53 protein-coding genes (2 of these 53 only partly in view) are annotated in these 57,671 nt (G+C 46.4%); 31 read left to right on the top strand and 22 right to left on the bottom strand.

What is annotated here, in order from left to right; translation table 11 throughout:
• Positions 1 to 216, bottom strand: partial view of a chromate efflux transporter gene (gene chrA, locus F905_RS08080; RefSeq protein ID WP_005179498.1) — the 5' end (the start) only. 984 nt of this gene lie to the left of the window's left edge; the window shows 216 of its 1,200 coding nt (coding positions 1-216); its start codon is at positions 214 to 216; the stop codon falls past the left edge of the window.
• Between the two features lie 129 nt (positions 217 to 345).
• Here chrA and F905_RS08075 point away from each other — a divergent pair, with 129 nt between their 5' ends.
• The 7 genes from F905_RS08075 (at position 346) to F905_RS08045 (ending at position 6,237) form a co-directional block, all read left to right on the top strand.
• On the top strand, positions 346 to 1,377 hold the full coding sequence (locus tag F905_RS08075; protein ID WP_005179495.1) for a patatin-like phospholipase family protein: 1,032 nt from the start codon (positions 346 to 348) through the stop codon (positions 1,375 to 1,377).
• A gap of 270 nt (positions 1,378 to 1,647) precedes the next feature.
• On the top strand, positions 1,648 to 1,827 hold the full coding sequence (locus F905_RS08070) for a hypothetical protein (protein ID WP_227543056.1): 180 nt from the start codon (positions 1,648 to 1,650) through the stop codon (positions 1,825 to 1,827).
• A gap of 285 nt (positions 1,828 to 2,112) precedes the next feature.
• Positions 2,113 to 2,628, top strand: coding sequence for an acyl-CoA thioesterase (locus F905_RS08065; RefSeq protein WP_005179490.1), 516 nt, complete (start codon positions 2,113 to 2,115; stop codon positions 2,626 to 2,628).
• A 153-nt stretch (positions 2,629 to 2,781) separates the two neighbouring features.
• Positions 2,782 to 3,363, top strand: a complete 582-nt coding sequence (locus F905_RS08060) for a TetR/AcrR family transcriptional regulator (RefSeq protein ID WP_005179488.1) — start codon at positions 2,782 to 2,784, stop codon at positions 3,361 to 3,363.
• Positions 3,364 to 3,367: 4 nt separating this feature from the next.
• Positions 3,368 to 4,567, top strand: a complete 1,200-nt coding sequence (locus F905_RS08055; RefSeq protein ID WP_005179484.1) for an MFS transporter — start codon at positions 3,368 to 3,370, stop codon at positions 4,565 to 4,567.
• Between the two features lie 11 nt (positions 4,568 to 4,578).
• A complete protein-coding gene (locus F905_RS08050) occupies positions 4,579 to 5,472 on the top strand; it encodes a LysR substrate-binding domain-containing protein (protein WP_005179483.1) in 894 nt (297 codons plus the stop codon).
• Between the two features lie 147 nt (positions 5,473 to 5,619).
• The gene (locus F905_RS08045; RefSeq protein WP_005179481.1) at positions 5,620 to 6,237 is read left to right on the top strand and encodes a glutathione S-transferase family protein; all 618 of its coding nucleotides are present in this window, start codon (positions 5,620 to 5,622) and stop codon (positions 6,235 to 6,237) included.
• A gap of 70 nt (positions 6,238 to 6,307) precedes the next feature.
• Here F905_RS08045 and F905_RS08040 read toward each other — a convergent pair whose 3' ends face one another.
• Entirely contained in the window at positions 6,308 to 7,912 is a 1,605-nt protein-coding gene (locus tag F905_RS08040; protein WP_005179470.1) for a bifunctional 3-(3-hydroxy-phenyl)propionate/3-hydroxycinnamic acid hydroxylase, read from the bottom strand.
• A 313-nt stretch (positions 7,913 to 8,225) separates the two neighbouring features.
• Positions 8,226 to 8,438: a hypothetical protein gene (locus F905_RS08035; protein ID WP_005179468.1), complete on the bottom strand. Its 213-nt coding sequence runs from the start codon at positions 8,436 to 8,438 to the stop codon at positions 8,226 to 8,228.
• A 456-nt stretch (positions 8,439 to 8,894) separates the two neighbouring features.
• Here F905_RS08035 and F905_RS08030 point away from each other — a divergent pair, with 456 nt between their 5' ends.
• The 4 genes from F905_RS08030 to F905_RS08015 all read left to right on the top strand — a co-directional run bounded on the left by F905_RS08030 (position 8,895) and on the right by F905_RS08015 (position 12,961).
• Entirely contained in the window at positions 8,895 to 9,902 is a 1,008-nt protein-coding gene (locus F905_RS08030; RefSeq protein WP_005179465.1) for a CobW family GTP-binding protein, read from the top strand.
• A 63-nt stretch (positions 9,903 to 9,965) separates the two neighbouring features.
• Positions 9,966 to 10,496: a YaeQ family protein gene (locus F905_RS08025; protein ID WP_005179463.1), complete on the top strand. Its 531-nt coding sequence runs from the start codon at positions 9,966 to 9,968 to the stop codon at positions 10,494 to 10,496.
• A 125-nt stretch (positions 10,497 to 10,621) separates the two neighbouring features.
• Positions 10,622 to 10,963: an FKBP-type peptidyl-prolyl cis-trans isomerase gene (locus F905_RS08020; protein ID WP_005179461.1), complete on the top strand. Its 342-nt coding sequence runs from the start codon at positions 10,622 to 10,624 to the stop codon at positions 10,961 to 10,963.
• Between the two features lie 117 nt (positions 10,964 to 11,080).
• A complete protein-coding gene (locus F905_RS08015) occupies positions 11,081 to 12,961 on the top strand; it encodes a GGDEF domain-containing protein (RefSeq protein ID WP_005179458.1) in 1,881 nt (626 codons plus the stop codon).
• 15 nt (positions 12,962 to 12,976) lie between these two features.
• On the opposite strand, the gene F905_RS08010 is transcribed toward F905_RS08015, so the two are convergent.
• A complete protein-coding gene (locus F905_RS08010; RefSeq protein WP_005179455.1) occupies positions 12,977 to 13,423 on the bottom strand; it encodes a GNAT family N-acetyltransferase in 447 nt (148 codons plus the stop codon).
• A 300-nt stretch (positions 13,424 to 13,723) separates the two neighbouring features.
• On the opposite strand from F905_RS08010, the gene F905_RS08005 reads away from it, so the two are divergent.
• Entirely contained in the window at positions 13,724 to 14,191 is a 468-nt protein-coding gene (locus F905_RS08005; RefSeq protein ID WP_005179449.1) for a hypothetical protein, read from the top strand.
• Here the strand turns inward: F905_RS08005 and F905_RS08000 are convergent, their stop codons facing one another.
• Positions 14,192 to 15,112: an alpha/beta hydrolase family protein gene (locus tag F905_RS08000; RefSeq protein WP_005179446.1), complete on the bottom strand. Its 921-nt coding sequence runs from the start codon at positions 15,110 to 15,112 to the stop codon at positions 14,192 to 14,194.
• A 141-nt stretch (positions 15,113 to 15,253) separates the two neighbouring features.
• On the opposite strand from F905_RS08000, the gene F905_RS07995 reads away from it, so the two are divergent.
• Together F905_RS07995 and F905_RS07990 are read left to right on the top strand one after the other, a co-directional pair.
• Positions 15,254 to 15,550 (top strand): hypothetical protein, encoded by a 297-nt coding sequence (locus F905_RS07995; protein ID WP_005179443.1) that lies wholly within the window; start codon positions 15,254 to 15,256, stop codon positions 15,548 to 15,550.
• 106 nt (positions 15,551 to 15,656) lie between these two features.
• Complete coding sequence (locus tag F905_RS07990; RefSeq protein WP_005179441.1) at positions 15,657 to 16,154, top strand: DUF2505 family protein; 498 nt, start codon at positions 15,657 to 15,659, stop codon at positions 16,152 to 16,154.
• 61 nt (positions 16,155 to 16,215) lie between these two features.
• Here F905_RS07990 and F905_RS07985 read toward each other — a convergent pair whose 3' ends face one another.
• Together F905_RS07985 and F905_RS07980 are read right to left on the bottom strand one after the other, a co-directional pair.
• On the bottom strand, positions 16,216 to 17,502 hold the full coding sequence (locus F905_RS07985; protein WP_005179439.1) for an MFS transporter: 1,287 nt from the start codon (positions 17,500 to 17,502) through the stop codon (positions 16,216 to 16,218).
• Positions 17,503 to 17,629: 127 nt separating this feature from the next.
• Entirely contained in the window at positions 17,630 to 18,775 is a 1,146-nt protein-coding gene (locus F905_RS07980) for a GGDEF domain-containing protein (protein ID WP_005179438.1), read from the bottom strand.
• 223 nt (positions 18,776 to 18,998) lie between these two features.
• On the opposite strand from F905_RS07980, the gene F905_RS07975 reads away from it, so the two are divergent.
• From F905_RS07975 to F905_RS15165, 3 genes are all read left to right on the top strand, one after another.
• On the top strand, positions 18,999 to 20,273 hold the full coding sequence (locus F905_RS07975; RefSeq protein WP_005179436.1) for a glutaminase: 1,275 nt from the start codon (positions 18,999 to 19,001) through the stop codon (positions 20,271 to 20,273).
• Between the two features lie 167 nt (positions 20,274 to 20,440).
• Positions 20,441 to 20,794, top strand: coding sequence for an endonuclease domain-containing protein (locus tag F905_RS07970; RefSeq protein WP_005179435.1), 354 nt, complete (start codon positions 20,441 to 20,443; stop codon positions 20,792 to 20,794).
• Positions 20,795 to 20,845: 51 nt separating this feature from the next.
• On the top strand, positions 20,846 to 23,167 hold the full coding sequence (locus F905_RS15165; RefSeq protein WP_005179433.1) for an AAA family ATPase: 2,322 nt from the start codon (positions 20,846 to 20,848) through the stop codon (positions 23,165 to 23,167).
• Positions 23,168 to 23,307: 140 nt separating this feature from the next.
• Here F905_RS15165 and metH read toward each other — a convergent pair whose 3' ends face one another.
• Entirely contained in the window at positions 23,308 to 26,997 is a 3,690-nt protein-coding gene (gene metH / locus F905_RS07960) for a methionine synthase (protein ID WP_005179430.1), read from the bottom strand.
• Positions 26,998 to 27,478: 481 nt separating this feature from the next.
• On the opposite strand from metH, the gene F905_RS07955 reads away from it, so the two are divergent.
• Positions 27,479 to 29,098, top strand: coding sequence for an inorganic phosphate transporter (locus tag F905_RS07955; protein WP_005179429.1), 1,620 nt, complete (start codon positions 27,479 to 27,481; stop codon positions 29,096 to 29,098).
• 323 nt (positions 29,099 to 29,421) lie between these two features.
• On the opposite strand, the gene F905_RS07950 is transcribed toward F905_RS07955, so the two are convergent.
• The 3 genes from F905_RS07950 to F905_RS07940 all read right to left on the bottom strand — a co-directional run bounded on the left by F905_RS07950 (position 29,422) and on the right by F905_RS07940 (position 32,033).
• Positions 29,422 to 30,960 carry a hypothetical protein gene (locus F905_RS07950; RefSeq protein ID WP_005179427.1) on the bottom strand — a complete coding sequence of 513 codons (1,539 nt, stop codon included), beginning with the start codon at positions 30,958 to 30,960 and terminating at the stop codon, positions 29,422 to 29,424.
• Between the two features lie 174 nt (positions 30,961 to 31,134).
• Positions 31,135 to 31,293, bottom strand: a complete 159-nt coding sequence (locus F905_RS15425) for a putative periplasmic lipoprotein (RefSeq protein WP_005179424.1) — start codon at positions 31,291 to 31,293, stop codon at positions 31,135 to 31,137.
• A gap of 122 nt (positions 31,294 to 31,415) precedes the next feature.
• Complete coding sequence (locus F905_RS07940) at positions 31,416 to 32,033, bottom strand: rhomboid family intramembrane serine protease (RefSeq protein WP_005179422.1); 618 nt, start codon at positions 32,031 to 32,033, stop codon at positions 31,416 to 31,418.
• Positions 32,034 to 32,192: 159 nt separating this feature from the next.
• On the opposite strand from F905_RS07940, the gene nfuA reads away from it, so the two are divergent.
• Together nfuA and F905_RS07930 are read left to right on the top strand one after the other, a co-directional pair.
• Positions 32,193 to 32,831, top strand: coding sequence for a Fe-S biogenesis protein NfuA (gene nfuA, locus F905_RS07935; protein WP_005179419.1), 639 nt, complete (start codon positions 32,193 to 32,195; stop codon positions 32,829 to 32,831).
• Positions 32,832 to 33,002: 171 nt separating this feature from the next.
• Positions 33,003 to 35,063 carry a TonB-dependent receptor domain-containing protein gene (locus F905_RS07930; protein WP_005179416.1) on the top strand — a complete coding sequence of 687 codons (2,061 nt, stop codon included), beginning with the start codon at positions 33,003 to 33,005 and terminating at the stop codon, positions 35,061 to 35,063.
• A 72-nt stretch (positions 35,064 to 35,135) separates the two neighbouring features.
• Here the strand turns inward: F905_RS07930 and F905_RS07925 are convergent, their stop codons facing one another.
• Both F905_RS07925 and F905_RS07920 read right to left on the bottom strand, forming a co-directional pair.
• A complete protein-coding gene (locus F905_RS07925) occupies positions 35,136 to 36,143 on the bottom strand; it encodes a hypothetical protein (RefSeq protein WP_005179413.1) in 1,008 nt (335 codons plus the stop codon).
• Positions 36,144 to 36,157: 14 nt separating this feature from the next.
• Positions 36,158 to 37,180: an alpha/beta fold hydrolase gene (locus F905_RS07920; RefSeq protein ID WP_005179410.1), complete on the bottom strand. Its 1,023-nt coding sequence runs from the start codon at positions 37,178 to 37,180 to the stop codon at positions 36,158 to 36,160.
• Positions 37,181 to 37,489: 309 nt separating this feature from the next.
• Between F905_RS07920 and F905_RS07915 the strand changes: the two genes are divergently transcribed.
• Positions 37,490 to 38,104, top strand: a complete 615-nt coding sequence (locus F905_RS07915; RefSeq protein WP_034598190.1) for a carbonic anhydrase — start codon at positions 37,490 to 37,492, stop codon at positions 38,102 to 38,104.
• Between the two features lie 96 nt (positions 38,105 to 38,200).
• Here the strand turns inward: F905_RS07915 and F905_RS07910 are convergent, their stop codons facing one another.
• Entirely contained in the window at positions 38,201 to 38,812 is a 612-nt protein-coding gene (locus F905_RS07910; protein WP_005179403.1) for an arylesterase, read from the bottom strand.
• 32 nt (positions 38,813 to 38,844) lie between these two features.
• Between F905_RS07910 and F905_RS07905 the strand changes: the two genes are divergently transcribed.
• The gene (locus F905_RS07905) at positions 38,845 to 39,570 is read left to right on the top strand and encodes an ABC transporter ATP-binding protein (protein ID WP_005179393.1); all 726 of its coding nucleotides are present in this window, start codon (positions 38,845 to 38,847) and stop codon (positions 39,568 to 39,570) included.
• Between the two features lies 1 nt (position 39,571).
• The gene (locus F905_RS07900; protein ID WP_005179389.1) at positions 39,572 to 42,055 is read left to right on the top strand and encodes an ABC transporter permease; all 2,484 of its coding nucleotides are present in this window, start codon (positions 39,572 to 39,574) and stop codon (positions 42,053 to 42,055) included.
• A gap of 34 nt (positions 42,056 to 42,089) precedes the next feature.
• Here the strand turns inward: F905_RS07900 and F905_RS07895 are convergent, their stop codons facing one another.
• Positions 42,090 to 42,908: a rhomboid family intramembrane serine protease gene (locus tag F905_RS07895; RefSeq protein ID WP_005179386.1), complete on the bottom strand. Its 819-nt coding sequence runs from the start codon at positions 42,906 to 42,908 to the stop codon at positions 42,090 to 42,092.
• Between the two features lie 78 nt (positions 42,909 to 42,986).
• On the opposite strand from F905_RS07895, the gene mtgA reads away from it, so the two are divergent.
• Positions 42,987 to 43,661, top strand: a complete 675-nt coding sequence (gene mtgA / locus F905_RS07890; RefSeq protein ID WP_005179383.1) for a monofunctional biosynthetic peptidoglycan transglycosylase — start codon at positions 42,987 to 42,989, stop codon at positions 43,659 to 43,661.
• A 111-nt stretch (positions 43,662 to 43,772) separates the two neighbouring features.
• The gene (gene ppk1, locus F905_RS07885) at positions 43,773 to 45,854 is read left to right on the top strand and encodes a polyphosphate kinase 1 (protein WP_005179379.1); all 2,082 of its coding nucleotides are present in this window, start codon (positions 43,773 to 43,775) and stop codon (positions 45,852 to 45,854) included.
• Positions 45,855 to 45,947: 93 nt separating this feature from the next.
• On the opposite strand, the gene oxyR is transcribed toward ppk1, so the two are convergent.
• The 4 genes from oxyR to rubA all read right to left on the bottom strand — a co-directional run bounded on the left by oxyR (position 45,948) and on the right by rubA (position 49,268).
• On the bottom strand, positions 45,948 to 46,847 hold the full coding sequence (gene oxyR, locus F905_RS07880; protein WP_005179377.1) for a LysR family transcriptional regulator OxyR: 900 nt from the start codon (positions 46,845 to 46,847) through the stop codon (positions 45,948 to 45,950).
• Positions 46,848 to 46,860: 13 nt separating this feature from the next.
• On the bottom strand, positions 46,861 to 47,796 hold the full coding sequence (locus F905_RS07875) for an alpha/beta fold hydrolase (protein WP_005179373.1): 936 nt from the start codon (positions 47,794 to 47,796) through the stop codon (positions 46,861 to 46,863).
• Positions 47,797 to 47,847: 51 nt separating this feature from the next.
• A complete protein-coding gene (locus F905_RS07870) occupies positions 47,848 to 49,026 on the bottom strand; it encodes an NAD(P)/FAD-dependent oxidoreductase (protein WP_005179371.1) in 1,179 nt (392 codons plus the stop codon).
• Positions 49,027 to 49,103: 77 nt separating this feature from the next.
• Entirely contained in the window at positions 49,104 to 49,268 is a 165-nt protein-coding gene (gene rubA / locus F905_RS07865; protein WP_005179369.1) for a rubredoxin RubA, read from the bottom strand.
• A gap of 504 nt (positions 49,269 to 49,772) precedes the next feature.
• Here rubA and F905_RS07860 point away from each other — a divergent pair.
• Positions 49,773 to 50,315: an adenine phosphoribosyltransferase gene (locus F905_RS07860; RefSeq protein WP_005179368.1), complete on the top strand. Its 543-nt coding sequence runs from the start codon at positions 49,773 to 49,775 to the stop codon at positions 50,313 to 50,315.
• A 53-nt stretch (positions 50,316 to 50,368) separates the two neighbouring features.
• Here the strand turns inward: F905_RS07860 and F905_RS07855 are convergent, their stop codons facing one another.
• Positions 50,369 to 50,875, bottom strand: a complete 507-nt coding sequence (locus tag F905_RS07855) for a YqiA/YcfP family alpha/beta fold hydrolase (protein WP_034598188.1) — start codon at positions 50,873 to 50,875, stop codon at positions 50,369 to 50,371.
• Positions 50,876 to 51,131: 256 nt separating this feature from the next.
• On the opposite strand from F905_RS07855, the gene lysS reads away from it, so the two are divergent.
• Complete coding sequence (lysS, locus tag F905_RS07850) at positions 51,132 to 52,658, top strand: lysine--tRNA ligase (protein ID WP_005179355.1); 1,527 nt, start codon at positions 51,132 to 51,134, stop codon at positions 52,656 to 52,658.
• 94 nt (positions 52,659 to 52,752) lie between these two features.
• Here lysS and F905_RS07845 read toward each other — a convergent pair whose 3' ends face one another.
• Positions 52,753 to 53,295, bottom strand: a complete 543-nt coding sequence (locus F905_RS07845; RefSeq protein ID WP_005179350.1) for a hypothetical protein — start codon at positions 53,293 to 53,295, stop codon at positions 52,753 to 52,755.
• Positions 53,296 to 53,619: 324 nt separating this feature from the next.
• Between F905_RS07845 and cysD the strand changes: the two genes are divergently transcribed.
• From cysD to F905_RS07830, 3 genes are all read left to right on the top strand, one after another.
• Positions 53,620 to 54,534: a sulfate adenylyltransferase subunit CysD gene (gene cysD, locus F905_RS07840; protein WP_005179347.1), complete on the top strand. Its 915-nt coding sequence runs from the start codon at positions 53,620 to 53,622 to the stop codon at positions 54,532 to 54,534.
• 99 nt (positions 54,535 to 54,633) lie between these two features.
• The gene (gene cysN, locus F905_RS07835) at positions 54,634 to 56,247 is read left to right on the top strand and encodes a sulfate adenylyltransferase subunit CysN (protein ID WP_005179344.1); all 1,614 of its coding nucleotides are present in this window, start codon (positions 54,634 to 54,636) and stop codon (positions 56,245 to 56,247) included.
• A gap of 144 nt (positions 56,248 to 56,391) precedes the next feature.
• Complete coding sequence (locus F905_RS07830; RefSeq protein WP_005179342.1) at positions 56,392 to 56,664, top strand: hypothetical protein; 273 nt, start codon at positions 56,392 to 56,394, stop codon at positions 56,662 to 56,664.
• A gap of 70 nt (positions 56,665 to 56,734) precedes the next feature.
• Here F905_RS07830 and F905_RS07825 read toward each other — a convergent pair whose 3' ends face one another.
• Positions 56,735 to 57,079: a thioredoxin family protein gene (locus F905_RS07825; RefSeq protein ID WP_005179334.1), complete on the bottom strand. Its 345-nt coding sequence runs from the start codon at positions 57,077 to 57,079 to the stop codon at positions 56,735 to 56,737.
• A gap of 130 nt (positions 57,080 to 57,209) precedes the next feature.
• On the opposite strand from F905_RS07825, the gene F905_RS07820 reads away from it, so the two are divergent.
• Positions 57,210 to 57,671 carry the start of an NAD(P)H-quinone oxidoreductase gene (locus F905_RS07820; protein WP_005179333.1) on the top strand. It continues 531 nt past the right edge of the window, so only the first 462 of its 993 coding nucleotides appear in the window; the start codon lies at positions 57,210 to 57,212; the stop codon falls past the right edge of the window.

Here is a 57,671-nt window from a genome sequence, read left to right as displayed (position 1 = left end):
TAAATAGCCAATGGCCAGTCCAACCTGACTGCTGGTCGGGCCGGGCAACAGTTGCGCTAAAGCGACGACCTGAGCATAGTCTTCATCTTTGAGCCAGTGCAAACGCTGCACAAAAGTCTGGTGAAAAAACACCAGATGCGCGGCTGGTCCCCCGAAAGATAAGCATCCCAGCTTAAAGAAAATCAGAAAAATCTGTGAATAAGATAAAGAAGACATTGGCTAGAATTTTAAAAAACCCGACTTAAGTTTAAACTGAATAGATGACAGTTTAACGAATTTAAACAATGCACTGCAGAAAATCTCCTTAGACTACAGCAGGCCTGTCGAGTTCAGATCGAGGAATCCATGTTGAATAAAAATCTTGGCTTTATCAGTGTGATGGGGGCAGTCATGCTGACCCTAGGCGCCTGTCAGCATCTGCCAGAACAGCATCAGCTGGTGTCCTCCCAATTAATGGCGACCCCGGCAATGGCTGAGGCCAGCCAGCAGAACGCACGCATGAACTTTAAAACGTTGCCACAATATACCGGACAGGACCCGGTCATTGCTTTGGTGCTGGGCAGCGGCGGCGCGCGCGGTTATGCCCATATTGGCGTAATTGAAGTGCTGGAACAAAACGGCATCCGCCCAGATTTTATTGTCGGGACCAGTGCCGGAAGTATAGTCGGGTCGATTTATGCCAGCGGCAAAAGCGCGCATGAGCTGCGTCAGATTGCCCTGAACATGGAGGCCAATGATGTCCGTGACATCAAGCTGGATATGAAAGGCTTCTTCGATGGCAAAAAAGTCGAGAACTATGTCAATACGCAGGTCAACCAGTTGCCGTTAGAGCAGCTGCCAATTCCGATGTATGTGGTGGCCACCGAATTAAAACAGGGCAAGAAAGTGGTGTTTAATGCCGGCAATACCGGACAGGCGGTACGGGCGTCGGTGTCAATTCCAAGCATGTTTATTCCAACCCGAATTGCCGATGCCGAATATGTCGATGGTGGATTGGTCAGTCCGGTACCGGTAAATGTCGCCCGCGAACTGGGTGCGGACATTGTGATTGCAGTCGATATTCTGGCCCAGCCGATGTATACCGAAACCAGCCATGTCTGGGGACTATTTAACCAGAATATTAATATCATGCAGAAGCATCTGGCCCAGGAAGAGCTGAAACATGCCGATATTGTAATTCAGCCAGATTTACGCGAAAAAGCACATATTTTTGATGTGCAGGGCCGCGAAGCCACCATGCAGGCCGGTGTGGTCGCCGCCTATGGCAAGCTGGGGCAGATTTCGCAGGTCTATCAGCATAAAGGCTATGCCGATGGTCACCGGATTCAAACCTATAACCTGCAACAAAATACTGTTGAGATACATTCGGGGCGCTAGAATGCTGCCGGTTTTTTTCTATAACTTAAGTCGAATAAAAATGGCAAGAATGCTCATATTGCAATTTGCTTTTGGCGTTAATTGCCTGATGTTATTCAATAAAGGTATTTCGATTCATGCTCAAAAGGTTGTGATTAATATTTAAAGTTTATATATAAGTGTATTTTAATTCAGCTATTTAAGTTTACCTATTGTTAATAAAGCTCTTATACTGGCCGCATTAGAATATAATGATTTATCTTAGAAGCTAAAACTGAGCAGGGCATGAGCATGAAGCAATTACACATTGGACAATCTGTACAACTGGCCAGCATGGAACAAATTATTTTTACCATTAAAAAAATTAATGCCGATGGTTCCTATGAAATTGAAGCCCAGCTCGATGCACAAAATGTTTTAAATTATGGTCATGTGTCGCCGGAAATGTTGCGTCATATCAACCCGGCTTAAAAACTCAGGCAGTAAAAGTCCAATTTTGGGCTGAGCTCATCGGCCCGAATGGAAAAAATCCACCTCCTGACGCACCTGCTGAAATCCTGTTCAAGTGGTGTCGGGATGTGGATAAATAATTGAAAATTCAAGTAATAGCACAAAACACTATATATTTTTCTAAATAATACCCCAATCACCATAAATAATAATGATGACTTTATTGCCGAATTGAACATTTAATTTGTGTTAAAAACGATATAATAATATTCACATATCCTGTCTTTTATAAGAGCCGAAAACAAGATGTCCCCATTAGATCAGCTTAAACCCATCTTAGAAGATCAATCTGAATTAACCATGTCGGTGTTAATGACGCCAGATATGGCAAACTTTTCCGGTAATGTTCATGGGGGAACAATTCTAAAATTACTGGATCAGGTGGCTTATGCCTGCGCCAGCCGTTATTCAGGCAGCTATGTGGTGACACTTTCGGTAGATAAAGTGAACTTTAAGGAACCAATTCATGTCGGCGAGTTGGTGACGTTCCTGGCCAGTGTGAACCATGTAGGTCGTACTTCCATGGAAATTGGCATTCGCGTCGAAGCGCAGAACATTCAAAAACGCACCGTGCGTCATACCAATAGCTGCTATTTCACCATGGTCGCAGTTGATGAGCAGGGCAAACCCAAACAGGTGCCGGCCTTAAATCTGGACAATGACTGGAAACGCTGCCGTTTTGAAGCGGCAGAACAGCGTAAAGTGGCGCGTTTACAGGAAGGTACTCATCCATCTTGCAGTATTTACAAGAAGTCGATTTAAGTCCGACTTTCACGGTATTGAAGAAAGACCTGACATTTCAGGTCTTTTTTTATTGCCACATTTTTTTATACCAGACGACAGAAGAATCACTCGCCAGCCGACACCAACTGGATTATTATAAAACGATACGTATCGTTTCGTTTTGGGCTGGGTATGGAAACTGAAAAATCATCACGGCGGCAGCAATGTATTTTAAATGCCGTAGTCGAGGCACTGGCAGAGTATGACTATAGCCATCTGACCATTGAGGATATTGCGACGCGGGCCGGTGTGGGGAAATCGACCATCTACCGCTGGTGGAAACATAAATCCGAACTGGTGTTCGATGCCTTTAAGCTGCAAACCGCCTCGATTTTTGAACTCGACTTTAGCCTGTCTTTGCAGTTTAACCTGACCCAGCAATTGCTCAAGCTGAGTCAGGCGCTGAATCATCAGGTTGGCCGGGCGGTACTGGTGGTGATGGCCGAGCAGCGTGAAACTGCCGCGGCGTTTTTTCGTGAATATTTGCTGCCACGGCGTGAACAGATGCGCAAACTGATTCAGCTGGCGATTCAGCGTGGCGAAATTGTGGCGCAGTATCCGTTTGAACTGATGCTCGACACGCTATATGCACCGATTCATTACCAGATTATTTTCTTTAACCGGATGCCCGATGCCGACTATATTCAGCAGCTGATTGAGATGGTGCTGGCACCAGTCCGGGTTCAGCCGCTTATTGACGCGCAGGAGAGTTAAGCCTATGTCTGCTCAAAGCGCTGCTGTATTATGGAATCGCGCATTTATTCTGTGTCTTTTCAATAACCTGTTTCTGTTTGTTTATTATTTTGCTCTGCTGGCCGTATTACCAATTTATATCATGAATGATCTGGGCGGCACGGTCAAAGAAGCCGGTTTGGCCCTGACCCTGTTTCTGGTGTCCTCGATTGCCATCCGGCCGTTTTCCGGTTTAATCGTGGAAAAGCTGGGCAAGAAACTGTCTTTTCGCGGTTCTGAGCTGTGCTTTGTGCTGTTTGCCTTTTGCTATATCTGGATTGACAGCATGTGGAGCCTGCTGCTGGTGCGTTTTTTACATGGCATCTGGTTCAGTATTTTAACCACGGTGGCGGTGCCAGTGGCCAGTGACTTTATTCCGGAAGCGCGTAAAGGCGAGGGTATTGGCTATTTTGTGATGTCGACCAATTTGGGCGTAGTCTTTGGGCCTTTAATTGCCTTAACCACCATCCAGTTCACCAGTTTTCGGGTGTTGTTTGCCGTGCTGGCAGTGATTATGGCGATAGGTTTTCTGTTCTGTCTCAGCCTGAAACTGCAGGATGATCGGGTCAAACCAGCTAATCTGTCTGATCCATCTGCCACGAAACCCCGGCTGAGCCTGCATGATATTGTCGAAACCCGGGTCATTCCGGTGGGGCTGGTGGCCATGCTGACTGCCTTGGCCTATTCCAGCGTGATCAGTTTTATTACTGCCTATAGTGAAGCCAAGCAGTTACTGGCCTATACCAGTCTGTTCTTTGTGGTCTTTGCTGTGTCCATGATTGTGGTGCGGCCGTGGGTCGGCAAGCGTTATGATCGTAAAGGTCCAAGTGCGGTGATGTATCCGTCCTTTGTGTGTTTTGCCATGGGACTGGTGATTGTCAGCTTTTTATCTAATCCGTGGATTTTATGGCTGTCGGCGGTGTTTATTGGTATTGGCTACGGCACCTTGTTTCCGTGTCTGCAAACCGTGGCCATTCAAACGGTCAATAAACAGCGCATGGGTCATGCGATTTCAACGTTCTTTACCCTGTTTGATCTGGGGCTGGCACTCGGTTCCGTGCTGATGGGCATCCTGATTGCCTGGATGGGCTTCCAGCTGACCTATTTACTCTGCGCCGTGCTGGTGCTGTTGACCTTGCTGCTTTACAAAGCCATGGTCACACCAACCTTGCGTCAGGCTCCCTAAGAGGCTTCAACATGGAATTAAGACATTTACGTTATTTTGTTGCGGTGGCAGAAGAGCTGAACTTTACCCGGGCCGCAGCCAGAATGTATACCGTGCAGCCATCTTTAAGCCAGCAAATTAAAGATCTGGAACAGGAGGTCGGGGTACAGTTATTGCTGCGTTCCAACCGTAAAGTGGAACTGACTCCAGAAGGCGAGGCCTTTTTAAAGCAGGCGCGTTTGTGTCTGGACTATGCCGACAAAGCCATTCAGGAAGCGCGGCAAGTGGCACAGGCACAGAAAGCACAGCTGAATATCGGCTTTGTGCCGGTGGCTGAAATGAAAGTGTTTCCTTATATCATGCCGAATATTCGCGCCCAGTTTCCCGATTTAAAAATCCATTTTCATAGCCTGCCGGATGCCGAGCAGTTTAAGGCCTTAAGTCGGGCGGAAATTGATATTGCTTTTACCCGCTATCCAGATGAATCGGGAGCGTTTGAGTCAATCCAGATTTTTGATGAACCACTGACCCTGATTGTGCCGAAAGATTCTCCGGCGGCCAGCTTAAAACATATCAGCATCAAAAGTTTTCAGCAGCAGGATTTTGTGATTAGTGATGAGCACGCTTCACCGCAGCTGTACAAAATTATTCAGGACTTTTTAAAGCAGTCCAGGCTGGAGATTCATGTGGTGCAGCATTCCACCAATATCCTGATGAACGTTAATCTGGTCGGGATGGGTGTGGGCTGGAGTCTGGTGCCCGCTTATGTGATTCCACTACTTGGCGATAAAATTGTGGTGAAAAATACATTAGAGCCACTGCCGATGATTGGCCTCTATGCCAGCTATCGCAAACAACATCGCAGCGAAGCGATTGAGCTGATTTTAAAAGTATTGAAAGCACAGTTTTATATGGATTTTGGCTAAAGCAAACGTGTTATGCCCAACTACATATCGGCGCAGCCGGTTTTTTAAAATTGGTGAAGCCGTTAAAGATGGACACAAATCAACAGCGTTTCTCGCCGGACAGCAGGCTTAAAATATAAGCATTGATGCACTGTCGAGGAACTCCACATGCAACTGTATACGCATCCTCAATCACGTGGTCAGACCCTAATGCCGCTATTACAGGAGCTGCAGATTCAGGATCAGATCGAGATTATTCAGGTCAGTTGGGAAGATCTGCAACAGCCAGAGTATCGGGCCATGAATCCTTTGGGCAAAGTGCCGCTACTGGTCGATGGCCCGGTTTTTATTAGTGAAACCCCGGCAATTTTTGCCTATCTGGCTGATCATTTCTTTGAACAAGGTTTGGCCCCGGCCCTGGATGATCCGCAGCGCGGCGCCTATTTCAAATGGCTATTTTTCTGTCATGGCCCATTAACCGAATGGATTGACTTGAGCAATTTCCAGATCAGTCAGGCCCAGCTCGAACAGCATAAACGCGGTTTAGGGATGGGATTGCCGGAAGATCTGATGGCGTTTTTAAAACAGGGACTGCAGCAGGCCAACCCCTATTTGCTCGGTGAGCGTATGAGTGCCGCAGATTTGTATCTGGCGTACTGGCTGGCCTATGCCATTGCTCTGAAGGCCATTCCTTATCTGGAAGAATTTCGGCCGTATCTGCAATGGATGGCGCAGCGGCCATCCTTAAGTCAGGTGATCTGGTTTCAGCAGCTGGATCAGCATTGAAACAGCGGCATGAACATGAGCGCGAATAGCAAAAAACCACGCCTGAGCGTGGTTTTTTGAAGGGTTCATCTTATTGGGCATGCAGTTTCTGGAACAGTTGCTGACTGGTACTTTCCAGGGTTTGCGGAATTGCCAGCGCCGCAACGAAACGGTCAGGGCGTAAAATTACCACCGAGCCTGTGGTTTTGCCAAACCAGCTGCGAATTTCTGTGCCCAGATCACCAATGGTGATGACATCTGCAGAGTGTTTCGGCTGTGGATGTTTGAGCTGCACCGCAGGAATCACCTGAATAAATTTCACCCCCAGTTTCTGCCATTGCTGCATGCTGCTGTCAGACAGTCCCCATTTTGGATCAACCCCCCAGGCGATAATCGCAAAGTCATTCCCCAGTACGTCATCCAGCAGCACCGTTTCACCTGAGGCCAGTTGTACCTGCGGCTGAATAAACATTTTACCGACCGGCGAGTATTTATCGGTTTGTGGCAACAGGGCGCCATCCTGATATTTCGGCATCGGCTTAAAGCGCATTTCCAGTAAATACTGTTTGATTGGCTTGATGTAGTTCAGCACATAAGAAATGCCATCACGGACAATACCGTGCCATTGTTTTGGCGGCGCCAGCACATGCCCGGCCATCACCGATAAATCAATCATGGCTTTGGCATGGTCTTTACGTTCAATCTGGTATGAATCGAGCAGCTCGGCAGCGGCTTTGCCCTGAATCACCAGCGCCATTTTCCAGGCCAGGTTAAAGGCATCACGCATGCCGCTGTTATAGCCCTGACCCTGCCACACCGGCATAATATGTGCTGCATCGCCGGCCAGTAAAATCCGGTCAACACGGAATTTTTCGGCAATACGCGCATTGTGGGTATAGACGCGCTGGCGAATGACCTCGATGCCATCGGTGGTTGGCAGTACTTTAGACAGTAACTTGGCGATATTTTCCGGTTTGCTCAGTTCTTCCTGGGTTTCGCCCGGCATCACCATAAACTCGAAACGGCGGATGCCATGTGGCAGGGCGGCGGACACATAAGGACGCACCGGGTCACAGCACAGATAAATATGCGGCGTGGCCAGTGGGTCATTATCAATATCAATCACAATCCACTGGTTCGGAGCTGTTTTACCATCAAAGGCAATATTCAGACGACGGCGTACCAGAGAATTGCCGCCATCGCAGGCAATCAGATATTGTGCCTGAATCACTTCCTGCTGACCCTCACGGGTATGCAGTTTGAGCGTCACGCCGTTGGCATCCTGAATAAATTCGGTCAGTTCCCGGGAAAAAAGCACTTGGGTCTGTTCATATTGGGTCAAGCCGTTTAACAGCACCTGATCAACCTGCGGCTGGATAAAGGCATTACGGCGCGAGAAACCAAATTCGCGGGTCAGCGGTTGAATATCGGCGAAGCAGCGGCCTTTTGGGGTAAGAAAGCGCATGGCATGATTGGGCGTGGTATGCGGCAAGACCTGATCGACCAGACCTAAAGACTGAATAGTCCGCAACGATTCATCATCAATCCCGATGGCGCGTGGGTAATCAATCAGGCGATCCAGCTGTTCCACCACCATCACCTGAATACCTTGTTTGCTTAAATAGTTGGCGATGGTTAAGCCGACCGGACCGGCACCCAGAATTGCCACTTCAGTTGTATAGTTTGTTGTGTTCATCGCGAGGTCCATCCATCACGTCAGATTAACGCCCATTAACGGTGAAAGATAGGGATTCAACAAGTTATGCCATAGTGGAAACAGAGGGGGACTGTAGAGGATAGTAAATAAGATGATTTTTATAATTTGTTGATTAGATGAATATTTATAATAAAAATACAATCATTCAGGATGATGTTACGATCATTTATTTCTATGGTAAAAAGACCATTTCCATAAAAAAGTGAAACCGCATCAAAGCGGTTTCACCTTCACACAATGGTATTTAATACGGTGCTGCCATCAAAAATAGCAACGCACAGTATGGTAACTATTAACGTGCAGTTTTTTCTTTGTCATCGCTTGATGCAGCTTCAGACGCAGGCTGATCTGCTGCACCGGCATTGGCCGCTGCTGCTGGTTGTTCCTGGGTGCTGACAATCACTTTGTCTTCAGTTTGAGTATTGGCTGGTGCTGCCGGTGCAGCAAAAGTGGTTGCGGTAGCAGCCGCAAACGTGGTCGCAAGTAAAATTTGAGTTAATTTCATTTTGGGCATCCTTTAATATTCATTTTAGAGTTGACCTCGTATGCACATCACCTGCATCGAGGACAGGCTTCATGCTATGCCGCAGTGGGAGATTGAGCAATCGAAGCAACAAAGCAAAAAATCTGCTTAACATTGGCTCTACATGAATGAAGAAAATGTAGCAATTGGGTAAGAATTTACCGTTTTTTGCATCTTAAATCGGCGAACTTACAGAGGAGATAGCTCGAACTATCCCCATGCCGGGATAAATAAAATTACATTGCTACCGATATTTCAGTGTTACGGGAAAAAACTACGGGCAGATAAATGTAATTAAATTTTTCTAAAAGATAGCAAAGGTAGGCGCATTTTCTGGCTCAAGCTGAAAAAATCTCAGCCAGAAAGCCGCAGTGCTGGCTTGAACCACATGGCAATCTTGCATAGCATGCAAACGTTGCCCAGCCAAAGAGTAGACCTGTGAAACTGATTGCACCGACACGCGCCGTTCCAACCCATATTATTTCCGGTTTTCTGGGAGCCGGGAAAACCACGCTGTTACAGCAGTTGCTGCGCCAAAAGCCGGAGCAGGAAGTCTGGGCGGTGTTGATGAACGAATTTGGCCAGATCGGCATCGACCAGCAGATTTTGCCGCAAAGTGACGGTTTTGAAATTAAGGAACTGCTCGGTGGCTGTTTATGTTGCAGCAGCCAGTTACCAATGCAGATTGCCTTGTCTCGCTTGCTGGATGAAGCCAAGCCCGACCGGCTGTTTATTGAACCCACCGGATTGGGCCATCCGCTGCAATTACTGGAACAGCTGACCGAACCGCACTGGCACAGCCATCTGGATATGCGCGCCTTGGTCACGGTGGTGGATGGTTCACGTTTGCACGATGCCGACTGGACCCAGCAAAACCTGTATACCGACCAGTTAAAAGCCGCCCAGATTATTGTGATTTCACATCCGGATCAGATGCAGCCGGCAGATGAACAGGGCCTGGAAAAATTAAAACAGGAATATCAGGCCTATGCACCGCGCTGGCTAGCTGCTGAAAACGGTCAGCTGCCATTGGCTGAAATTGATCTGGCCCATGTCGGCATCCAGCGTAAAATCCAGCCTTTATTGCAGCTGCAACGCACACTGCCGGCACAGGCAGAGCTGCCGGAAATTAAACAGTTGCCCTATCATTATGTGGAAACGGCGCAGGGGTATTCGGTGGCCGGCTGGAAATTTTCCCGGCGCTGGCAATTTGACTTTTATGCATTGCTGGATCTGCTCTGTGAACAGCAGGACTGGTTGCGGATTAAAGCAATTTTTCACACCAATCAGGGCTGGAAAACCTTTAATTTCAATCCGCAGCAATTTAACTATCAGTCATCGCCCGAAAATACCGATAACCGGATCGAGCTGATTTATCGTAACACCCGGGACTGGAGTGCGTTTGAGGAACAGCTGCTGGCCTGTCGTATTGACAATACTGCCTAGAATCTGTTCAGCACGGGGCAGCAAAATCCGATATGCTAGGCGCCAAATTTGAGGATCACGTATATGGCGCTTAAAGCAACAATTTATAAAGCAGATTTAAATATTGCCAATATGGATGTGCATCAATATGGTGACTATCAGCTCACCATGGCCTTGCATCCGTCTGAAACCATCGAGCGCCTGATGGTGCGTATTCTGGCATTTGCTCGCTATGCCGATGACGCACTGGAATTTACCAAAGACCTGTTTGAAACCGATGAGCCGGCGCTGTGGCAAAAAGATCTCACAGGTCAGCTAATAAACTGGATTGAAGTCGGCTGCCCGGATGAAGACAAGGTCAAAAAAGCCAGCGCCCGTTGCCAACAGGTGGCGGTGGTGGCCTATGGCAGCAATGTCGATGACTGGTATAAACGCTCCAGCAAGCTGAAAACCCTGAAAAATGTTCAGGTCTGTAAACTGTCTACCGCCACCACCGAAGCCATTCAGCAACTGTGTGAACGTACCATGCAGCTACAGCTAAATGTGATGGATGGCGAATGGACCTTAATCGGTGATCAGGCCCAGGCCGTGATTGAATGGGAACAGTTGCAGTAACCCATCCGGTTGCTGCTGTGGTGTCAGGTCGATAAACGGCTGCAATTTAGCGGCCTAAATTATGCAGCTGTCATCAATTCCTTTTATACTCATGCACAATTGATTTGGTTGAAGAGAGCAGACGAATGTCAAAAGAATTAGAAATTATTGATTTAAAAGTGGGTGAGGGTAAAGAAGCAGTCAAAGGCGCTTTAATTACCACTCACTATACCGGCTGGCTGGAAGATGGTACCAAGTTCGATTCTTCCATTGACCGCGGTAACTATTTTGAAACCGTGATCGGTACCGGCCGTGTGATTAAAGGTTGGGATCAGGGCATTCTCGGGATGAAAGTTGGCGGTAAGCGCAAGCTGATCGTGCCATCCCATTTGGCATATGGCGAACGTAAAATTGGCAATATTATTCCGGCCAATTCCAACCTGATTTTTGAAATTGAATTATTTGACGTGAAAACCCGCGACGAATAAGCTTGCCACATCCCCTGACCGGAGAACAGGATGTCTCTGGTCGGCTTGTGCAAAAATAGTCCAAAAAGTAATTTGAAAGCCCTATAATACACAGTACATTAAAATTATTCCTTTCCAATGTCTGCAGGGATTATCATTTTATTGGAACAGCGCGCGTACTTTCGGATTTCTGTCCTGTTAATGGCCTGGCTGTGTCTGTGTGCACTCAGCCTTGCTTCGGCACGAGCACATTATGATTCCTCACCAGACTCCTATTATCAGCAGCAGCTGATTACGACCCTGCAGTTTAGTGAACGTTCCAGTACCAATTTGGATGGCTCATGGCTGTTTTACAATCAGCAGTTTATTCAACAGCCCAGTGCAGTACTGACTGCAGAACGGGTACATCTACCGGCTTCTTTTCAGCAACTGACCGGCCAAATGGAAGGCTATGGCACATTTATTGGGCATTTTCAGCTGCCAAAAGAATTTGTCGGTCGCCGCATTGCAATCTGGATGCCCAGCCAGCAAGGTGCCTACCGGGTGTATTTAAATGGTGAGCCGCTGGCACGTGTGGGGGAAGCCGGTCCTGATGCTGCCCGCCATGAAAACGGTAATGGTCATCGGCTTGCCCATTTTATTGCCGACAGTGAATATTTTACCCTGGCGATTCAGGCCTCCAGTTTCCAGAACTTCAGGGGCGGGCTGGAACATTCAATAAAAATCGGACTCAGCCGTACCATAAACTATCAATACCAGCGCTTGATGATGAGCGTGGCCATGATGAGCGGCGGGGTACTCGGGATTGGGCTGTTTACCCTGGTCTTTTCCTTTTTCCGTGGGGTGATGTCGCCGAATGCACAAAGTATGTTTGTATTTGGCATTTTTATTGTGTTTCTGGCGCTGCACAACCTGTTCGCAGCCCCGTATGCCTATACTGCTTTTACCGATATCAACTGGATTTGGGGATTGCGGCTGCAATATCTGTTCAGTTTTCTGGCCATTTTATTTTTCTTGAGCTATATGTTCCTGTTTAACCAGCGTTATTTGCATCGGTGGGTATATTGTGCTGCGCTGCTGCTTATTGCCATTAATCTGGTCGCTGCATTGTGGGCACCACCGATGGTGCTGGAACAGCTGGCGTTATGGAGTTCTTTATTCAGCCTGCTGGTGCTGATCAATTTTATCTACGGTTTTGCCAAAACTTTGCGGCAGAAACTGAGCTATTCCAAATTAACCGTATGTGCGGTATTGCTGCTATTTGGCAGCTTTATTCATGATCTGCTGCTGGCATTAAACCTGATTGAATCAATTCCTTTATCGTTTATTTCTACCAGTCTGTATGCCTTGCTGATTATGCTGCAGCAGGCACGTAACTATGCGCGTGATACGGTCTATATTGAAAAACTGAATAACCGTTTGCTGAGCCTGAATAATTCGCTGGATGTTAAAGTCAAGGAACGTACCGCCCAGTTAAGTCAGTTAAATGCCAAGCTGGAATTGCAGGTAAAAATTGATGCGCTGACCGGTGCCTATAATCGCCGTGCCTTGAATGATGAAATTTTGCTACGTTTTGAGCAGACCTGTCAGCAGCCTGAATATACCCTGGCGTTTGTGATGCTGGATATCGATTATTTTAAAAAATATAACGATCATTATGGCCACTTAAAAGGAGATCAGGTTTTGCAGCAGCTGGTGCTGATCTTGAATCGTGCCTTGCCTAAAAATGCCTATGTAGCGCGTTATGGTGGTGAAGAATTTGCCTTGATACTGCACAATGTCCCGATTGCCTTATTAGAGCCGATGATGGTGCAGGTATTACAGGCGGTTCGTGCCGAGCAGATACAGCACATTGCCCGTCAGGATGCGAAAAACTATGTCACGGTCAGTATGGGCGTGGCCTGGATGACTGGCAAGCAGCCCTATGCCAGTGTACTGGAATTTATGAAAGCGGCCGATCAGCAGCTGTATCTGGCCAAGGAAGCCGGCCGGGATCAGTACAGGATTGCCGGGCATTAAGCCAGTGAAAAATCTTTAGTCCAGATATCTGACCAAAGGAATATGTAAAACAGGCTCAATTGCCTGCGGCTGAATCTGAAAGCCATATTTTTGATAAAAGGGCAGCGCAGTACGGGTGCTGGCCAGCACAATCCGTTTCATCTGGCGTTGCTGATAATAATGCAACACTTCATTGAGCAGCAGTTTGCCAATGCCACGCTGCTGGACATCGGGCGCGACATAATTCATTAAAACTTCACCCTGATCGCTGGCCAGAATAAAACCGACCACCTGATGCTGCAGCTCATACACCCAGCAGTTGTTATAGTGCATCAGTAACAGCAGATTTTCCTGATTTTTATTTTCGAGCAGGCGTTGAATCTTGATTTCACGATGTTGATGATCGAGGCTACAGGATCGGATACTGTCGTGCAAAACGCGAATAAGGCTCGGGACATCTTGAATTCGAGCGGATCTAATCATTGTGTTGGTAAAGGCATAAACAAGCACCTATTTGAATGTAAATAAACCCTCAACAAAATGACAATCTTGTTGTGATTTACGCAGTTTTTTAGGTGATGTGAGAATTTTTTATTGGGGGATTGATACTGTTTTGTGTCAAAATGAATAAAAAGACAGCAGTTTGGCAGCGCAGATGCGATTGGGTCATCTTGATGAGCACATGGAGTCACCCTTATTTTCATGCATGATCCAGCGCTGAGATAAGAGAAACGAGACCAAACGCTGGGAAATGAGAACCGAACCATTGAGGTAAGCGGGCTTATGGCAAAAATACTGGCAATCCTCCTGATTTTTCTGGCCTTTTATGCGCTGTGGAAAGTCATGATCAAAATCAGAATTAATCGTACCTTTCAGAAACATCAGGCCGCCTATTGCAATATGGTACAAGGCCCGATTAGCCAGAAATGCCCGCGACCGGTCGAAGAGGTGATTGAGGAAGTCGCTGCCTATGAACAGCAGCTGTTTGATGATGTAGCGGGCATCTTTATGCAGGACGCACCAGCTGTACAGCATAAAGATGATGGCCCAATGCTGCAGGAACAGGTGTTGCGTAAAATGCCGGCCAAGACCCAGACCCGGATTGCAGATACCGATCTGGGCGAATGGACCATTTACTGGACCTTCTATGAGCAGTCGCTGGAATACTATGTGAGCCAGTACGGTATTTTTATCACCCATGTGGATCGGGAGGGCCGTGAAACCCAGCAGCGCCTGACTTTACCGTCCTGATTACGGTGAAATGCTCGCTTCGGTGTTTGCATCGGATGGCAGATATAGGTCAAACGTGGCCGCCACCTGATCCCAGATTTGTTCTGCGCCTTGGCGGAAATAGCCCATATGTCCAATCTGGCTTAAGCCAAACTGCTGCGGACTCAGGTTGATCATTTTCACTGAGGCATTGCAATAATGCTGCATAAAGGCATACCGGGAATTGGGTAAGGCCCAGTCATCATCCAGTGAAGAAGCGGCATAAATTGGGGTTTTGACCTGTGCATAACATTCAAACAGCGCCTGTTGTGCCGGGTCACCAAAAAAGTAAGTCGGATTTTTACACCATTTACGCCATTCCTGATATACGCCCAGCGGCAGGTCTGCGCCCATGTTCAGCTTGCTCCACGGCAAATAACCGGCCAGGGCCACCATTGGCGGGAAAATCAGGTTCCAGACAAATTGCACTTTAATTTTTTCTTTTAGTGGCATATAGCCATGCCAGCCGGCGCCGGTACCAAAACAGTACAGTGCCGTGACCTGCGCATGATTCGGTGCCAATCCCAGCGCTTGTCCGCCATAGGAATGACCGACCATAAATAGCGGCATCTGGTCACGTTTAAAATAGGCAATCGCACCAGCCAAATCCAGTTTGCCCCAATCCAGATAGGACATCTGAAAGCCTTTCAGCCGTTTAGGTGCCGATTTGGCCACACCGCGATAATCAAAACACAGCACCTGATATTGATATTGGCTCATGTACTCGGCAAAGCGGCGATAAAAGGCTTGCGGCACACCGGTTGCACAGGCCACCAGCAGCTGCGCCTTAACTTGTGGCGGGGTATAACAAGTGCCGGTCAGCAGATAACCATCGCTGGCCGGGAAAGTAACGCTGCTGATTTCAAGCGGCGATGTGTGAATTGCAGAAGCAGTGGTGTTCATCCTGAACTCGTATATTTTTAGACTGGCTCTAGTTTGAATGTTGCAGAGGGGCAGTGTCAAAACTGGCGCGTTCATCGGCCAGAAGGTTTAAAATAAACAGCGATAGAAATAAACAGCAATAAAAGCAGGATGAGATAAGCCATGCTGATTGATTTTCGCCAGCAGCAACAGGCCAGGTTTGAACAGGTGGCACAGCGTCTGCAACAGGCCGCTGCCGAGGGCCTGCATTTTGATTCAGTTGCCGATTTTTATCAGTCGGGCTGGCTTGAGCAGTTTCCGGCCGGCATTCGCTGGTCGGTGGCCGGACTGGATGATGGCGCTGAACAGTTTTATGCCCGGATTGATTATCTGGACTGTTTTGTCAGGATTGATGCCAGTGAGATGCTGCGGATTGAATATGGCAGACACCAGAACAATCCGACCACATTCAGCCAATGACAGCGCGTGCAGAATTCTTTTAAATAAACAGGCGATGAACCGGCTGCAACAGCAGGTTCCCTACCAAGAACAAGACCGAAGAAAAAGACAAAATCAGGGATCAACTATGGCGCATCAATTTACTGTCAATGCCACCATTCAGGGTGTTTCATTGAGCGAATTCAAACAGCTGGCTGCAAATACCGCATTACATGAAAATGTATGCAAACGCATTCCGGGAGAAAATCTGGAGATTCTGGAATCGCAGATCAACGGTGATATTTACACCTTGCGCCGTGCCTATAACCTGGATGTGAATATTCCAGACATCGCCAAAAAACTGCTGAAAGATGCTTTTCGTTTAAAGCGCACCGATGTCACCAATCTGAGTGCATTGACCTCGACCATTGATTTAGGTGCGAACTTGCCCTTAGAGGCCCGCTGCGCACGTTCGGTGACGGGCAATGATCAGCAGATTCAGATCCAGTTGAACTGGACGGTAAAAGTAAAAGTGCCGTTAATTGGCGGGATGCTGGAAAAACATGCAGAAGGTGAAATTCGCCGCTTTAGCGAAGTGGAAATTAATATTGTGGAAGATGAACTCAAGAAGAATTTAAAAAGCTAAAATCTGAACATCTCTGGATAAAGAGCCCGGATGAATCCGGGCTCTTTTGTTTTGAGGTGGATTAAACCGAAGATCGGGCACGCTCAAAGCGCTGCTGATAAAACCAGGCGGTTATAAACGCCACCAGACACACCACCCAGATATAATACAGCGCGCCAATATTGCTATACAGGCTTAGCCACTGCACCAGCGGTAAGGTGATGCCACCGGCAATGGCATAGGCCACGTTATAAGAAAATGAAATACCGGAAAAACGGATTTGTGCCGGGAACATTTTCACCATGCTATATGACACCATCCCGACTGTTCCAGACGCCAGACCCAAGAGCATATACAGCATAAAGATTGTTGATGCTTCAACATGACCCAGGCTGTTATAGAACAGCGAGGCAATGGCAGCGACCAGCAGGGAACCGAATAAAATAACGCGGCCAGCGCCAAAACGGTCGGCCAGCAGCCCGGCCACAATACAGCCAATCATCTGCATGACAATGGCAGCACTCTGCATTTTAAAGGCATCGGCGCGGTCAAAACCAAATGCACCGACCAGCAGGTTTGGCATGGCCAAAATCAGCACCACCACACAGGCGGTCAGGAACCAGGTAAAGAACATGCCCATCACCACACCGCTACGATGCTGCGCCAGCACCTGTTTCACCGGTAATTCCTTGGCCAGTTCCTTGCGTGCCTGCATGGCCTTAAATACCGGGGTTTCATGTAAATAACTGCGTAAATACAGCGCTACCAGACCAAAAATCCCACCAACAATAAACGGAATACGCCATGCCCAGTCCTGAATTTCGGCTGCAGTAAATTGCAGTGAAATAAACAGCGACATTAACGCACCGAGTAAAATCCCCAAGGATAAGCCGGCGGTCAGCAGACCATTGGCAAAACCAATTCTTTTTTCTGGCACATGCTCGGAAACAAAGGTCCAGGCCGCAGGAATTTCACCACCAATGGCAATGCCTTGTACCACGCGCATTAGCAGTAACAATAATGGCGCGGCATAACCAATGCTTTCAAAGGTCGGCATGATGCCAATAAACAGCGTTGGTAAGGCCATCAATAAAATCGACAGGCTAAACAGGCGTTTACGGCCAATTAAATCGCCAAAATGCGCCATCACCACACCGCCGAGCGGACGGAAGAAATAACCGGCTGCAAAAATGCCGTAGGTATTCAGCATGGCCCAAAATGGACTTAAGGTGCTTGGGAAAAACAGATCGGAAATAATTTTGGCGTAAAAGACATAAATTACAAAGTCATAAAATTCGAGTGCACCGCCGAGTGAGGACAGGCCTAGTGTGCGTTTGTCTTCGCGGCTTAAACGGGGAGTAGCATCCATGCGTATCTTCTGACTGGACTAAAAACAGGAACCGTAATTTTAAAGAAGAGCTATAGCTATGAATAATCAAACTTTATTTGGGAAAAATAAACTAATAGTTATAAAAGTCTGGACGTGTGGATGATTGTTATTGTTGCCAGTGCAGCTGGTTACGGCCCAGATTTTTGGCCTGATATAGCAATAAATCGGCCTGCTGCGCGGCCTGAGAAAACTCATCAAAGTGCTGGAAAAAGCTGATGCCGAAACTGCCGGTCATTGAAATGACCTGACCACTCTGAATGAGTGGCGTGGTTTCAATACTGCTGCGAATCCGTTCTGCCACCTGAATTGCGATATCCGGTGGGGTATCTTGCAGTAAAATCAGAAATTCTTCACCGCCCATCCGGCAGTTCTCATCGTATTTACGCACCGCTTTGCTGATAATTTCGGTGACATGCTGTAGCGCGACATCGCCAACCTTATGGCCATACTGATCATTAATCTGCTTAAAAAAGTCCAGATCACACAGAATAATCGCATTCTGCTTGGAACGGCTGTGCTGTTTTAAGCGTTTCAGACGTTCCTCCAGCGCCCGGCGATTCAGCAAGCCGGTTAATGGATCAAGATTCCGTTCTTCTTGCAGCTGCTGGAAAATATCCTGATAGGCACTATGAAACAGCAGGCCAGCCATCAGCAGGCTCAGGCAGAGAATAATCAGCTGGGTGCCGGCAGCGACCAGATTATTGCTTAAAATCTGGTTGGTTGGCTGTAATACCACAAACAGATACAGGGTGCGCAGCGCAATCACCGCACTTAACAGCAACAGTGACAGGCGTAACAGGCGATCCAGTTTCTGCTTGAGCTTGACCTGATATAAAGCCTTTAAATTATGCGAAAAAATTAGGGTAATGGTGATGGTCAGCACCAGCATCCGCTGTGCATATTGCTCATCAAACACCGAAAAATACACATAAATTGACTCGGCAATGGCAATTAGCACCAGCAGAAATGCCCAGCGCGTGGTGACATTCAGCCGTAAATGAATGGCATGGGTGAACATCGCACAGCTGATAAACAGCAGCGTGGACGGAATAAAGCTAAAGGTCGGCAACAGTTGGGCGGAGATCACAGTAATGATCAGTACGGCCAGACCCGTACATAGGGTCGATGCGGCATACCACAGAAAATAGGTGGGAATCGGTTGGAACAGCCGCAGCAGCAGAATGACGCTGCCAAAGACCATCATAAACAGCTGGATTAGCGTGCTGTAGAGGGAGAAATTTTCGGCTAACATGAACAAATTGCAGGTAAGTCAAAAAATCGCGCCATCATAGCAGCTTCTCCCAGACAGTGATCTAAAAAAGTGCACAATCTTGAACACATAATTGAATCAAGAAGATTTAGAAAAGCGATGCGTGTAGCGATGCTGTAACTGCCGGGCCAAAACGCGCCGGCTTGCGGTATAAAATAAAGTTGCCATCTACAACAATGATAATGCCCAAAGAAGGACCCATCTTATGCAAACGCCTGTTCCAGATTATTTAAAGCATGTTTTGTCACGATGTCAGCGCAATGCGGGCGGGCAGCTGGCCGATTATATTCCGGAACTGGCACAGGCCGACCCTAACAAGCTGGCGCTGGCCCTGTCCACCGCAGATGGCATGATCTATTCCAGCGGTGATGATGGTCATGAATTTACCATCCAGTCCATGTCCAAGCCCTTTGCCTATGCGCTGGTGCTGGAGCAGTTGGGCATTGAGGAAGTTTTGCAGAAAGTGGGTGTTGAACCTTCGGGTGAGGCCTTCAACCAGATTTCCTTAGACAAAGAACTGAATATTCCGAAAAACCCGATGATCAACTCGGGGGCGATTACCACCCATTCATTAATTCAAACTACGGATGGCAGTTCACGGGCCGAGCAGCTGCGCCGTTTTTTAAGTGAACTGGCCGGGCGGGAATTAAGTTTTGATGAGCAGGTCTATACTTCCGAAATGAAGACTGCATTCCGGAATCTGTCGATTGGCTATATGTTGCGTACTGTCGGTGCGCTGGATACCGACCCGGTCGAGGTTGTGAATGGGTATATCCAGCAGTGTGCAATTAAGGTCACGGTTAAGGATCTGGCGCATATCGCCAGTGTCTTGGCCAATGGTGGCCTGCATCCGAAAACGGGCGAATGTTTGCTGGATCGGGCAGTGGTGCGGCAGGTGTTAAGCGTGATGCTGAGCTGTGGTATGTATGATGCCGCCGGAGACTGGCTCACCACGGTGGGGATTCCGGCCAAAAGTGGCGTTTCAGGTGGGATTATTGGTGTGCTGCCGGGGCAGGTCGGTATTGCAGTATTTTCACCGCGCGTAGATGAACATGGCAACAGTGTCCGCGGGATTGATATTTTTGAGCGTTTATCTGCCGATATGGGCCTGCATCTGATGGAAGGGACGCCTTCCGCACAAACCATTATTCAAAGCTGTTATTGGGCTGGAAAAAATAATGATGTTCGCGTCTATGAACTGCGTGGGGTGTTGCAGTTTACCGAATCAGAAATGTTGCTGCGTAACTTACAGGAAGAGCCGCCGGGCGATACGACGATTGTACTCGATCTGACCAACCTCACCTTAATTCATGATGTGGGTGCACGGATGCTGTTTGAAGGGGTAGAGCGTTTGCAGCAAGATGGACATCGTGTGGTGGTGGTTGATTCGGAAGGACTGTTAAGTCAAACGCAAATTCAGAAGCATGCAGCGGTGCTGGTTCAGGAAGAGCTAGAGCGTTATTTGCAACAGTATGAATGAGGAAAGGGCCTCTCCTTTAACTTTTCTGGCGCTTTGTTTTAAATACCTCTCCCTGACCCTCTCCTGAGAGGCAGAGGGGGAACTTTACGCGAATTTGATGGTGGTTTTGGATTCGCCCCCTCTTTCTCAAAGAGGGGCTAGGGGAGATTTAAAAAAGAGAATAAAAAATGAAACCCTACAATAAAAACTTAAAGCAGGCCTCGCGTGACTTACGCAATAACATGACTGAGGCTGAAAAATTACTTTGGTCACGGCTTCGTAATAAGCAAATTTTAGGTTTATCGTTCTATCGGCAAAAGCCAATATTGAACTACATCGTGGATTTTTACTGTCCTGCTGTCAATTTAGTGATTGAGTGTGATGGTAGTCAGCACTTTACGGATGAAGGATTGGAAGCAGATCGGATTCGTGATGAAGCGTTGGCACAGCTTGGGTTGAAAGTATTGAGATTTGATAATAGTCAAGTGATGGCGCGGATTGATGATGTGGTGAACGCTATAATAAGCATTTGTAATTCATGATTATAATAGTAATATTGGTTAATATATAAACATTTTGATTGGGGTGTACGAGTGTTTACTAAAATAATTAAATTAGAAAATGTAAAGCAATGGCAACATACGGGGATATCAGGTGGTTCAGATAGTGATTTTGGAAAGTTAAATCTAATCTACGGTCGAAATGGTGCTGGAAAGTCTACACTAACGAAAGTTTTAGATTTAATTAATAAAAGAGATATTGCTAAGATTAAGCAATTAGCACCGTTAGAAAGTGAAGCAGAACCAATCTTTAATTTTATGATTAAAGGTAAAAATATTACGTTAACATCAATAGATCAAGCTCCTGAATTTCATATTTTTAATCAAAATTTCATTGATGAAAATTTATATTCTTCTAATGGTGTAGAAAGTTCACAGCTAGTTAATTATTACGATTTCTGCTTAGGCAAGATTTCAGTTGATAAACAAAAACAGGTTGATACTTATAAAAGTGAGATAGCTTACCTAACTACTCAGATGAAACCATTAGAAGCTAAGCTAAAAGCACAATTTCCTGACAAAACAATAGAACAAATCAAAAAAATAAAATTTCAAGAGAATATCAGCACTCAAATAGAAAAATTAACTGAAATATTACATGATCAAAAGTCGGTTAATTTGTATAGACAAAGAAAAAAACTAATAGGTTTAAGCTTAGTAACTCCTACTTTCGATAAAAGTATTTTTGAGACTAATTTGGAAAAGATTTCTAAAGAGGCTCAGGATAAAGTCACACAACATATGGAGAAACATTTTGCAAAACAGGATGAAAATTGGATAAAAGATGGCTTAGAGTTAGTAACAGAAACCAATTTTTGCCCTTTTTGTGCTCAAAGTTTGGATAATTCATCTATTTTTAGTTTTTATAGTGAATTTATAACGGAGTCTTATAAACAAGCTTGTGACGATTTTATGCTAAAGCAGCATCCAAATTTTGAATCAAAGGCTTATGAAATAGGTATACGAATTGATGAACTTGTTGAAATTGTTAAATCCAATAAGGATTTGATTCAAATATGGTCTGATAGGATCGAACCATTAGAATTAAGCATTGATATAAAAGAATTGGATAATTCATACAAGCTTTTTTCCCATGAAGTTAGAGAGTTAGTAAAGAAAAAAGAAAAAGATATCTTGTCTGAGGTTAACTTTGATAAATTTGATGAGCTTTTAAAAACTATTTATAAAAAAGCTGATTTTAAAAAATATAACGAAGATGTATCCATATTTAATAATAGAATTGATGAATACTTAGCTACTTTAGCCAAAGACCAAAGTCAAACAATCAATCAGCAAATTTTAGGATTGAAGCAAATACAACTAAGATTTTCAAATGAGGTAATTTTAGATATTACAAACTTTGAAAAATATAAAATTGATAAAGAAGCCAAGACAAGATTAATGAATGAACTGCGTGATGATATATTAGAAGAACAAAAATTATTGATTGAAAAACATAAGGATGGAATAAATGAACTACTAATCAAGTTTAATTCAATGATTAGGGTGAGTAAATTTGAGAAAGACAATAAAGGAAACAAAGGAGCTAGTAGAATCTCTTATGGTATTACTTTTTTAGATCAAGAATTATCCATAATAAATCATAACCAAATCATATTTGATCGTGTATTAAGTTCGGGAGATAAATCAGCTTTAGCTTTAGCATTTTTTCTTTCCAAATTTAAAAATGATGATTTTGAGCCATCGATTATATTTTTTGATGATCCAATGAGCTCTTTAGATGAACATAGACGTAAAGCTACCATCCAAGAAATTCAGTCTTTAGTAGAAAGAAATTTCCAAACTTTTGTTCTAAGCCATGATCCTTTTTTCCTCTCAGATATCAGTAAAGTAGCTACTATACCTAAAAAGGTTAAGTGCTATGAAGTTGAAACTATTTTAAAAGATACAAACCCATTAGATATAAATAGTAAAAAAGTCTGTAATAGTAAACTTATTGTTCGTCAGAATTATGATTCGTATGTTTTGCATTCCTATTATCAAGAATATTATAAGCTTTGGGATTTTGTACAATCAGGTAAAGAAGAGCAAAAAGCTGAAATAGCCAGATCTTTGCGCCCAATTCTTGAAGCGTATTTGAGATTTATCTTTCCTAAAACTTTCACTGAAGATTTATGGTTAGGAAATATGATTCAAAAAATTCGAGAAGAACAAGATGTTAATAGCGACTTATATGATAAATATGAAAAACTAAAATCAATCGAATCGATTAATGAATTTTCTAAGGCTTATCACCATGCAGATGGTTTTGATACCTGTATCCAAAGTATTGATTTTTTGACCTTACATGGCTATGCAAAAGATACGTTGAGATTTATAACAGGAATTAATTGATAATCCCTCCCAACCTCCCTTTAGAAAAGGGAGGAGCTGTCACGTAATTCATTTAATCACATGACAAAGTCCCCCTTTGAAAAAGGGGGATTTAGGGGGATTTTTAGTTCCCCCTTTAATAAAGAGGACTAGAGAGATTCTTAAGAAATCGAATCATCCAAATTTGGCGCTAACCAACGTTTCGCTTCATCCAGTGTCCAACCTTTACGCTGCGCATAATCTTCAAGCTGGTCGCCTGCGATTTTACCCACGTTAAAGTACTGGCTTTCAGGGTTGGCATAGTAGAAACCACTGACTGATGAAGGTGGCCACATCGCAAAGCTGCTGGTCAGTTGCGTACCAATCTTGTCAGTTGAGCCTAACCAGTCAAATAAAGGCGCTTTTTCAGAGTGCTCTGGGCAAGCAGGGTAGCCCGGTGCAGGACGAATCCCGACATACTTCTCTTTAATCAGCTCTTCATTTGACAGTTGTTCATTGGCCTGATAGCCCCAGAACTCTTTACGGATACGTTCATGCAAATGCTCGGCAAAGGCTTCGGCAAAACGGTCACCTAAAGACTGTACCAGAATGGCATTGTAGTCATCGCCTTTGGCTTTGTACTCATTGGCCATTTCTTCTGCACCAAAGATCGACACGGTAAAGCCACCTAAATAGTCTTCCGCTTCACCTTTTGGCGCGACAAAATCGGCCAGTGACAGGTTCGGTTTGCCAGTGACTTTGTCTGACTGCTGACGAACGTGCTGGAAAGTATGCGTGACATGCGTACCTGTTGCATCATACACTTCGACTGAATCTGCACCGGAACGGTTGGCCGGATACAGGCCAAATACCGCGCGCGCATCAAAGAGTTTATTGTCGATAATATCTTTCAGCATCGCCTGCGCCTGATTGTATAAATCGGTCGCTGCTTCACCCACCACTTCATCGGTCAGGATGGCTGGGAATTTACCGGCCAGACTCCATGAAATAAAGAATGGCGTCCAGTCAAAATATTCAACCAGTGTTTCCAGCGGATAGTTGGTCAGGGTCTGGGTACCAATAAAGTTTGGTTTTACCGGTGTATTGGCTTTAAAGTCAATTTTCAGGCCGTTTTCAATTGATTCTGCATAAGACAGTTTCGCCGCTTTAGGCTGCTTGTTGGCAATCCGCTCACGTACTTTGGCATATTCAGCACGAGTGTCTGCTACAAAGGCTGGTTTCATGTCTTGTGACAGCAGGGTGGTTGCCACACCAACAGCACGTGAAGCATCAGCCACATAAATCACCGCATCATTGGAATATTGTGGATCAATTTTCACAGCCGTATGCGCTTTCGAGGTGGTCGCACCGCCAATCATCAATGGAATATTGAAGCCTTTACGCTGCATTTCTTTGGCCACAAAGACCATTTCATCCAAAGATGGGGTGATCAGACCCGACAGGCCAATAATATCGACTTTTTCATCAATCGCAGTTTGCAGGATTTTCTCTGCCGGTACCATCACGCCCAGGTCAATAATGTCATAGCCGTTACAGCCCAAGACCACACCAACAATGTTTTTACCAATATCGTGGACATCGCCTTTTACTGTGGCCATCAGCACTTTACCTTTGGACTCGCCCACAGTTTTTTCTGCTTCGATGTACGGGTTTAACCAGGCCACCGCCTGTTTCATCACACGGGCCGATTTCACCACTTGCGGCAGGAACATTTTACCGGCACCAAACAGATCGCCGACCACGTTCATACCGTCCATGAGTGGACCTTCAATCACATCTAGCGGACGTTTGGCTTTTAAGCGGGCTTCTTCGGTGTCTTCATTAATAAAGGTGGTAATTCCTTTGACCAGCGCATATTCCAGACGTTTTTCCACCGGCTGGTTACGCCATTCCAGGTTTTCTTCTTCTTTTTTAACGCCCGACTGACCGCGATATTTTTCCGCGACTTCCAGCAGTTTTTCCGTAGCATCCTGACCGCTGGTACCCTGATTCTGGTTCAGAATCACGTTCTCAACCGCATCTTTCAGTTCCGGGTCAATATCATCATAAATGGCTAGCTGACCAGCGTTTACAATACCCATGGTCAGGCCCTGTTTAATCGCATAGTACAGGAACACGGCATGAATTGCTTCACGCACTGGCTCATTACCACGGAAAGAGAACGACACGTTAGAAATACCGCCAGAAATCATGGCATGTGGCAGATTCTGTTTAATCCAGCCCGTCGCTTCAATGAAATCTACCGCATAGTTGTTGTGTTCTTCAATACCGGTTGCAACCGCAAACACGTTCGGGTCAAAGATAATATCTTCAGCCGGGAAGCCCACGTCATTGACCAGCACATCATAAGAACGTTTACAGATTTCTTTTTTACGTGCGGCAGTATCGGCCTGACCATTTTCATCAAAGGCCATTACGATCACGGCAGCACCATACTGACGGCATAGACGCGCTTTTTCGACAAACTCGTCATAACCTTCTTTCAGGGAAATCGAGTTGACGACAGCTTTACCTTGTACACATTTCAGACCGGCTTCAATAATTTCCCATTTAGATGAGTCAATCATGATTGGCACACGGGAAATGTCCGGCTCAGAGGCCACCAGATTCAGGAAGTGCACCATCGCGCCCTGTGAATCGAGCATGCCTTCATCCATGTTGATGTCGATGACCTGTGCACCGCTTTCAACCTGTTGACGGGCCACATCCAGCGCTTCGGCAAAGTTTTCTTCACGAATCAGACGCAGGAATTTTTTCGAACCGGTCACGTTGGTCCGCTCACCGACGTTCACGAACAAGGAATCTTTGGTGATGTTAAATGGTTCTAAACCACTTAAACGGCAGGCAGGTTCAATTTCTGGCAGTTGACGCGGTGCAATACCTTCAACGGCTTGTGCAATGGCACGGATATGATCCGGCGTGGTGCCACAGCAACCACCGGTAATATTAATTAGACCGCTTTCGGCAAATTCTTTTAAGAAGGCAGCAGTTTGTTCCGGGGTTTCATCATAACCGCCAAAGGCATTTGGCAAGCCGGCATTCGGGTGTGCAGAAACAAAGACATCGGCCACATCGGATACGGTTTTTACGTGTGGACGCATGGCATCTGCACCTAAGGCACAGTTAAAGCCAATAGAGAGTAAATCACCATGACGCACCGAGTTCCAGAACGCTTCGGCAGTCTGGCCGGTTAAGGTACGGCCTGAGGCATCGGTGATGGTGCCGGAAATCATCAGCGGTAATTCGCGGCCCAGCTGTTTAAAGACTTCTTTTACCGCAAAAATTGCCGCTTTACAGTTCAGGGTATCGAAAACGGTTTCAATCAGCAGAATATCGGCACCGCCTTCAATCAGGGCGTGCGCAGCTTCAATATAGTTTTCTTTGAGTTCATCAAAAGTGATATTACGAAATGCCGGATCATTCACGTTTGGTGAAATTGAACAGGTGCGTGAGGTTGGCCCCAAGACACCCGCCACAAAACGTGGTTTTTCCGGTGTTGAATATTTTTCACAGGCAGCTTTGGCCAGACGCGCAGCTTCACGGTTAATTTCCGGAACCAGCGTTTCCATGTGGTAATCCGCCATGGAAACACGTGTGCCGTTAAAGCTGTTGGTTTCAATAATATCGGCGCCGGCATCTAGGTAGGCTTCATGAATGCCTTGAATAATCTGCGGCTGGGTCAGTACCAGCAGGTCATTGTTGCCTTTCAGGTCATAGGCCCAGTCAGCAAAACGCTCACCACGATAATCGGCTTCTTCCAATTTATGGCGTTGGATCATGGTACCCATAGCACCATCGATAATTAAAATTCTTTTGGCAAGAAGTTCTTTCAGGGTAGCAAGCGTGGACATAAAAAACCCTTGTTTTGATGAATCAGAAATGCGCAATATTTTAGCAGAGTTCGACTGCTTTTTTCCGCAATTGATGGGATGGAACGGAACTTTGTGGCATCTTTGCTGAAAAAGTATACGTTTTCATGGGCTTATTTTGAAAATATACACATCGTTATAAATAAATCATTGTAAGGATTCATAAAATTGTCATATAGCTATGGCAGTATGAGAGAGTCTAAAAATGGGCCGGGTTTTGCTGTACTTGTAATATTTCAGGCTCATGAAAGATGACAGCAGTGACAGAAAACCGGATGAAGATGAGATGGTGGTTTATAAGTTTTTGATTTATTTTAAATAGTTTGATTTTTTGTCTATAAAATTATCAGGAAATTGTGGCAAATAAAGCAGAAAAATTACTTTATTTGACCTGCTTTTGTCATATAATTGTCACAATTTAACTGAACAATAAGGGGATTTTGTATCCTCTTTTCCTGCTTGCATGAATTCTAATCAAACTCCCGTAGATTCAGCACACCAGTCGGCTCCGAAAAAGTCGACCAATGTTCATGTGCCAACACCGAAATTCTTTATGCCGGTGTTTCTAACGCTTATTATTTCAACGCTTATTTATATTGGCTTTCAATTATCGGCAGATTTATCGCATGTTCCGGCGCTTAGCCTGTATTCGGTGATTCTGCTGGCCACCGCTTTATTTATTGCGCTGGGCTTTGAATTTGTTAACGGTTTCCATGACACCGCCAACGCGGTGGCTACGGTCATTTATACCAATGCCTTGTCTGCACCAGTTGCGGTAATGTGGGCCGGTTTCTGTAACTTCCTTGGGGTGATGGTCGCCAGTGGTGCCGTAGCCTACGGTATTATTGCCTTACTACCGGTCGAGCTGATCATGAATGTTGGCTCAGGCGCAGGTTTTGCCATGGTCTTTGCCATGCTGATTGCGGCCATTCTCTGGAACTTAGGCACCTGGTTCCTCGGTATTCCGGCTTCAAGTTCGCATACCTTAATTGGTTCCATTCTGGGTGTGGGAATTATGAACTACATCCTCAATGCGGGCGCTGGTGCATCCGGCGTGGATATGGAACAGGTGATGAAAGTCGGTAAGGCTTTACTGTTCTCGCCATTAATTGGTTTTGCCTTTGCTGCCGTACTGTTCCTGCTGGTGAAAAAGATTTTCAAACGTCAGCTGGAACTGTTCCAGCCGCCTGAAGGCAACAAACCGCCACCACCATTAATCCGTGCCATCCTGATCTTTACCTGTACTGGGGTGAGCTTTGCCCACGGTTCTAATGACGGTCAGAAAGGCATGGGCTTAATCATGCTGATCCTGATTGGGATTGTGCCATTGGCTTATTCCTTGAATAAGGAACTGGACAACCAGCATATTCAGTCTTTCCAGCAATTGTCGACGCAAACCGCGTCTGCAATTTATGCCAACCATACCGATATTCCGGATGCTCAGGCCCGTGAAGTAATCACCAAGTACATCCAGACCAAGGAAATCACCCCGGAAGTGGTACCGGCTTTGGCCAGTTTGACTGATCATTTAGGTGAGCGTGTGGGTCAATACGGCGATTTGAAAAATATTCCGGAAGCAGAAGTGGCAGCATTGCGTAATGATATGTACCTCAGCACCACGTCATTCAAGCGTCTGGATAAAGCGGAAGCTTTACCTGCCATGAGCAAGGAACAGGAAAAAGTGGTCGATGATTACCGTGACCATCTCGATTCCTTCCTGCAATATATTCCAACCTGGGTTAAAGTTGCGGTGGCACTGGCACTGGGCTTAGGAACCATGGTCGGCTGGAAGCGTATTGTGGTCACCGTGGGTGAACGGATTGGTAAACAGCACATGACTTATGGTCAGGGTATGTCAGCCGAGCTGGTGGCGATGTCGACCATTGCTGCAGCAGATGGCTTTGGTATGCCGGTATCGACCACGCATGTCTTGAACAGTGCGGTGGCCGGGACCATGGTGGCGAATAAATCTGGCCTGAATTTCCAGATGGTTAAAACCATTCTATCGGCGTGGATTTTCACCTTGCCTGCAACCATCTGTTTATCGGGTGGCCTGTTCTGGTTATTCCTGAAAGTATTCTAAGCCGGTTCATCCGCAATAAAAAACGCTGCCTGGGCAGCGTTTTTTTATATCTGTAGATGAAACAGATGATCCAAATGCTAAGTCGTGACGTCCTTTATTTTTTAGATAGACAGCAAATCTACAATGCATTCTCTCAAGGGGTGAGGGCTGGGGGTAAGGAAATAGCCTAAGCAATATCAAAGCTTCTCTTTCTTTAATGAACCTATCCACTCTTTTATCTTTCAGGTAGACAGCAGGTCTCTAAAAAAATCTCCCTCTCCGTTTTGGATACGTAGCACCGCTACACAAGAGAGAGAGAACGATCGAAGAGAGATTAAAATCTCTTATTTCTTTAACTTGGCCAGTAAGCCTTTAGGCAGCTTCTCGGTAGCAAAACCATATAAGGCTGCAAAAGGCAGGGCAGTACGGGCCAAATATGCGACACGCCATAAACCGCCATGGTTGGCCCCTTCCATCATCAACTCTAAAGGATGGTTCAGAGTCACTTCCGGATTGGCCCCCGACTGTGGATTACGCAGGTCATGAATCCAGAGCGCGGCCATAATCGCATTGGTGGTTTCTGGCGCAAAAGCTTCTACATCAAACAGGCTGGCACCATTAAATGCCGCTTTTAATAACGGATTTTTAGTCACCGAATAGGTCGTGGTTGATGGTGCAATATTAATGCTGACGCGTTGTCCCTGATGACGGGCGAGGGTGGCGCGCCATTGCTGAATACGTTTGGCCAGCGCATAGTTCGGTCCTTGTTCCACCACCAGACAGTCGGCAATCCCGTAATCCTGTCCATTGTCTGAATGCACCAGATCATGCAGGTTTTTCTGGAAGAAATGTTGCGCCGTGACCGTTGAAACCCCACGGGTCAGCAGTTGCTGGGCTTTCGAGCGTTGCTGATACTTGTCTTTTGAGGCCTGAATCACATCGGCAGGCACTGCATAGACATCGGTTGGGGTGCACATAAACATCAGGCTGGTATCGGCTTTTTGCGTGCTGACGGCCTGCATAATTGCATCCATCGCCATGGCCACACGCACGTGTTTTTCACCATCTAAATAGGCAATGGCAGCCAAATCCAGCTGCTGTTCAAACTGGGTTAGCCACTGGGCAATTTCAGGAGTTTGGGTCAGCAAATTGGTGCCGAGCTGCTCTTTTAATAGCTCAGTCGCGCTGTTTTCATCTAGCGCTTCAGTCGCTGGTGCATACAGGGTGGCATTACCTTGTTGCACGGTCTCTAGAATTTTGTTCCAGACCCGGGCATTGGGTAAATCGACCGCGACAATATTGGCTTTCCATTTCGATAGCCAGGTCAGAGGGCCAGCTTCAGAAGCAGCGCCAAACAGCACCATGGTGCGGTCTGATAAATCGAACCATTCCGGATGAGCCACTGCTGCACGCAAAGCTTGGGCATGACTGTGTTCAATAATCCCGCCATCTTCCCAGCGCTGGATTTGCTCAAGCAGTGCCTGACCTTGCAGTTGTTGTCCCTGATATGGCACATACCACTCCGGCGTTGCCGTGCTTTGGCCCTGGATTTTAACTGTATGTAAAGGCTGGGCATCGAGGCTCATCACATCTTTCAGCAGATGTTTTTGACCATGTCGATAAAACTCGAAACTGCCATGTGCTTTATTCAGGCCCTGTTCAGCAATTTGAATCGGGTTCTGGCAGGTCTGAATGCCGTATTCGACCAGCGCCTTAAAATATTTGGGATACTGTTTGCGCCAGTTTTTTTCAGACAGGGTTTGCTGGGACAGTTGCGGTGCAACACCGGCCAGTGCCTCGGCAATAATCGCACGTCCTGTGCGTGAAGTACTGGGTTTCTGGTTTTCGAAATGTGGAAATTGTAGGCCGTCTAATGTGGACATGCAAAAACTCGCAGCTTGAAAGCAAATTAATATACAGATGTATACATTATCCATGCCAAATTGTGAGATGGGGTGGCATTAACTACCAAAATTGTATGAATTATCCAATGAAATTGCAGTTTATGAGGACGCAGTAAAAAGCCTCCATTCTGGAGGCTAAATGGAAAAATGGGCTTAGCAGCGGCCTTTTTTGGCCTGACCTGGTGGGCAGAAATCTCCTGGATGGCCATAAATACGTGAGTCAGGATCAATCACCAAACGGCCTTCTGGGGTATGGACGGCACAGGCACTCAAGCTCAGTAAACAGCCGGCAATCAGAAATAACTTTTTCATCTCTCATCTTCCATCTTCGTTATTATTCGAGTTATTTTAGACGCCAACCGCTGCGGCATACTGTGTTAATTTGTAGTTATGCGTTGTCAAAATATACCGCAGGCGCTTCAAATTGCTCAAATTTAGAACGGAAGCTGGCTAAGTTTATTCAGGAAATGCGGAATTAAACGCGGCTCAATCATAATGGTGATAATCACCCCATAGGCTGCTCCCCACAAATGCGCGCTGTGGTTAATATTGGAATTGCCACGTTTACCCGACCAGATGCTATAGGCCACATACAGCACCGCAAAAATAATTGCCGGAACCGGAATAAAGAACACAAAAATCAGTTTCCATGGTTCAAACAGGATATAGGCAAACAGTACTGCAGACACCGCACCGGAAGCACCCAGGCTGGCCCAGCGATGATCATTTTTGTGTTTCAGATAACTCGGTAAAATTGCGGCAATCAGACCGCCTAAATAAAACAGTACAAAGCCCAGATCATACAGATACTGACGGTAAAAGCTTTCAATAATGCTGCCGAAGAAAAACAGGGTAATCATGTTAAACAGCAAGTGGGTACCATCGGCATGGACAAAACCGTGGGTAATGAAGCGGTCATATTGACCCCGTTCCAACGCCGGTGGCCAGAAAATCAGCCGGTTCATGACTTTTTCTTTGGAAAAAGCAATAAAGGAGATAATCGCTGTAATCACAATCAGCGTAACAGTATGATTAAACGGTAAATCTAACATAAACAGATGTTCTTCTTTTCGGGTGTCCTGATCATAATGCCATTAAAAAACAAATGAAACAGAACTTTCATAGGATAATTCCGACAATTTTAGTTGAATTTTTTTAATTCCCCCGCATCTTCAGTTAAAATGGCAACTTCAGCATGAGGAAATATTGTTATGTCGACTGAGAACCACAGCACTGCAGTTGCAGAAGAGATTCCAAACTTATTGATCACCCCAAATGCTCAAGAGTATTTAAAAGATTTATTGGCAAAGCAAAATACACCGGGGATTGGTGTGCGCGTTTTTGTTGAGAATCCTGGAACGCCGCGTGCTGAGTGTTGTATGGCTTATAGTGCGCCAGAAGAAGTCGTACCAACAGATTATAAGCAGGATTATCCGGATTTTCCGGCCTATATCGACACCCCGTCTATTCCATATTTACTGGATGCGGTTATTGATTACAACAAAGACCGTTTTGGTGGTCAGCTGACCTTCCGTGCGCCTAACTCGAAAGTGCCACGCGTGGGTCCAGATGCCTCAATCGAAGAGCGTATTACTTACGTGTTACAGTCTGAAATTAACCCGGGCCTTGCCGGTCACGGCGGTAACTGTGCCTTGGTGGAAGTGGTTGAAGATCCGGAACACGGTTTAACCGCGATCCTGAAATTCGGTGGCGGTTGTCAGGGCTGTTCAGCGATTGATGTCACGCTGAAACAGGGTGTGGAAACCACATTAAAACAGCATGTGCCTGAATTAATGCGTGTGGTAGACCAGACTGACCACAGCCAGGCCGAAGGTGCTTATTTTAAATAATAAATAAGCTTCACTTCAGCAAATGAGCCTCCCATCGTGGAGGCTTTTTACTGTTTTAAATAAATATAATAATGATAATAATTATCAGTATTAATTGAATTATCAGTCAAGATTGTTACAATGCGCAACGAAATACACAGAATTTCTCCTTAATTAAATTGGGATAACCTGATGAATAAAACTCTGAACCAGTCAGCATTATCTTTTGCGGTCCTTGCCGTGATGAGCAGCCTTGCTCAAGCAAATCCAGACAATAGCACTGCAGATGCGACCCAGTTAAATACCATTGTGGTAACCGCTACCGGCTATGAACAGGACCTGTCCAAGGCGCCGGCGTCCATTACCGTGATTGATCAGGAAGAGCTGGAAAAGCGTGAATATAATGATATTACAGATGTACTTAGACATACTCCCGGCGTGGTGGTGTCCGGTTCTGGCTCGGCACAAACCATCAGCATTCGCGGTATGAGCTCGAATTACACCTTGTTTCTGGTCGATGGCAAACGTCAATACGGCCGTGATGTCAATCCAAATGGCGATGATGCCGGTTTTGAGAAAAATATTTTGCCGCCGGTCTCCGCGATTGAGCGAATTGAAATTATTCGTGGGCCGGCCTCAACACTGTATGGAACAGATGCGATGGGCGGGGTGGTGAATATTATTACCAAGAAAGTCAGTGACCGCTGGTCGGGCAGTGTCGAACTGGGCAGTGGCATTCAGGATCAGGGCAATGCCGGTGATATTCAAAATGGCTCGGTCTATCTGGCGGGTCCATTACTAGAGAACAAGCTTGGTTTACAGCTGTCGCTGAATAAGCAAAAACGTGAAGAAGATGCCTATGTTGGCGGTTTTCGCGGGACTGAACGGGAAAGCCTGAATAGCCGCTTGAGTTATATACTCAATGACAATCATGATCTGCAACTGGAAGCCAATTTTGTCCAGCAGGAATCGGAAACCACGGTGGGTAAAACGGTTGCACCGGCCAACAATGCCGCCGATTCCAGTTCACGTAATTATCGTCATGTTTATGCCTTAACCCATCATGGCCGTTATAGCGATCAGCTTGATAGTACCACCTATCTGCAGTATGAAAATTCTAAAAACCCCGATCGTGGTAATACCCAGTTGGGCACCAAAGGCATTGAACTGGATACCTGGACCTTTAATAACCAGTGGAACTGGTTGCTGGGCAATCATACACTGTCTTTTGGTGCGCATTATAAAGATGAGAAACTCACCGATAAGGCCACCAACCGTAATCCGAATGCGCCGGAGTTTAGTGAATTAACCCGCTGGTCGGCCGCGGCTTTTCTGGAAGATACCTGGCATTTGAGTGACCGTTTCGATTTAACCGCCGGGCTGCGCTATGACCATGACGAAAACTACAGTGGTCATGTTTCGCCGCGCTTATATGGCGTGTATAGCCTGAATGACCAATGGACCGTGAAAGGTGGGGTGTCAACCGGTTATAAACAGCCGGATATTCGTGCTGCCACGGAAGGCTTTTATAGCGTCACCGGCGGTGGTGGTTCACCGTTAGCCACCGGACGCGGCATTATTCGCGCCAATCCGGACCTAGACCCGGAATCGAGTCTGTCTTCAGAGCTGGGCGTGAACTGGCAAAATGACAGGGTCAAGGCGTCCTTAACCGCTTATGTCACTCAGTATAAAGACCGGATTACCGAAGTGCGTGCCTGCGAAACCGATACCGATGGCAGCTCGACCAACCGGGATAACTGGCAGGAGTGGAAATGTTTTGAAGGCGATACACCGTTTTATTTCATCAGTGAACGGATTAATGTCGATGAAGCTGAGTTAAAAGGTGTGGAAGCGACTCTGGAAGCCAGCCTGAGTGATTACACCACGCTCATGGCCAACTATACCTTTACCGATTCCGAATTTAAGACAGGTGAGTTCAAAGGCCAGCCTGTAAACCAGATGCCGGAGCATATGCTGAATATTACGGTCGATCATGAAATTAATGATGCCTTGAATATCTGGTCACGCCTGCATTATCGTTCAGAAACATCTGCCTATTTAAGCCGGACTTCTGTTGCCCAGCCAAATCCGGGTTATGAGTTTTTAGATGTGGGTCTGAACTATAAATTTACCCCAAATATCAGTGGTAAATTTGGCGTGTATAACCTGCTGGATGAAAAAGCTGAAGACCGTGATGGTGATCAGCTTCTAGATGGCCGCCGTTATGGCATTAACCTGATGGCCAAGTTCTAATCATCAACTGCTAAACATCTACGTTTCAATGATCAAGCAAGAAAAAGCCGCAATTGCGGCTTTTTTTGAGGCTTAGGTACGGGTGTCCAGAATTTTCTGTGCCGGCTCGGAATAATAAAACTTTTCTAGATAGAGCCGCGCACGTTCCCGTAAATACTGCTGCGACAGCATCTGCTGAATCACGGGGTTTAACAGCTGCTGTAATTCTTGCTGAATCAGGGCTTCATCAATATTCAGATCACGCAATAACAGGTCAAAAGTGCGTTCCTGATTACGGACATACCAGGCGTGTACCCCATCATGTAGCTGCTGTTTTAAATAATCACTCTGGCGCATAAAGTCCCAGATTTCATGGCCCAGCACTACAGTCTGTGGCAGGTCCTGTACTTCAATATAATTTTTTAAGACCGACAAAGGCAGGTCTTTAATCTTGTGCCAGATATTGGCCTGCAGATGATAGAGCTTGTCATCATCTAAATGCTGGTTCAGGACCGATTCACTCATCTGGCTAAGCTTTAAGATATTCTTTTGCAAATAGGCGCTGACTGCACTGTCTAAACTGGAATCGGTCACTGTTTCCAGTACCGATTTGCCCATTTTCATAAAACGCGACACGCCAGGCACGCTTTTGGCAATCAGTGAATTGTCCAGATAATCCTGAATCGAGTGCTGGATTAACTGGCTAATCATCGCAGAAAAGGCCGGATTACTGACCACGGTTTTAATCAGACGCTGACGATGACCACTTTTGCTGGCCACATACTGGGCAATTTTATCAATGGTCAGTACCGGAATGACATCGGCAATTTTGGCGCTGTCATTCACCGGATGCACTAGGGCAAAGCGGATGTGTTCTGCAATCTGTTCAATCAGAAAGGCGCTGGCCGGCGTGTCCAGAATCTGTTTTTGCAGCAGGGCATTCAGCTGTTCGCAGCTCCAGAGATCTTTCAGATGCTGCTTGCGGAACCAGTGATAAAAATGCAGAAATTCCTGCTGTACGGTTTCAGGCTGAGAAAACTCATGTGCTAAAAAGTCAAGATGAGCTTCAATCAACTGCTCAAGCATCGGGTTTTGCTGCATACAATCTCTGGAACTTAGTTTAAAGGAATCAGTTTATCAGCTAGCGGGTTTTTTAGGTTCTGTGTTTTGGCCAGGAAGGGTAAATAATGTTGTACCACCTGCTGTTCGGCTTCCAGCATTGGCACATGACCGACATTATTTAAAATGACCGGGGTTTCCGCGCGTTTAAACAGACCCTGTAATTCTTTGGCGACTTCAACATTAATAATTTTATCGTGCTTGCCCCAGAGAATCAGGGTCGGTGCTTCAATATTGCGGGTGAGGCGGGCAAAGCTGTCCGGGGTGTAAATCCGGTTTAGGGTCACCATCTGATCAATAAATTTTAAGGATTGACTGGCCCGTGAAATTAACAGTTTTTCTTGAGCAGATTTAAACTGCTCTGGTACTTTCGGCGGGTTTTGCATCAGCTGATGCGCAATATGGTCTAAATCGCCCGGCGCGGTGACCACCAGATTTTTCAGTAACAGCGGATCTTTGGTATAAGGCGTATTGGAGTGTTTATAAATACCGGCACTGTTCAGCAGGAACAGGCTTTGGGTATCAAACGGATATTGGGCTGCATAGACCGTTGCCACAGAGCCACCCAATGAGTGCCCGGCAATATTCAGCTTGTCGGCAATATTCAAGGTTTCTACCAGCTGACGCAATTGTGCGCTCATGCTTGGTACAGACAGGTCGAAATTGCCCGAACTCTGGGTTTCACCGGTATTGGGTAAATCGGGGATAATCACATGATAGGACGGGGTGAGAAATTTGGCCACCCGGTTCCAGTTGTCGCGGTGTCCGGCAAAGCCATGTAACAGCAAAATGGTTGGCCGATTAACATCGCCGCCTTCATTATAGCGCCAGGTAATATTGCCAATTTTCAAGCTTTTCGAGACCAGACCCGCCGCCTGGCGTTCAGTCTGATAATAATGCTGCACCACCTGCTGTTCAGGCGAGAGTTTGGCGGCAGAGCTGAGCAGAGGGGCAGACAGTGCCAGTGCCAGGACTGCCAGTCGTGGCCAAGACAAAAATCGCGAAGAATCCTGCTTCATTGACGATATCCCCAAGAATATTTTTTAAATAGGCGTCGGCTTGGCTTGTTTGAATTGTGTAAATTTTCGCCTTAAGTCGAATTGAAAATGCTGTTTCTGGTTATTGTAAGGGCTTTGCAGAAAATGTCACCTAGCTGTTTTTTGACCGGGTTGGTGTGCTGCTTTTGAAGTGTGATGTAAATCGCAATTACTTTAGGAAAATTTGAAAAAATTTATCTTATAAAAATTGATCAGCTATTTTTTTTGCAAGTGACTTTGTCCCGGCAGAGGATTAAAATGCTGAAAATTCAAAAACTGGTGGTAACAAGAATGCTCACAGCTCAAGAGGCTTTAGAACGTCTTAAACAAGGAAACCAACGTTTTGTTTCGGGCAATACCAATCATCCGAAACAACTAACCCACCATCAACGTGCAGAGATGGCCGAAGACCAGAATCCTTTTGCGATTGTGCTCGGTTGTTCTGATTCACGTGTACCTGCAGAAATGGTTTTTGATCAGGGACTCGGCGATCTGTTTGTGATTCGTGTGGCAGGGAATATTGTTGCGCCATCTCAGGTCGGCAGTGTTGAATTTGCGGCAGAGCGTTATGACTGCGCCGTGGTTGTGGTCTTGGGCCATAGTCACTGTGGCGCGATTCAGGCCACCATTGATACCTTGATGTGCCCGGACTGTCCACCATCTGCCAATCTGATGTCAATTGTGAACCGTGTTCGCCCGTCCGTAGAAACGCTGATGCAGACTGAACTGAAAAATGATTTGGCCAAGCTGTCGAAACATGCGGTTCGTTCCAATGTGTTTGCCTCAGTCAATCAGCTACGTCATGGTTCAGCAGTGTTAGAAAACCTGATTGAACAGGGGCAGCTGAAAGTCGTAGGTGCAGAATATTCATTAGAAACCGGTGAAGTAACTTTCTTTGATTTTTAATTGATTCTAAAAATAATCAAAAAGCGGGGATTGATGTCCCGCTTTTTTTATGGCTGAAATCCGGATCTTGAAAACCATCTCAGCGTTGAATCGGCTTTATTTTAATGCTGCCTGAATGAAGGGATAGGCATTTTTCAGCAAAATGGGCTGGGCTGCAGCCGTCGGATGGATCAGATCTTTTTGCATCAGGGTATTTTTACCGGCGACACCGTCTAGGAAGAAGGGCAGTAATTTGACCTGATAACGCTGGCTCACCACTTTGTAGTTATTTTCAAACGCCTTGCTGTAGGCGCTGCCATAATTGGGTGGCATTTTCATGCCAAATACAATCACCTTGGCTTTGGCCTGTTGACTGTGCTGAATCAGCCGCGCCAGATTATTTTGAATCAGCTGCGGTGGCTGACCACGCAAGCCATCATTACCGCCCAGTTCAATTACCACCACATGCGGCTTATGCGTTTGCAGTAATTTGGGCAAACGTGCCAGCGCGCCGCTGGTGGTTTCGCCACTCACACTTGCATTGACCACTTTATGCTGTTTCGGATACTGTTGCTCTAAACGTTTTTGTAACAGATGGACCCAGCCTTGTTGTGGTTGCAAACCGTAACCGGCGCTTAAGCTGTCACCCAGAATCATGATGGTTTTGGCAGACACCAGCATGGGCATGAAGGCAAGCCCCGCCACAGCGAAATAAGCAAAACAACTCATTTTGAAATTGCGAATGTGCATTTAAGGATACTATGACTCAATTCACTACAGATACCGCCATCATGCCACAAAGCATTATTTCTGCCCAACAATTGACACAAAAGATACAACTTGCACAAAAAACACTGACGATTTTTGAAAATTTAAATCTGGAGATCCGGGCGGGGGAACAGGTGGCGATTACCGGCCGTTCCGGTTCAGGCAAATCAACCTTATTGGGGATTCTGGCGACCTTGGATCAGGCCAGTGCCGGGCAGTTAACGGTCTGTGGTGAATCAATTCAGGAGCTGAATGAAGAACAGCGTGCGCTGGTGCGGCTGAAATATATTGGTTTCGTATTCCAGTCGTTCCAGTTATTGCCGCATTTAACCGCACTGGAAAATGTCATGCTGCCGCTACGCTTGCAACCGAATTTTAAATTTGCCGAGGCCGAACACAAGGCGCGTAATCTACTGAAAAAAGTCGGACTGGAACGGCAGGCAGAGCAGACCCCGAAAGTCCTGTCGGGTGGTGAGCAGCAACGGGTGGCGATTGCCCGGGCTTTAATCAGTGAGCCTAAAATCATTTTTGCCGATGAACCGACCGGGAATTTAGATGGCGAAACCGCCAAAGAAATTGAACAGCTGTTATTTCAACTGAACCGTGAACTGGGGACCACCTTGGTGCTGGTGACGCATGATCCGAAACTGGCGCAGCAATGTCAGCGCCATTTTGAACTCAGTCAGGGACAATTGCTGGAACACCCGGCAGGAGGATGAGATGAACCCGTTATTTCGTCCTTTACTGACCCAGAGTTTTAAAAGTACCGGTGTTTATCTGTTACTGATTGCGCTAATTCTGGCAATTAGTGCCACAACCGCGCTGAAATTCAGCAATGAGCAGATTCAAAATGCGGTGGCTTTGCAGGCGGCAGAAATGCTGGCCGGTGATCTGGTGCTGTCTGACAATAAACCGATTGCACCGCGCTGGGAAGCGGCAGCCGATGAATTGGCGCTAAAGCAGTCGCATGTTACGGTATTTAGCTCGATGGCACACACCGGCGATGAATTTGTGATGGTGAATGTCAAAGCCATTGATCAGGCCTTCCCGTTACGCGGTGAGCTGCGGGTTGCGCCCCAACCTGCTGCTGCCATTCAACCGGGCGAGGTCTGGGTTAGCCAGCGCGCGATGGAGCTGCTGAAAATTCAGGTGGGCGATACCTTAAATATTGCCGATGGCGCCTTTCAGGTCACGGCCAGCATCGAGCATGATTCCAATCAGGAACTGGGCTTTAGCGGTTTTTCACCGACGGTGATCATTGCCCAGCAAGATGTGGCGCGTACCAATGCCATTCAGGTCGGCAGCCGGATTAATTACCGCTTGCTGATGGCTGGTACACCCCAGCATACCCGCCAGTTCGAGCAGGATTTTAAACAGTATCAGGAGAGCTTGCCCAAGACTCAGGAAGTCGATGGGCAGAATATTAGCGAACCAGATGGGCTGCGCCTACGCAATGCCAGTGAAGGCAATACCCGCTTGATGCGTCCAATTGCCAATCTGGATACCTTTTTACAGCTGGCCAATATTCTCACCATTTTACTGTGCGGCATTGCCATTGCCCTAACCAGCCAGCGCTATGTACAGCAGAATCAGGATCATATTGCTTTAATGCGTTGCATTGGCGCGACCAAGAAGCAGATTCTGGGCGCTTATCTGACCTTGTTGGCGGTGGTGCTGTTACTGGCGATGCTGCTCGGTAGTGCGGTCGGCATTACGCTAGGCTATGGGCTGTTGCAATTGATGTTACAGCTGATTCCGCATTTGCAATTGCAGTTTTCCGCTGTCGAGATGCTGCTGGGGCCACTCCCGATTGCCATGCTGACCAGTGCCGTGGTACTGCTGGGCTTTATTTTGCCAAGTCTGTGGCAGCTGCTCAATACCCCACCAATCCGGGTGATTCGCCAGCAGGAAAAATCGGTTCAGTCGATGTTGTGGATGCTGCTGACCGGCACACTCAGCCTGATGCTGTTTAGTGTGGTGCTGACTGAAAATATCGTACTAACGCTATGGGTCATGGGCGCCATCATCCTGCTGTGCAGCGTACTCTATGCCGTAGTCTGGAGCTTCCTGAAACTGATCCGCAATTTAAAAAGCGGCATCTCGGCCTATGTGCGCACGCCGTATCAGACTGCATTTCAGATTACCGCACTGGCGCTGGGCCTTAGCCTGATTACCGTGCTGGCAGTATTACGTACCGATCTGCTGGATCGCTGGCAGCAGCAATTGCCGGAAGGTACGCCAAACCAGTTTGTCTATGGTTTACCACCGTTTGATATGCCAGAGTTTCAGGCGCAACTTGAACAGCAGGGCTGGCACAGTACGCCGCTGTACCCAAATGTGCGCGGGCGGCTGGTGGCCAAAAACGATCAGCCCTTTGCAGAAGCGCTAATCCAGCACAATAATTCGCTCCGACGTGAACTGAACCTGACCCAGGCCGAACGCTTTCCGGCCGATAACCTAATTGTGGCCGGACAGGAACAGTTTAGTCAGGTCGGGCAGGTTTCGGTTGAAGCCAATACTGCGCAAGAACTGGGCATTGAGATTGGCGATACGCTGACCTTTAGTTTGCCAGAAGGCTTGTTGCAGGCCAAAGTCATTAATCTGCGCAGCGTGGAATGGGAAAGCTTTAGTCCGAATTTCTTCTTTATTTTTTCACCGCAGACCATGGATGAAAATGCCGGCAGCTATCTGGGCAGTTTCTATGTGCCGGAGCAGGACCGGCCGGCACTGGTGCAGCTGATCCAGCAGTTTTCCAATACCGTATTTATTGATGTCAGTCTGATTCTGGAAGAGATTAAACGGATTGTGAATGTGTTGGTACAGATTATTACCATTCTGGCAGTGTTGGTGGCGGTCTCCGGGATTCTGGTGCTGATTGCCTGTTTAAACCTGCTGATGGATGAGCGGAAACGTGAAGTGGCCTTGCTGCGTTCTTTTGGTAGTTCCAAGCAGAAACTAAAACGGATGATGAGTCTGGAAATTGGCCTGATTGGCGGGATTGCCGGAGTGGTGGCCTGTCTGTTTGCCGAGGTGATTAGTGCGATTGCCAGTTACCGGATGGAACTGGCAATTCAGCCACACTGGGAAATCTGGCTAATCTTGCCGGTTGTAATGACTTTATTGTGTGCTTTAATTGGCCGTTATCGGCTTAGTTATTTATCTGATATTCCGCCTTTGCAAAGTCTGCGAGAGATGAATCAATAAGTTTCATCTCTGCATTAAAATGGTGGGGTATGCGTTACAGCTGCAATTGCTGGCGCATCATCGCGAGAATTTCCTGCCACAGCGGGGCAAGCATCTGTACCTGTTGCAGACAGTACTGATAAAACAGCCAGCTGATGATGGCGGCGCCGGTCAGCGCCAGCAGTGAAAACAGCGCTGACTTGTGCAGCTTCTGGCCGATGTACCAAAGTGCTGCCAAGGCTGCACCCATTACCATGCCGCCAATATGTGCGGCATTGTTAATTCCGCTAATCATAAAGCCCATAAACAGGTTCAGGCCCATCACCAGTAACAGGGTTTTCTTATCCAGCAGAAAACGCTGTTTCGGCAGGCGTGGCAATAATGATAAAACCGTCAGGGAAGCACCCAAACCCATCACCGCACCGGATGCACCAGCGCTCACACTTGGCAGTAAATCCGGGCTGGTCAGGCCATGCGCGAGAATCTGTAAGGAATCCTGAATCTGTAAATAGCCACTGAGCAGGCTGCCCATCAGTCCGGCCAGTACATACAGGCCTAAAAAATACGGCCGGCCAAAAAGCTGTTCGGCCACGCTGCCAAAAATATACAGGGCCCACATATTCAGCATCAGGTGAATCATGCCAAAATGGAAAAACATGCTGCTGAACAGACGCTGCGGCTGTTCGAGAAAGGTCAGGGGAGCATAGTCGGCGCCCCAGAGAATCGCATCTCGGGTGCTGGGCTGGCTGGCATCGACACCGGTCAGGATTTGCCAGGCAAATACACCAATATTGAGGGCAATCAACAGGGCCGTCAGCCACCATAAATGCGTTTCGGGTTTATGGTGAATCAGCGGCGGTGAATATTCAGACATGCTATTTTTATACAATGATGATTTATTTCGTTATAAGCTTAACACGAAAAATTCACGCCTCAGGAGCCCCAAGCTGACATGAAAGCTTTTATTGTCCGTACCTTATTAATTCTTGTCAGTCTGTTTTTATTGATCCAGTTGTGGATTTTCTCGAGTCTGGCTTGGTGGCGAACCCAGCCAGTACAAAGTACCATGATGATGCGTCTGGACTACTGGTCAGATACTTCCCAGCCTATCCGGCATGAATGGCGTGACTATGACCAGATCAGTGAATATCTGAAAAAAGCCGTGGTCGCTGCCGAAGATGGCAAGTTTATGCAGCATCATGGCTTTGACTGGGAAGGTATTCAGCATGCACTAGAACGTAATAAAGATCAGGGTCAGGTGGTGGCTGGCGGTTCGACCATTTCCCAGCAGCTGGCGAAAAACCTGTTTTTATTTAACCAGCGTTCGTTTTTGCGTAAAGGTCAGGAAGCCATTGCCACTTGGATGATGGAACGCATGTGGAGCAAGCAGCGGATTCTGGAAGTGTATTTAAACTCGGTAGAGTTTGGCGACAATATTTACGGTATTGAGGCGGCGACCCAGCATTATTTTGGCAAGTCTTCACGCAGCCTCAGCCGTGAAGAAGCGATTTTTCTGGCTGCGATTTTACCGAATCCGAAATATTATCAGGACAACCGTTACGGTCGTGGTCTGGAACCGCGTAAGCGCATGATCCGTAAATACATGCGTTACAGCGAGATTCCTTGAGTTGTAAAATTGAAAAAAAGCCCACAGCAGTGGGCTTTTTTTATGAAATTGTCACAAAATTGAAGCATACTTATGAATAGTGAATACTTGAGAAAAAGTCATAGGGTGCATATGAATACGGCAGCGAGCGCGACCCCTGCGCAAATAGACTATACCTATAATGATCGATACATCAATCGTGAGCTTTCTATCCTCGATTTCCATTTGCGCGTGCTGGAGCAGGCAGTCGATCCTTTGCATCCGTTGCTGGAACGTATGAACTTTTTACTCATCTTTTCACGTAACTTAGATGAGTTTTTTGAAATTCGTGTTGCAGGGGTGATGGAACAGCTGGATTTGGGTAATGAAAGCCGTAGCCCGGATGGCTTGACTCCAAAACAGGTACTGGAGCAGATTTCCCAAACTGCCCACGCTGCCATTGAGCGCCAATACCGTATTTTAAACCAGGAAATTCTGCCTAAACTGCGTGAAGAAGATATCTGTTTCTTGCGCCGTGGTGAACTAACGCCAGCCCAATCGGCCTGGGTGAAAAAATATTTTCAGGAACAGGTGGCACCGGTCTTAACGCCAATCAGCCTGGACCCGGCTCATCCATTCCCGCGTCTGGTCAATAAAAGCCTGAACTTTATTGTGACGCTGGAAGGAAAAGATGCCTTCGGCCGTCAGATTGACCTGGCTGTGGTGCCAGCGCCGCGCTCTTTACCACGTGTGGTGCGTTTGCCAGATGAATTGACCGGTGGTAAAGAACATCACGTGATGCTGTCTGCAATTATTCATGAGCATGTATCGGACCTGTTCCCGGGCATGACTGCGACTGGCTGTTATCAGTTCCGTGTCACCCGTAATGCTGACTTGGCCTTAAACGAAGATGTCGAAGATCTGGCCAAAGCGCTGAAAGGCGAGCTGAACTCCCGCCGTTTTGGCCGCGCGGTGCGTCTGGAAGTGACCCAGAACTGTCCGCAACCGATTTATGAATATCTACTAAATGAGTTTGATCTGCATGAAGACCAGCTCTATAAAGTGGATGGTCCAGTGAATCTGGCGCGTTTATTGTCTAACTTTAAACGTCCGCATTTACGTTATGATTCACATACGCCAGTGATTCCGAAAGTGTTGAAAAAGTCCGAGAATATTTTTTCGGCCATGCAAAAGCAGGATATCTTGCTGCATCATCCGTTTGAATCCTTTGCCCCGGTGATTAACCTGCTGCGTGAAGCGGCGCGTGACCCGCAGGTACTGGCAATTAAACAGACTTTGTACCGTAGTGGTGCCGATTCTGAAATCGTACAAGTCTTAGCGGAAGCGGCGCGTAATGGTAAAGAAGTGACCGCGGTCATTGAGCTGCGTGCGCGTTTTGATGAAGAATCCAATATTGCCGTGGCCAACGTGCTGCAAGAAGCCGGCGCGGTGGTGGTCTATGGCATTGTCGGTTATAAAACCCATGCCAAAATGATTCTGGTGGTACGCCGTGAAAATAACAAGCTGGTGCGTTATGTGCATTTGGGTACCGGTAACTATCATGCCGGTAATGCGCGGATTTATACCGACTACGGCTTGCTGACTACAGACAAGGAACTCTGTGAAGATGTACACCGCATTTTCCAGGAACTGACCGGCATGGGCAAAATGGCCAAGCTGAAAAAGCTGCTGCATGCGCCGTTTACCCTACATACCCAGCTGATCAACTTTATTGATGATGAAATTGCCAATGCCAAAGCTGGCAAACCAGCGCAAATTATTGTGAAGGTGAATGCCTTAACCGAAATGCAGCTGATCAATAAACTGTATGAGGCTTCCCAGGCTGGCGTGCAGATTGACCTGATTATCCGTTCGATTTGCTGCCTGCGTCCGGGCTTGCCGGGGCTGTCGGAAAATATCCGGGTACGTTCCATTGTCGGCCGATTCCTGGAACATACCCGCGTGTATTACTTCAGCAATAATGGTGATGCGCGTATTTACTGTTCAAGTGCTGACTGGATGGACCGTAACCTGTTTAACCGGGTGGAAGCCTGCTTCCCGATTGAAGATCCGGCACTGAAAAAACGTATTTATCAGCAAGGTCTGCAAATTTATCTGCAAGATAACCAGCAGGCGTGGCTACTGCAGGGAGATGGTACCTGGATTCGTGCGCAGGCCGCAGAAGGTGAGCCGGCTTCCAATGCACAGCGCACCCTGATCGAGATGATTCAGTAAGCGAAGCAAGCCTGACATTTAAAGAATGTCAGGCTTTTATCCGCTAAAAAAATAAGGAGCTGATGCTCCTTATTTTTATGGGTATTGAAGAACTTAGCTGTGCGAGATTTTTTGCAGAATTTGCAATAACACATCAAATTCGCTTTGCAGCGGAGTACTCTTACGCGTTACTAAGGCCAGGGTACGGGTAGGTGCCGCGTCAATCTGTTTCACCACCAGCTCTGAATTGGCCTGAATCATATTGGTATGAATGGCAATTTCAGGCAGTAAGGTAAAGCCGAGGTTGGCTGATACCATTTCCACCAGAGTTGGTAGTGAGCTGGCTTTTAAACGATGATCATTTTTACGCTCGCCAATCGGGCAGGCACTTAAGGCATGATCACGCAAGCAGTGGCCTTCTTCCAGCAGCATCAGGCGAGACAGGTCCAGATCTTCTAAAGATTTGGCCTGAGCCGAGTGTGCATCGGATTTATGGTGGACCAGTACCAGATTTTCTTTGGCAATTTCAGCAACTTTCAGACTGCGGGTATCAAACGGTAGCGCCAGTAACACCATATCCAGGTTACCGTGTTCCAGTTTTTCTACAATTTTTTCACTTTGTGCTTCATGCAGGTGTAACTGGATTTTTGGCAGTTGCTTATGCACTTCATCTAACAGCTGCGACAAAATGAACGGTGCAATGGTTGGAATTACACCTAAATGCAGGTCGCCGGTTAAGGGCTCGCTCATTTCACGGCTTAGACGCATCAAGTCCTGCGCATCAGCCAATAGAACACGCGCTCGGGCTACAACTTGTTCACCGAGAGGAGTCAAACGTACATTCTGGCGATCGCGTTCAACCAATACGCCACCCAATAAGCGCTCTAACTCCATGATTCCGCCCGACAATGTCGATTGAGTCACGAATGAACGGCGCGCCGCTTCTGTAAAATGCAACGTTTCAGACAGTGTAACGAGGTATGACAGCTGTCTTAAGGATGGTAATGCAGCCATAGTGTCCTAATGCTTATAATTTAAAGTGATGAGCAAATAATTCGCTAAGATATGGAATGAAATGCGGAGGGATATCATGCCCCATTCCTTCAATTAATTCAAATTTAGCGTCAGGTATTGCTTTCGCAACAGCCTTACCATGTGCAGGTGGAAGTAAGCGGTCACGAGAACCATGAACAACCAGCGTGGGCTGTTGGATCTGCTTGTCCAGACTGCGCAATGAGCCTGTACATAATATTGCTAAAAACTGCTGAAGTACACCCGTTGGATGGTAACTTCGCTGATATAATTTACGGGCGGTCTGTACCGCTTCCATTTCATTCAGATAACCTGGCGAACCAATCACTTTAAACAGTTTCAGGCTGTGGTTAATAATGCCTTCTTCATCATTGGATGCCGGCTTGCCCACTAGGCTGAACAGCTGTTTCGGGAAAGGAGGCGGTAGGAAAGGCTGGTTGTTGCTGGTAAACAATAGTGCCAGTTTTCTGACCTTGTCCGGATAGCGGGCCGCCAGAATCTGTGCAATCATGCCGCCCATTGAAGCGCCAATCACATCAACCTGTTCCAGCTCCAGTTTATCAATCAGCAGGGCCACATCATCGGCCATATCATACAGGTTATAAGGCGCCCCCTGATTTTCTAAACCCAAGGCAAAACGGCCCATCAGTTTTAGGGTATTCAGGCGCTCGCCCTGATGGCGTACTTTAGAGGACAGGCCAATATCGCGGTTATCAAAACGGATGACCCGAAAGCCTTGGTCAATGAGTGACTTGCAGAAAAAGTCTGGCCAATACAGCAGCTGTGCACCCAGTCCCATGACCAGTAAAATGGTCGGATTGCCAATTTCGCCGCCCATTTCGACATGCAATTCAATGCCATTGCCCAAGTCGACTTTGGTTTCGTGCATAAAACTGCTGTAAGGTGAAACATTTAACCGCAAACTATTCATTCTTATATTCCTTTCTTCAAGGTGAGCGCGCACCCCTGATGGATTAAAGCGCTAAACTGCCGCTGGAATCAAGTCAGGAACAAGTTTACTTAAAGCCAGGCGCTGTTTGCCGGCTGTTGGCCCGAGCAGCACAAAGCCGCGTAAGGTGGCAGTGCTGTCAAAGGCTTTGGCAATCATGCCATCGTCCAGTTCTTCATTTTGCCAGGTCACTTCCACATCTACCGGGGCCGGTAACACCGTTAATGGTGCCGCCGGGGTTTTCACTGCAACCGGCATAGCCGGGTAGTGCACTTGTGTGGTTTCACCATTTAAGGTTTTGGCCAGGGCACGTGCCTGCTGCATGATTGGCATGACATACGGCAATAAAGTCCCGTTGACTTCAGCGCAGTCGCCCACTGCATAAATATCAGCCAGGTTGGTTTCCAGTAAGCCATTGGTGAGCACGCCGCGACTGGTATGAATGCCGGCTTCTTTGGCTAAAGTGATATTCGGCTGTAAACCGACGGCGGATAGCACCACATCGGCACTCAGGCTACGGCCATCGGCCAGTGTCACCAGATAATCACCCTTATCCAGTTTCGATACTTTATCGACCGTGGTGCCCAAGACAAAATGAATCCCAGTTTCTTCCAGGTTCTGTTTAAATGCAGTGGCAATAAATTCAGGCAATAAACGGCCCAGCGGTTGAGGTGCCAGATCAATCACCGTGACTTGATGCTCGGTATTTTGCAGGTCATTGGCAAATTCACAGCCAATCAGGCCTGCGCCTAAAATCACCACACGTTTATCCTGACGCGCTGCCAGCTGTTCGCGGAAGGCTTTATAGTCATTTAAATTATTGACCACGTGAATATCATCACTGCCATCGCCAGAAATGGCCAGACGAATCGGGTTGGCTCCGACTGCCAGTACCAGTTTGGCATAGGCTTGCTGGCTTTCGACGCCATCTTTCTCTAAAGTCAGCAGATGCTGCTCGGCATCAATGGCTTTGACCCAGGTATGCACTTCAATACGCATATTCAGCTGTGCCCCCATTTTTGCGGCATCCCCCAGCGCAATCTGTTCGGGTGCTTTTTTGCCGGCCAGGGCATTGGAGAGGGTAGGTTTTGCATAGTTGATTGCATCATCTGCGCAAATCATGACCAGTTCCTGTTCAGGGTTCAGTTTGCGAAATTCACGGGCGACTGTATAGCCAGCCATACCAGAACCAATGATGACAATCGGATGCATTATTTTCTCCATAAAAGGTTGAGCATAAGTTTCAAGACATAAAAAAAGACCATGCAGTTATGGTCTTCGAGGCGTACTTAGATTTCGACCATTTCAAAATCGACTTTAGATACGCCACAGTCCGGGCAGGTCCAGTCATCTGGAATATCTTCCCATTTGGTGCCCGCGACGATGCCATCTTGCGGCCAGCCTTCTGCCTCGTCATAAATCCATCCACAAACGATGCATTGATACTTTTTCATTTGACTCTCCAAAAGCCGATCTTCAATAAACCTGACCGGCAAAAAATTCCCTAACCAGCATGACTCAGTTGATATGATTTTAACACTTCATATTCGCTTAAATTTTTACGCAGTTATGAGGTTAAAGTAAAGTAAATATCGGAGTCTAATGCTTCATTTCTAAAGCTGAATGGCTAAGAAGGACAAAATTTATCTTTAAAATCTCAAATATTGCATAGTGTCGGACAATATGCACACTAAAAACCAGCGCAAATCTTTTCAAAATATATGAGAGATCACCTAAATTTCGACTAAAGTCGGACAGCTATTTTTGCTTAAATAGGCTATTCTATAATTAGGATAATCTATATTGGTTATTTAGTATAAAAATACCAATAATAAAAACAATGATTTACTAATTTTAATCGGGTTTTATTTAAACCTGAAGGGCGGACTTTGGCTGGTCTTCGCGGTCAAGACGCTGTAAAATTCACCTATTCTTTTTAATCTCTCTCCGATCTCCTTATGAGCAAGCTGTCTACAACGTTGTGGTCTCACATTCGTACTGTCCAAAACTTTCCTAAAGCCGGTATTTGTTTTTATGACTTGACCCCTTTATTCATGAAAAATATTGGTCCGTTGACAGATGCTTTAATTGAAAGTATTCCTGCAGAAAAACTGGCTGAAGTAGATAGCTTTATTGCGGTAGAAGCACGTGGTTTTGTGCTGGCCAGCCTGTTGGCACAGCGTACTGGCAAGGGCTTATTGCTGGTGCGTAAAGCCGGTAAATTACCACCACCGGTAGTGGGTGTGGGTTATAGCCTGGAATACGGTCTGGACCGTCTGGAAATGGCGGCAGATGTCACCGGTCAGAAAGTTATTATTGTGGATGATGTATTAGCGACTGGCGGTACCTTAAAAGCAGTGAAACAACTGGCGGAAAAATGTCAGCATGAAATTCTGGGTGCGAGCATTTTCCTGGATTTACCAGATTTACACGCAGATTTAGGTCTGAACATCTGGTCGGTACTGGATGAACGCTCTAAGCCGGTGGAAGCAGTGGCTTAAGTCTGAGCACTACCCTGTAAAACATAGAAAGCCTTGCCGAGTGCAAGGCTTTTTTATTTGTGCAGTGATTGCTGTTCCAGTTGCCAGATTAAAGGATTGATATTTTCCGGACACACCAGCCGATGATGACCGCCTTTAAAAGCATGAATTGGCATGTAATTTTCCAGCTGGGTTTGTACCCAGTGCATGTCCAGCTGTTCATCGCCGAGTTCCAGATAGGCCAGCTGTGGAATATCATGGTCCAGTTCCTGTTCGGAGATCTGCGGATAGTCCGGTCGGAAGTCGGGCTGTAAACTCGGATTGGCAATGACGCAGGGAATACCATGCAGAGCTGACATCTTTAAGGCCCAATAACCACCCAGGCTATGTCCGACAATAATTTCAGGCTGGATTTTAACAATAATATCGTTATAGAAACTGGCCACCGTCTGGTAGTTCAGATTGCGATAATCCACGGTAATACAGTATTTTTTATCTGCGCAGATGGCATGAAACTTACTCGATTCACGTGAGGAATCCAGCCCATGCAGAAATAGGATTTTCGAGGTGCATCTATTCATTGTTTTCATTCACACTCAAGCGTCTATTGAATAGTTGAAAAGTTTCCTTTTCAATTAATTTCTCCTGCTTATTGTAAGAGTGGTGACGCAAGAAAGAAGTTAGCTATTGGTCTAACAGTTCAGCAAAAGGCGAGGTGCTGTTTAGCAGAGGTTTAGAAAATGAAAAAAATGGCTTAGGATTCAGCAGAGCATACGAAAAGCCAAATAAATCTGCTATGCTATTGCACTTCATTTTTTAGTAATTTTCGAGGCAGAGATGACGCAACCAAACGCTCAGTCGACTTCTGAACCCACTATTTCCGAAAACGATTTAATTGCACAGCGTCATGCCAAGTTAAAGCAAATCCAAGAAAAGGCTCAGGAAAGCAACAGCAGTCCATGGCCAAACACCTTCAAGCGTGAACATTACGCGCAAGATTTACAAGAACAGTTTGCCGACAAATCTAAAGAAGAAATTGAAGGCGGCGACAAGGTGTATGTGTCGGTGGCTGGTCGTGTCATGCTCAACCGTGGTTCATTTATCGTAATTCAGGATATGACGGGTCGTATCCAGCTGTATGTGGCCCGTAAAGAACTTAGCCCTGAAACCTTGGAAACCATTAAAGGTTTGGACCTCGGCGATATTATTGCCGTTAAAGGTTATATCGGCCGTTCAGGCAAAGGCGATTTATATGTGCATATCGAGCACTTTGAATTGCTGACTAAATCACTACGTCCATTACCAGACAAGTTCCACGGCCTGACAGATACCGAAGTGAAGTATCGTAAGCGTTATCTGGACCTGATTGTAAACGAAGAAACCCGTAAGACTTTTGAAATTCGTGCCAAAGTGGTATCGGGCATCCGTGCGTTTTTAACTGAAAAGCGTTTCATGGAAGTTGAAACCCCAATGATGCACGTGATTCCTGGTGGTGCATCGGCGCGTCCATTTGAAACCCATCATAATGCACTGGATATGCCATTATTCCTGCGTATTGCGCCAGAACTTTATTTAAAACGTCTGGTGGTGGGCGGTTTTGAACGTGTGTTCGAAATTAACCGTAACTTCCGTAACGAAGGTGTATCGACCCGTCATAACCCGGAATTCACCATGATTGAATTCTATCAGGCCTATGCGGACTACAAAGATTTGATGGAACTGACCGAGCAGATGCTGGAGAAATTAGCCATCGATATCTTGGGTTCGACCGATGTGCCGTATGGTGATGAAGTGTATAGCTTCAAAGGTCCGTTCAAGAAAATCTCGATGTTTGATGCGATTCTTGAGCACAACCCGCAGTTCACGCCTGAAAACGTCAATGACCGTGAATTTCTGGCCAACTTCGTACAAAACGAACTGAAAGAGCAGGTAAAACCGGGCTTTGGTTTAGGTAAGCTGCAAACCATCGTGTTTGAAGAAACGGTTGAAACTCAACTGCGCCAGCCAACCTTCATTACTGAATATCCGGCAGAAACCTCGCCGCTGGCACGTCGTAATGATGAGAACCCGCACATCACTGACCGTTTTGAATTCTTCATTGGTGGTCGTGAGCTGGCAAACGGCTTCTCGGAGTTAAATGATCCAATTGACCAGGCAGAACGTTTCCAGGCACAGGTGGCTGAGAAAGATGCTGGTGATGATGAAGCGATGCATTACGATGCTGACTTCGTTGAAGCACTGGAATACGGCTTACCGCCTACAGCGGGTGAAGGAATCGGGATTGACCGTCTGGTGATGTTGTTTGCCAATGCACCAAGTATCCGTGATGTGATTTTGTTCCCGCATATGCGTCACAAGAACTAAAATCTGCTACATCAAATAACCCACGAATGTCGTGGGTTATTTTTTTGTTTGAGTATCATCAAGCTATACGTAAAGCACAGATCAGAAGAATCGCTTAGATTAAACTGGTCTGAATACGCACTTTCATGTTCAGGCTTTGCTGCACAATAAACGATTTCATCCACTGTACCTGTTCACCCATTGGATTGGTTTTGACTGCGGTGTCGAGGAAGGCCAGTTCCGGACGCTGGAACAGTTGCTGTTCAATGGCCTGTTCAAGCTGGCTTGAGGTGGAGGCCAGCGGCATGCTAACCAGATAAAAGGCTTTTGGATAATTATAAAAGGCATACATCAGGTTAAAGGCTTTCTGGTCACCTTTTAAATTGCCGGCACCAATTTCATAACCGCGATCCTGATTACTGTGGGTCAGGCCAATCAAAAACTCGATGTTATGGTCCGAAAGTCGTAGACCAAATTGCAGCCCGATCTGATCGGCACTGAACTCGTGCTGGACAAAGGTATTTAGTGCAGAACCATCTTCATCAAACGCTTCCTGCAACACCAGCATGTGCTGCTGATGCTGATACAGAAAGTCGGCAAGCTGCGCCTGTTCCAGCTGGGCTTTTAAGGTGGCTAAATCGTAATGACTATAAGGCATGGAAGCAATCAGAAAAAATTAAAATTTGTTTTATTTTAAGTGTTTTACCTGAGAGATGAAGCGATCTATTAGAGCTTTTAACAATAACTCAATAGATAGAAGTGAGTATAAAAACAGCGACTGGAAAATAGTGATCAGGCTAAAAATAAGCGATGCTATGCAGGGTATGAGTAAACTTTGATAGCAATATCAGTAATCCTGTATATGACGTTTTTGCATATTAATATAATAAAACAAGCAATAGTACAGATAACTAAATCTCTATAATGAATATAAATTTTATAAAGTGTAATAAGTACACGTTGATTTAAGCTGGTGTTGTCCATGTCATTAAATGAGGAAAGACTTACTCATCTGAAACAGCTTGAAGCTGAGAGTATTCATATCATCCGTGAAGTTGCTGCCGAGTTTGAAAATCCGGTTATGCTGTACTCGATTGGTAAAGATTCTGCGGTGATGCTGCATCTTGCCTTGAAAGCCTTCTATCCTGCAAAACTTCCATTCCCTCTGTTACATGTTGATACAGGCTGGAAATTCAAAGATATGATTGAATTCCGCGACAACATGGCCAAAAAACATGGTTTTGATCTGATTGTGCATCAGAACCAGGAAGGCCGTGACGCCGGAATCAATCCATTTGATCATGGTAGCTCGAAATACACCGACATCATGAAAACCCAGGGGCTGAAACAGGCGCTGGATAAATACGGTTTTGATGCTGCATTTGGTGGTGCGCGCCGTGACGAAGAAAAATCACGTGCCAAAGAACGTGTCTATTCTTTCCGTGATTCCAAACACCGTTGGGACCCGAAAAACCAGCGTCCAGAACTGTGGAATCTTTACAACGGTAAGGTCAACAAAGGCGAAAGCATTCGTGTGTTCCCATTGTCGAACTGGACCGAGCTGGACATCTGGCAATACATTTATCTCGAGCAGATTCCAATTGTTCCATTGTACTTTGCTGCTGAACGTCCAGTGGTAGAACGTAGCGGCACACTCATTATGGTTGATGATGAGCGTATGCGTTTACATGAAGGCGAAGTGCCACAAATGAAATCGGTACGTTTCCGTACACTTGGCTGTTACCCACTGACCGGCGCAGTTGAGTCAGGCGCAGATACCTTGCCCGAAATTATTCAGGAAATGTTGCTGGCCACCAGCTCGGAACGTCAGGGTCGTATGATTGACCATGATGAAGCCGGCTCGATGGAGAAGAAGAAGCAAGAGGGCTACTTCTAATTTCTCCCGACTTCTCTTTCTAAAGAGAGAAAATTTCCCCTAGGTAAAAGGGGGGAGGGAGATTAAACCGGTTTCTAAAGAATTTGTGGAGTTTGAGCAATGTCTCATCAATCAGAACTCATTAGCCAAGATATTTTGGCCTATTTAAAACAGCACGAAAATAAAGACTTATTGCGTTTCCTGACCTGCGGTAACGTCGATGATGGTAAATCGACCTTAATTGGTCGTCTGCTTTATGATTCAAAACTGATTTATGAAGATCAGTTGCAAGCGGTAACCCGTGACTCGAAAAAAGTCGGGACGACAGGGGATGCACCTGACCTGGCTTTACTGGTCGATGGCCTGCAGGCAGAACGTGAGCAGGGTATTACCATTGATGTGGCGTATCGCTATTTCTCGACTGAAAAGCGTAAGTTCATCATTGCCGATACCCCGGGACATGAGCAATATACCCGTAACATGGCCACTGGTGCATCAACTGCGGATCTGGCGATTATTTTAATTGATGCACGTTATGGCGTGCAGACCCAAACCCGTCGTCATACCTTTATTGCCAGCCTGCTGGGTATTAAGAACATTATTGTTGCCATCAACAAAATGGACCTGGTGGAATTCTCTGAAGCGCGCTTTAATGAAATTCAGGCGCAATATAACGAGTTCGTGAACCAGCTTGGTGACCGTAAACCGGCCAATATCATTTTCACGCCAATTTCTGCCCTGAATGGCGATAACGTGGTGAACAAGTCGGCCAATACTCCGTGGTACAGCGGCGAAACTTTGATGGAAACGCTGGAAAACGTGGAAATTAGCCGGACTTCAGGTAAAAACGAATTCCGCTTCCCGGTGCAATATGTCAACCGTCCAAACCTCGACTTCCGTGGTTTTGCTGGCACCATTGCTTCGGGCGACATCCGTGTGGGTGATGAAATTGTCGCGTTGCCATCAGGCAAACGTTCTACCGTCAAAGACATTGTAACTTTTGATGGCAATTTGGAACGTGCTTTTGCCGGTCAGGCCGTTACCCTTACCCTGAATGATGAAATTGATATTTCACGCGGTAACCTGCTGGTCAAAGCGGGCGATCAACCGGAAATTTCACGTTCTGCACGCACAACTGTGGTGTGGATGAATGATCAGCCACTGGTCAAAGGCAAGCTGTACAACATTAAGCTCGGTACGCAAACTGTTCCTGCCAAAATTGCTGAAATTAACTATCGTGTAAACGTGAATACGCTGGAAAAAACTCAGGTAGAGCAGCTGGAACTGAACGCGATTGCTGATGTTCAGATCGAGTTTGATGCGCCAGTGGTATTTGACCGTTATCAGGACAGCCGTTATACCGGCTCGTTTATTTTCATTGACCGTTTAAGCAACGTGACCGTTGGTGCGGGTATGGTGGAAGCGGCGGTAGAATGGACCGCACATGATGAACCTGTGACTGCGGAAGACCGTGCTGCCCGTTTAGGTCAAAAACCTGCTGCGGTGACTGTCACTGCACAAGCACTGGAAAATGCACAAGCGCTGGAAAGCCTGCTGATTCAGCAAGGTGTAGTTGCAATTGCAAAAGCGGGTCTGAATGCTGCTCAAGTGGCATTACTTCGTGAAACTGGTGTTGTGGTGGTCACCGATGTTGCTGAAGGCACTGACGTAAGCTATGGCACCGAAGCCGTTGAAGAACTGGCTGAGAAAATTGTGGAGCTGGTTCGTCTATAAGACTGGGCTGGTTTAAAAACCCGTCTGATTGGCGGGTTTTTTATTGCCTAAATTTTGATTGCATGAGAATCATTCGATTGGTCAAAATGTGATCTTTCAATTTACCGGTCAATTAATACAATGCTCCCTAGATTTAGGGGATATATGAAAAAATTAATATTGCTGGCTGGCTTGTGTGTGGCTTTTGGAGCTGAAGCCAAACAGAGCAGCCAAAGCATTGAAGCAATCAAGCAGAAAATAATCCAGCAGTCGATTGAGAATTATCCGGGAAATTGTCCGTGTCCTTACAATACTGCAAGTAATGGTAGTCGTTGTGGTAAGCGTAGTGCTTATAATCGTGTAGGCGGATATGCACCGCTATGTTATCCGGAAGATGTGAGTGATCGAATGGTAAAGGAATATAAAGGGTGTAGTTAATTAAAGGCTCCGTATTTTAGATAGCGAGCTAAAGGAAATATTTTTGTTGGATTTAGTTTTATATGGATAATCATTCATAAGAATCATTGAGGATTAAGGCCAGAATAGATTTCATCTCTGTCAGACTTTTGACCCCTGCAATTCTGTGGATGATCTGTCCCTGCTTGAAAATCAGGGTCGAAGGTAATCCATAGACATGATAACGCAGGGTGAGAATGGGAGATTGATCCACATTGATCTTGCCAAATTTAATCTCTGGCTGATGGTGGGCATAATAGCCGGCCAGTTCGGCAAACACCGGAAAATTCTGTACGCAGGGTGCACACCAGTCTGCATAAAAGCGGATCACGGCAAAGCCATCAAACCATTCAAATTCACTGTAATTATTTTCGTTATAGTCGATGACTTGGGTCATGGCTCACCTGAGTTATCAATCTGCGAAATATACATCTCATTATACATAAGTCCGGCTTGGCTTCATTCCGTCATTTATCTATGTTCAAATAGAGCACAGAAAACTTGCACTGAACAATTAAGGAAAATCCATGTCACAAGCGACGATGCAGCGGGTCATTATTACAGAACCAGGCGGCCCGGAAAAACTGGCCTATGAAAGTGTGGCTATTCCGACACCGGCAGCCAATGATGTGCTGGTTAAGGTTCATGCCTTTGGTTTAAACCGCCCGGATATCTTGCAGCGCCAAGGCCTTTATCCAATGCCGAAAGGGGTGACGCCTGTGCCGGGGCTGGAAGTGGCAGGTGAAGTGGTAGCGGTAGGCGAAGAGGTCAGCAAATTTAAAGTCGGCGATAAAGTTTGTGGCCTGACCAATGGCGGTGGCTATGCAGAATATTGTGTGGTTCCGGAAAGCCAGACCCTGACCATTCCTGAAGGCTTGAGTTTTGTACAAGCTGCAGCTATTCCGGAAACCTTCTTTACCGTATGGGCCAACGTGTTCCAGATGGGGCAAGCCAAGGCTGGCGAAACAGTACTGGTCCATGGGGGTAGC

The organism is Acinetobacter sp. CIP 53.82 (assembly GCF_000369465.1).
Classification (GTDB): Bacteria; Pseudomonadota; Gammaproteobacteria; order Pseudomonadales; family Moraxellaceae; genus Acinetobacter; species Acinetobacter indicus.
The sequence above is the reverse complement of the archived record's forward strand: the minus strand, read 5'-3'. Positions and strand labels throughout refer to the sequence as shown.

Coding starts and splice junctions, on each gene's coding strand:
- F905_RS07995 (WP_005179443.1), top strand. CDS start 15,254: ATGCTGATTGATTTTCGCCAGCAGCAACAGGCCAGGTTTGAACAGGTG.
- metH (WP_005179430.1), bottom strand. CDS start 26,997: ATGTCCACGCTTGCTACCCTGAAAGAACTTCTTGCCAAAAGAATTTTA.
- F905_RS07950 (WP_005179427.1), bottom strand. CDS start 30,960: ATGTCCACATTAGACGGCCTACAATTTCCACATTTCGAAAACCAGAAA.
- F905_RS08050 (WP_005179483.1), top strand. CDS start 4,579: ATGGAATTAAGACATTTACGTTATTTTGTTGCGGTGGCAGAAGAGCTG.
- F905_RS08005 (WP_005179449.1), top strand. CDS start 13,724: ATGGCAAAAATACTGGCAATCCTCCTGATTTTTCTGGCCTTTTATGCG.
- F905_RS08055 (WP_005179484.1), top strand. CDS start 3,368: ATGTCTGCTCAAAGCGCTGCTGTATTATGGAATCGCGCATTTATTCTG.
- nfuA (WP_005179419.1), top strand. CDS start 32,193: ATGTCGACTGAGAACCACAGCACTGCAGTTGCAGAAGAGATTCCAAAC.
- F905_RS08000 (WP_005179446.1), bottom strand. CDS start 15,112: ATGAACACCACTGCTTCTGCAATTCACACATCGCCGCTTGAAATCAGC.
- F905_RS07895 (WP_005179386.1), bottom strand. CDS start 42,908: ATGTCTGAATATTCACCGCCGCTGATTCACCATAAACCCGAAACGCAT.
- F905_RS08060 (WP_005179488.1), top strand. CDS start 2,782: ATGGAAACTGAAAAATCATCACGGCGGCAGCAATGTATTTTAAATGCC.
- mtgA (WP_005179383.1), top strand. CDS start 42,987: ATGAAAGCTTTTATTGTCCGTACCTTATTAATTCTTGTCAGTCTGTTT.
- ppk1 (WP_005179379.1), top strand. CDS start 43,773: ATGAATACGGCAGCGAGCGCGACCCCTGCGCAAATAGACTATACCTAT.
- F905_RS07975 (WP_005179436.1), top strand. CDS start 18,999: ATGCAAACGCCTGTTCCAGATTATTTAAAGCATGTTTTGTCACGATGT.
- F905_RS07930 (WP_005179416.1), top strand. CDS start 33,003: ATGAATAAAACTCTGAACCAGTCAGCATTATCTTTTGCGGTCCTTGCC.
- F905_RS07970 (WP_005179435.1), top strand. CDS start 20,441: ATGAAACCCTACAATAAAAACTTAAAGCAGGCCTCGCGTGACTTACGC.
- F905_RS07925 (WP_005179413.1), bottom strand. CDS start 36,143: ATGCAGCAAAACCCGATGCTTGAGCAGTTGATTGAAGCTCATCTTGAC.
- F905_RS07985 (WP_005179439.1), bottom strand. CDS start 17,502: ATGGATGCTACTCCCCGTTTAAGCCGCGAAGACAAACGCACACTAGGC.
- F905_RS07845 (WP_005179350.1), bottom strand. CDS start 53,295: ATGCCTTATAGTCATTACGATTTAGCCACCTTAAAAGCCCAGCTGGAA.
- F905_RS07900 (WP_005179389.1), top strand. CDS start 39,572: ATGAACCCGTTATTTCGTCCTTTACTGACCCAGAGTTTTAAAAGTACC.
- F905_RS07860 (WP_005179368.1), top strand. CDS start 49,773: ATGAGCAAGCTGTCTACAACGTTGTGGTCTCACATTCGTACTGTCCAA.
- F905_RS07855 (WP_034598188.1), bottom strand. CDS start 50,875: ATGAATAGATGCACCTCGAAAATCCTATTTCTGCATGGGCTGGATTCC.
- rubA (WP_005179369.1), bottom strand. CDS start 49,268: ATGAAAAAGTATCAATGCATCGTTTGTGGATGGATTTATGACGAGGCA.
- F905_RS08045 (WP_005179481.1), top strand. CDS start 5,620: ATGCAACTGTATACGCATCCTCAATCACGTGGTCAGACCCTAATGCCG.
- cysD (WP_005179347.1), top strand. CDS start 53,620: ATGTCATTAAATGAGGAAAGACTTACTCATCTGAAACAGCTTGAAGCT.
- cysN (WP_005179344.1), top strand. CDS start 54,634: ATGTCTCATCAATCAGAACTCATTAGCCAAGATATTTTGGCCTATTTA.
- F905_RS08025 (WP_005179463.1), top strand. CDS start 9,966: ATGGCGCTTAAAGCAACAATTTATAAAGCAGATTTAAATATTGCCAAT.
- F905_RS07830 (WP_005179342.1), top strand. CDS start 56,392: ATGAAAAAATTAATATTGCTGGCTGGCTTGTGTGTGGCTTTTGGAGCT.
- F905_RS07825 (WP_005179334.1), bottom strand. CDS start 57,079: ATGACCCAAGTCATCGACTATAACGAAAATAATTACAGTGAATTTGAA.
- F905_RS07870 (WP_005179371.1), bottom strand. CDS start 49,026: ATGCATCCGATTGTCATCATTGGTTCTGGTATGGCTGGCTATACAGTC.
- lysS (WP_005179355.1), top strand. CDS start 51,132: ATGACGCAACCAAACGCTCAGTCGACTTCTGAACCCACTATTTCCGAA.
- F905_RS07955 (WP_005179429.1), top strand. CDS start 27,479: ATGAATTCTAATCAAACTCCCGTAGATTCAGCACACCAGTCGGCTCCG.
- F905_RS08070 (WP_227543056.1), top strand. CDS start 1,648: ATGAAGCAATTACACATTGGACAATCTGTACAACTGGCCAGCATGGAA.
- oxyR (WP_005179377.1), bottom strand. CDS start 46,847: ATGGCTGCATTACCATCCTTAAGACAGCTGTCATACCTCGTTACACTG.
- F905_RS15425 (WP_005179424.1), bottom strand. CDS start 31,293: ATGAAAAAGTTATTTCTGATTGCCGGCTGTTTACTGAGCTTGAGTGCC.
- F905_RS07875 (WP_005179373.1), bottom strand. CDS start 47,796: ATGAATAGTTTGCGGTTAAATGTTTCACCTTACAGCAGTTTTATGCAC.
- F905_RS07990 (WP_005179441.1), top strand. CDS start 15,657: ATGGCGCATCAATTTACTGTCAATGCCACCATTCAGGGTGTTTCATTG.
- F905_RS07905 (WP_005179393.1), top strand. CDS start 38,845: ATGACTCAATTCACTACAGATACCGCCATCATGCCACAAAGCATTATT.
- F905_RS07980 (WP_005179438.1), bottom strand. CDS start 18,775: ATGTTAGCCGAAAATTTCTCCCTCTACAGCACGCTAATCCAGCTGTTT.
- F905_RS08065 (WP_005179490.1), top strand. CDS start 2,113: ATGTCCCCATTAGATCAGCTTAAACCCATCTTAGAAGATCAATCTGAA.
- F905_RS08075 (WP_005179495.1), top strand. CDS start 346: ATGTTGAATAAAAATCTTGGCTTTATCAGTGTGATGGGGGCAGTCATG.
- F905_RS08035 (WP_005179468.1), bottom strand. CDS start 8,438: ATGAAATTAACTCAAATTTTACTTGCGACCACGTTTGCGGCTGCTACC.
- F905_RS07915 (WP_034598190.1), top strand. CDS start 37,490: ATGCTCACAGCTCAAGAGGCTTTAGAACGTCTTAAACAAGGAAACCAA.
- F905_RS07920 (WP_005179410.1), bottom strand. CDS start 37,180: ATGAAGCAGGATTCTTCGCGATTTTTGTCTTGGCCACGACTGGCAGTC.
- F905_RS08040 (WP_005179470.1), bottom strand. CDS start 7,912: ATGAACACAACAAACTATACAACTGAAGTGGCAATTCTGGGTGCCGGT.
- F905_RS08020 (WP_005179461.1), top strand. CDS start 10,622: ATGTCAAAAGAATTAGAAATTATTGATTTAAAAGTGGGTGAGGGTAAA.
- F905_RS08010 (WP_005179455.1), bottom strand. CDS start 13,423: ATGATTAGATCCGCTCGAATTCAAGATGTCCCGAGCCTTATTCGCGTT.
- F905_RS08015 (WP_005179458.1), top strand. CDS start 11,081: ATGTCTGCAGGGATTATCATTTTATTGGAACAGCGCGCGTACTTTCGG.
- F905_RS07910 (WP_005179403.1), bottom strand. CDS start 38,812: ATGAGTTGTTTTGCTTATTTCGCTGTGGCGGGGCTTGCCTTCATGCCC.
- F905_RS07940 (WP_005179422.1), bottom strand. CDS start 32,033: ATGTTAGATTTACCGTTTAATCATACTGTTACGCTGATTGTGATTACA.